General features: G+C 43.2%; 41 protein-coding genes and 1 pseudogene (2 of these 42 only partly in view). 25 read left to right on the forward strand and 17 right to left on the reverse strand.

Annotated features, from left to right (window positions below; genetic code table 11):
- The 8 genes from ACFBZI_RS09165 to ACFBZI_RS09200 all read left to right on the forward strand — a co-directional run.
- On the forward strand, positions 1–1,025 hold the 3' portion of the coding sequence (locus ACFBZI_RS09165) for an L-lactate permease (RefSeq protein WP_375716026.1). It extends 739 nt beyond the left edge of the window; the window shows 1,025 of its 1,764 coding nt (coding positions 740–1,764); its start codon lies off the left edge, out of view; it ends in the stop codon at positions 1,023–1,025.
- A 342-nt stretch (positions 1,026–1,367) separates the two neighbouring features.
- Positions 1,368–2,576: an alpha-hydroxy acid oxidase gene (locus ACFBZI_RS09170; RefSeq protein ID WP_375716027.1), complete on the forward strand. Its 1,209-nt coding sequence runs from the start codon at positions 1,368–1,370 to the stop codon at positions 2,574–2,576.
- A 309-nt stretch (positions 2,577–2,885) separates the two neighbouring features.
- On the forward strand, positions 2,886–4,565 hold the full coding sequence (locus ACFBZI_RS09175) for a class I SAM-dependent DNA methyltransferase (RefSeq protein ID WP_375716028.1): 1,680 nt from the start codon (positions 2,886–2,888) through the stop codon (positions 4,563–4,565).
- Positions 4,558–5,991, forward strand: a complete 1,434-nt coding sequence (locus tag ACFBZI_RS09180) for a restriction endonuclease subunit S (RefSeq protein ID WP_375716029.1) — start codon at positions 4,558–4,560, stop codon at positions 5,989–5,991. The genes ACFBZI_RS09175 and ACFBZI_RS09180 overlap by 8 nt, the downstream gene beginning before the upstream one ends.
- Positions 5,988–6,623, forward strand: a complete 636-nt coding sequence (locus ACFBZI_RS09185) for a hypothetical protein (RefSeq protein ID WP_375716030.1) — start codon at positions 5,988–5,990, stop codon at positions 6,621–6,623. The genes ACFBZI_RS09180 and ACFBZI_RS09185 overlap by 4 nt, the downstream gene beginning before the upstream one ends.
- The gene (locus ACFBZI_RS09190) at positions 6,620–9,820 is read left to right on the forward strand and encodes a type I restriction endonuclease subunit R (protein ID WP_375716031.1); all 3,201 of its coding nucleotides are present in this window, start codon (positions 6,620–6,622) and stop codon (positions 9,818–9,820) included. The genes ACFBZI_RS09185 and ACFBZI_RS09190 overlap by 4 nt, the downstream gene beginning before the upstream one ends.
- 296 nt (positions 9,821–10,116) lie before the next feature.
- Positions 10,117–10,728, forward strand: a complete 612-nt coding sequence (gene folE, locus ACFBZI_RS09195; RefSeq protein ID WP_375716032.1) for a GTP cyclohydrolase I FolE — start codon at positions 10,117–10,119, stop codon at positions 10,726–10,728.
- A gap of 348 nt (positions 10,729–11,076) precedes the next feature.
- Complete coding sequence (locus ACFBZI_RS09200; protein ID WP_375716033.1) at positions 11,077–12,738, forward strand: phospholipase D family protein; 1,662 nt, start codon at positions 11,077–11,079, stop codon at positions 12,736–12,738.
- Positions 12,739–12,838: 100 nt separating this feature from the next.
- On the opposite strand, the gene rpiA is transcribed toward ACFBZI_RS09200, so the two are convergent.
- Complete coding sequence (gene rpiA, locus ACFBZI_RS09205) at positions 12,839–13,510, reverse strand: ribose-5-phosphate isomerase RpiA (RefSeq protein WP_375716034.1); 672 nt, start codon at positions 13,508–13,510, stop codon at positions 12,839–12,841.
- Positions 13,511–14,001: 491 nt separating this feature from the next.
- Between rpiA and ACFBZI_RS09210 the strand changes: the two genes are divergently transcribed.
- A complete protein-coding gene (locus ACFBZI_RS09210; RefSeq protein ID WP_375716035.1) occupies positions 14,002–14,910 on the forward strand; it encodes a LysO family transporter in 909 nt (302 codons plus the stop codon).
- Between the two features lie 162 nt (positions 14,911–15,072).
- On the opposite strand, the gene ACFBZI_RS09215 is transcribed toward ACFBZI_RS09210, so the two are convergent.
- The 4 genes from ACFBZI_RS09215 to ACFBZI_RS09230 form a co-directional block, all read right to left on the reverse strand.
- Positions 15,073–16,374 (reverse strand): FAD-dependent oxidoreductase, encoded by a 1,302-nt coding sequence (locus ACFBZI_RS09215; protein WP_375716036.1) that lies wholly within the window; start codon positions 16,372–16,374, stop codon positions 15,073–15,075.
- A 416-nt stretch (positions 16,375–16,790) separates the two neighbouring features.
- Positions 16,791–18,200 carry a type I glutamate--ammonia ligase gene (gene glnA, locus ACFBZI_RS09220; RefSeq protein ID WP_375716037.1) on the reverse strand — a complete coding sequence of 470 codons (1,410 nt, stop codon included), beginning with the start codon at positions 18,198–18,200 and terminating at the stop codon, positions 16,791–16,793.
- 732 nt (positions 18,201–18,932) lie between these two features.
- A complete protein-coding gene (locus ACFBZI_RS09225) occupies positions 18,933–19,238 on the reverse strand; it encodes a hypothetical protein (RefSeq protein WP_375716038.1) in 306 nt (101 codons plus the stop codon).
- A gap of 105 nt (positions 19,239–19,343) precedes the next feature.
- Entirely contained in the window at positions 19,344–19,853 is a 510-nt protein-coding gene (locus ACFBZI_RS09230; protein WP_375716039.1) for a hypothetical protein, read from the reverse strand.
- Positions 19,854–20,157: 304 nt separating this feature from the next.
- On the opposite strand from ACFBZI_RS09230, the pseudogene ACFBZI_RS09235 reads away from it, so the two are divergent.
- The 6 genes and pseudogenes from ACFBZI_RS09235 to ACFBZI_RS09260 all read left to right on the forward strand — a co-directional run.
- A pseudogene (locus ACFBZI_RS09235) lies at positions 20,158–20,922 on the forward strand (glycosyltransferase family 2 protein); the annotation flags it as partial.
- A gap of 83 nt (positions 20,923–21,005) precedes the next feature.
- Positions 21,006–21,848 (forward strand): glycosyltransferase family 25 protein, encoded by an 843-nt coding sequence (locus ACFBZI_RS09240; protein WP_375716040.1) that lies wholly within the window; start codon positions 21,006–21,008, stop codon positions 21,846–21,848.
- Positions 21,845–22,525 (forward strand): glycosyltransferase, encoded by a 681-nt coding sequence (locus ACFBZI_RS09245; RefSeq protein ID WP_375716041.1) that lies wholly within the window; start codon positions 21,845–21,847, stop codon positions 22,523–22,525. The genes ACFBZI_RS09240 and ACFBZI_RS09245 overlap by 4 nt, the downstream gene beginning before the upstream one ends.
- Positions 22,526–22,540: 15 nt before the next feature.
- Entirely contained in the window at positions 22,541–23,326 is a 786-nt protein-coding gene (locus ACFBZI_RS09250; RefSeq protein ID WP_375716042.1) for a glycosyltransferase family 25 protein, read from the forward strand.
- Positions 23,327–23,345: 19 nt separating this feature from the next.
- On the forward strand, positions 23,346–24,197 hold the full coding sequence (locus tag ACFBZI_RS09255; protein ID WP_375716043.1) for a WlaTC/HtrL family glycosyltransferase: 852 nt from the start codon (positions 23,346–23,348) through the stop codon (positions 24,195–24,197).
- 97 nt (positions 24,198–24,294) lie between these two features.
- Positions 24,295–25,215 carry a capsular polysaccharide synthesis protein gene (locus tag ACFBZI_RS09260; RefSeq protein ID WP_375716044.1) on the forward strand — a complete coding sequence of 307 codons (921 nt, stop codon included), beginning with the start codon at positions 24,295–24,297 and terminating at the stop codon, positions 25,213–25,215.
- A 141-nt stretch (positions 25,216–25,356) separates the two neighbouring features.
- Here the strand turns inward: ACFBZI_RS09260 and ACFBZI_RS09265 are convergent, their stop codons facing one another.
- Complete coding sequence (locus tag ACFBZI_RS09265; protein WP_375716045.1) at positions 25,357–25,563, reverse strand: cold-shock protein; 207 nt, start codon at positions 25,561–25,563, stop codon at positions 25,357–25,359.
- A gap of 339 nt (positions 25,564–25,902) precedes the next feature.
- On the opposite strand from ACFBZI_RS09265, the gene aroQ reads away from it, so the two are divergent.
- Complete coding sequence (gene aroQ / locus ACFBZI_RS09270; RefSeq protein WP_375716046.1) at positions 25,903–26,382, forward strand: type II 3-dehydroquinate dehydratase; 480 nt, start codon at positions 25,903–25,905, stop codon at positions 26,380–26,382.
- A 142-nt stretch (positions 26,383–26,524) separates the two neighbouring features.
- Entirely contained in the window at positions 26,525–27,718 is a 1,194-nt protein-coding gene (locus tag ACFBZI_RS09275; RefSeq protein WP_375716047.1) for an ornithine--oxo-acid transaminase, read from the forward strand.
- A gap of 126 nt (positions 27,719–27,844) precedes the next feature.
- Here ACFBZI_RS09275 and ACFBZI_RS09280 read toward each other — a convergent pair whose 3' ends face one another.
- The 4 genes from ACFBZI_RS09280 to ACFBZI_RS09295 all read right to left on the reverse strand — a co-directional run bounded on the left by ACFBZI_RS09280 (position 27,845) and on the right by ACFBZI_RS09295 (position 32,361).
- Entirely contained in the window at positions 27,845–28,177 is a 333-nt protein-coding gene (locus tag ACFBZI_RS09280) for a DMT family transporter (RefSeq protein ID WP_375716048.1), read from the reverse strand.
- A 144-nt stretch (positions 28,178–28,321) separates the two neighbouring features.
- Positions 28,322–30,214, reverse strand: coding sequence for a Z1 domain-containing protein (locus tag ACFBZI_RS09285; RefSeq protein ID WP_375716049.1), 1,893 nt, complete (start codon positions 30,212–30,214; stop codon positions 28,322–28,324).
- A complete protein-coding gene (locus ACFBZI_RS09290) occupies positions 30,215–31,252 on the reverse strand; it encodes a restriction endonuclease PLD domain-containing protein (RefSeq protein ID WP_375716050.1) in 1,038 nt (345 codons plus the stop codon). It lies immediately after the preceding gene.
- Positions 31,249–32,361: a DNA cytosine methyltransferase gene (locus ACFBZI_RS09295; protein ID WP_375716051.1), complete on the reverse strand. Its 1,113-nt coding sequence runs from the start codon at positions 32,359–32,361 to the stop codon at positions 31,249–31,251. Before ACFBZI_RS09295 ends, ACFBZI_RS09290 begins: the two co-directional genes overlap by 4 nt.
- A 601-nt stretch (positions 32,362–32,962) precedes the next feature.
- Between ACFBZI_RS09295 and ACFBZI_RS09300 the strand changes: the two genes are divergently transcribed.
- On the forward strand, positions 32,963–38,062 hold the full coding sequence (locus tag ACFBZI_RS09300) for a DEAD/DEAH box helicase (protein ID WP_375716052.1): 5,100 nt from the start codon (positions 32,963–32,965) through the stop codon (positions 38,060–38,062).
- A gap of 91 nt (positions 38,063–38,153) precedes the next feature.
- Here the strand turns inward: ACFBZI_RS09300 and hrpA are convergent, their stop codons facing one another.
- The gene (gene hrpA / locus ACFBZI_RS09305) at positions 38,154–42,389 is read right to left on the reverse strand and encodes an ATP-dependent RNA helicase HrpA (RefSeq protein WP_375716053.1); all 4,236 of its coding nucleotides are present in this window, start codon (positions 42,387–42,389) and stop codon (positions 38,154–38,156) included.
- Between the two features lie 324 nt (positions 42,390–42,713).
- Here hrpA and ACFBZI_RS09310 point away from each other — a divergent pair, with 324 nt between their 5' ends.
- The 5 genes from ACFBZI_RS09310 (at position 42,714) to ACFBZI_RS09330 (ending at position 46,496) form a co-directional block, all read left to right on the forward strand.
- Positions 42,714–43,448: a MotA/TolQ/ExbB proton channel family protein gene (locus ACFBZI_RS09310; RefSeq protein WP_375716054.1), complete on the forward strand. Its 735-nt coding sequence runs from the start codon at positions 42,714–42,716 to the stop codon at positions 43,446–43,448.
- Positions 43,435–43,869, forward strand: a complete 435-nt coding sequence (gene tolR, locus ACFBZI_RS09315; RefSeq protein ID WP_375716055.1) for a protein TolR — start codon at positions 43,435–43,437, stop codon at positions 43,867–43,869. Before ACFBZI_RS09310 ends, tolR begins: the two co-directional genes overlap by 14 nt.
- 2 nt (positions 43,870–43,871) lie before the next feature.
- Positions 43,872–44,672 carry a TonB C-terminal domain-containing protein gene (locus tag ACFBZI_RS09320; protein ID WP_375716056.1) on the forward strand — a complete coding sequence of 267 codons (801 nt, stop codon included), beginning with the start codon at positions 43,872–43,874 and terminating at the stop codon, positions 44,670–44,672.
- A gap of 62 nt (positions 44,673–44,734) precedes the next feature.
- Positions 44,735–46,063 carry a beta-propeller domain-containing protein gene (locus ACFBZI_RS09325; RefSeq protein WP_375716057.1) on the forward strand — a complete coding sequence of 443 codons (1,329 nt, stop codon included), beginning with the start codon at positions 44,735–44,737 and terminating at the stop codon, positions 46,061–46,063.
- 148 nt (positions 46,064–46,211) lie between these two features.
- The gene (locus ACFBZI_RS09330) at positions 46,212–46,496 is read left to right on the forward strand and encodes a hypothetical protein (protein WP_375716058.1); all 285 of its coding nucleotides are present in this window, start codon (positions 46,212–46,214) and stop codon (positions 46,494–46,496) included.
- Positions 46,497–46,558: 62 nt separating this feature from the next.
- Here the strand turns inward: ACFBZI_RS09330 and mfd are convergent, their stop codons facing one another.
- The gene (gene mfd, locus ACFBZI_RS09335) at positions 46,559–50,122 is read right to left on the reverse strand and encodes a transcription-repair coupling factor (protein ID WP_375716059.1); all 3,564 of its coding nucleotides are present in this window, start codon (positions 50,120–50,122) and stop codon (positions 46,559–46,561) included.
- Positions 50,123–50,127: 5 nt separating this feature from the next.
- Positions 50,128–50,790 carry a thiamine phosphate synthase gene (locus ACFBZI_RS09340; protein WP_375716060.1) on the reverse strand — a complete coding sequence of 221 codons (663 nt, stop codon included), beginning with the start codon at positions 50,788–50,790 and terminating at the stop codon, positions 50,128–50,130.
- 480 nt (positions 50,791–51,270) lie between these two features.
- On the opposite strand from ACFBZI_RS09340, the gene ACFBZI_RS09345 reads away from it, so the two are divergent.
- Positions 51,271–51,471, forward strand: a complete 201-nt coding sequence (locus ACFBZI_RS09345) for a hypothetical protein (RefSeq protein WP_375716061.1) — start codon at positions 51,271–51,273, stop codon at positions 51,469–51,471.
- Between the two features lie 237 nt (positions 51,472–51,708).
- Here ACFBZI_RS09345 and ttcA read toward each other — a convergent pair whose 3' ends face one another.
- Positions 51,709–52,815: a tRNA 2-thiocytidine(32) synthetase TtcA gene (ttcA, locus tag ACFBZI_RS09350; protein ID WP_375716343.1), complete on the reverse strand. Its 1,107-nt coding sequence runs from the start codon at positions 52,813–52,815 to the stop codon at positions 51,709–51,711.
- A 54-nt stretch (positions 52,816–52,869) separates the two neighbouring features.
- Positions 52,870–55,656, reverse strand: a complete 2,787-nt coding sequence (gene rlmKL / locus ACFBZI_RS09355; protein ID WP_375716062.1) for a bifunctional 23S rRNA (guanine(2069)-N(7))-methyltransferase RlmK/23S rRNA (guanine(2445)-N(2))-methyltransferase RlmL — start codon at positions 55,654–55,656, stop codon at positions 52,870–52,872.
- Between the two features lie 59 nt (positions 55,657–55,715).
- Here rlmKL and ACFBZI_RS09360 point away from each other — a divergent pair, with 59 nt between their 5' ends.
- The gene (locus ACFBZI_RS09360; protein ID WP_375716063.1) at positions 55,716–55,937 is read left to right on the forward strand and encodes a hypothetical protein; all 222 of its coding nucleotides are present in this window, start codon (positions 55,716–55,718) and stop codon (positions 55,935–55,937) included.
- A gap of 57 nt (positions 55,938–55,994) precedes the next feature.
- On the opposite strand, the gene ACFBZI_RS09365 is transcribed toward ACFBZI_RS09360, so the two are convergent.
- Together ACFBZI_RS09365 and ppsA are read right to left on the reverse strand one after the other, a co-directional pair.
- Complete coding sequence (locus tag ACFBZI_RS09365) at positions 55,995–57,146, reverse strand: mechanosensitive ion channel family protein (protein WP_375716064.1); 1,152 nt, start codon at positions 57,144–57,146, stop codon at positions 55,995–55,997.
- Between the two features lie 169 nt (positions 57,147–57,315).
- Positions 57,316–57,671: the 3' portion of a phosphoenolpyruvate synthase gene (gene ppsA, locus ACFBZI_RS09370; RefSeq protein WP_375716344.1), read on the reverse strand. It continues 2,020 nt past the right edge of the window; the window shows 356 of its 2,376 coding nt (coding positions 2,021–2,376); the start codon falls outside the window, past its right edge; its stop codon occupies positions 57,316–57,318.

The following is a 57,671-nucleotide window of genomic DNA, read 5'->3' on the forward strand; positions in this document are numbered from 1 at the left end:
ATGTTTTGACTGCCAAATTTATCGGCCCTGAATTGCCGTCAATTGTCGGCTCGGTCGTGGGTATGGCGTTGGTGATTCCTGCTGCCAAGCGTGGCTTTTTGGTACCTAAGCAAGTCTTTGACTTTGGCCCCCGTGAGACTTGGGATAAAGACTGGGTGAGTGATATTGCTGTTACTGATAGCGATGACAAAGCCGCTGCCAATTTCTCAGTGCTGCGGGCGTTTTCGCCATATTTGATTATCATCGCCATCTTGATCATCACTCGCACCATCGCTCCGCTAAAAGCATGGCTAACCAGTGATGCAATGTCCATCACCTTTGCCAATATCCTAGGCACAACCATCACTAACAAAACCCAGCTGCTATACTCACCCGGTACGGTGCTGCTGCTGGTGTCGATTTTGTGCATTGCCTTGTTTGGCATGAAAGCCGATATGGTCAAAAAAAGCTGGTCAGAATCTGCCAAAACCATGCTGGCAGCTGCCCCTGCCCTGCTGTTCTCTGTGCCGATGGTGCAAGTGTTCATCAACTCAGGCACAGCACCTGATGCCGCTGTACAGATGCTGGCTATGCCAAAGGTACTGGCAGCATCTGCCGCCGATGCCTTTGAAGGTATGTGGCCGCTGGTGTCGCCTTGGATTGGGGCATTGGGGGCGTTTATCGCTGGTTCAAACACCGTCTCAAACATGATGTTTGCTCACTTTCAATGGGGGACAGCAACCCAAATCGGCCTAGATGTGATGGACGCTGCCAAAGTCGTCTCGCTACAAGCCGTTGGCGGTGCTGCAGGTAACATGATTTCGGTGCATAATGTCGTGGCAGCCTGTGCGGTTGTCGGCTTGATGAACCGTGAAGGCTATGTTATCCGCAAAACCTTAGTGGCGATGACTTATTATGTAATCCAAGGTGGTCTGATTGGCATGGCGTTAATCTTTAGCCCCCTATGGTGGGCGGCTGCCGTGGTCTGGCCGTTGGCGTTCTTATTTGTATTGAGCCGAGTTCGCCCAAAGGATAACGCCGCCTAATGCATGCTTGTCCATGATTGCAATTTGATTATTTAATTATCCTTGATTATTGTTTAATCATCAGTTAATCGTGATTTGATTGCAATCTAAATGGGCAATACGCACCAACCCAAACGGCAAGCGGTGCAAATTATCGCTTGCCGTTACTTGGCAAAACCAAGTAAAATAGCAATTTGCAAATGAGATTTATTTTATCAGTGCTTGGCGATTGATAATTTACCAATTAAGCAATGAGCAATTGAGCAATGAACAACTGGTATTGATAAAATAAATTTTATGTCTTGATTTATTTGGATTTATTTAGCTGATTAACAAAATGTATTTTAACAAAGAGAGTGTCTTATGGCAGATTTAAGTAAAATTACCGAAATTGAAGATTTGCGTCGCATCGCTGAACGCAAAGTCCCCCGTATGTTCTACGACTATGTGGACAGTGGCTCGTGGACACAGACCACTTATCGCAATAACGAAACCGACTTTGACCGCATCAAGCTGCGTCAGCGTGTGCTGGTGGATATGGAAGGCCGCTCACTTGCCACGCAGATGATTGGGCAAGATGTGTCCATGCCTGTAGCGATTGCACCGACTGGCTTTACTGGCATGATGTGGGCGGACGGTGAGATTCATGCCGCTCGTGCTGCCGAAAAATTTGGCGTGCCGTTTTCGCTATCGACCATGTCCATCTGCTCTATCGAAGATGTCGCTGAGAACACCAGCAAGCCGTTTTGGTTTCAGCTGTATGTGATGCGTGATAAAGAATTTATGCAAAATCTCATCAGCCGTGCCAAGGCAGCTCACTGCTCGGCACTGATTTTGACCGCTGATTTACAAGTATTGGGACAGCGACACAAAGACATCAAAAACGGCCTGTCCGCTCCGCCTAAACCTACCCTAAAAAATATCCTAAACCTAATGACCAAGCCTGAATGGTGCTATCATATGCTTGGCACAAAGCGGCACACTTTCCGCAATATCGCCGGCCACGCCAAAGGCGTTTCGGATCTGTCCAGCTTATCGGCGTGGACTGCCGAGCAGTTTGACCCTAGCCTAAGCTGGGACGATGTGGCACGCATCAAAGACCTATGGGGCGGCAAGCTCATCATCAAAGGCATCATGGAGCCTGAAGACGCCATCATGGCGGCACGCTCAGGGGCTGATGCGATGGTCATCTCAAACCACGGCGGCCGTCAGTTGGACGGTGCACCAAGCTCCATCGCTGCCCTATCCGACTGCGTACAAGCCGCACAAGCAGAAAACGCCAACTGCGAAATCTGGCTAGACAGCGGTATCCGCTCAGGTCAAGATGTCCTAAAAGCCATCGCCCTAGGTGCTAAAGGCACAATGATCGGACGCTCATTTTTGTATGGCTTGGGAGCGTATGGCGAAGATGGCGTGCGTCGTGCCTTAGAAATCATCTACAAAGAATGCGACACCACCATGGCGTTTTGTGGGCATACCAACATCAATGCCGTCAATGCCGATATTTTGGTCAAAGGCACTTACGAAAATCTCAAAACCAGCCAGCCACACATCACGCCGATTCGTTGGTAATGCTGAAAAAATTTGAGAAAATCAAAAAAAAATTTGGTGATTTTGACGATTTGATGAATTAATTAATTAACAATTTTAATCATTTGATTAATTTGATTACATTGATAAATCGCCAAAAATCGCATAAGCCGACCAAGCCAACCAAACCAACCAAGACAAGCCGATTATCTTGGTTGGTTTTTGGTTTTTGTGGGTTTATTATTCGATTGAACAAATTGCAGCAATCACCTGCCAAATACATTGATATCACTCCCCCAATTGTTCTATAATTAAGATTTATTTATCTGTTTTTCATCAGGAAGATTTTAGATGACTCACACCAACCAACCAACCAACCAACCAACCCAGTCTAGCCAAAATCAGCAGCTAGAGCAAAAATTTTTACACTCGCTCAACCGATCACTCAAAGCCGCCGCCGACAAACTGCGTAACAACCTAGACGCCGCCAATTATAAGCACATCGTGCTGGGGCTGATTTTTCTAAAATACATCTCAGACAGCTTTACCACACAGCAAGCCAAGCTACGCCAAGCCTTCCAAGACCCTAAGCATGATTATTATCTGCCAAAAGACGACCTTGACGACCCAAGCTATCAAGACCTACTCAATGCCGAGCTGGAAGTGCGAGATTATTACACCGCCGATACGGTGTTTTGGGTTCCTGTGTCGGCACGCTGGGACAATATCAAAGCATCAACCACCCTGCCCAAGGGAGCGGATTTGCCTTGGGGCGGTCGCTTTGGTGGCGTGTCTGCCCTGATTGACAGTGCCTTTGATAGCATCGAGCGAGATAACGACAGGCTAAAAGGCATCATTCAGCGTATCAGCGGCTATAATATCGATGACAATCAGCTGATTGGCTTGGTTGATTTGTTATCAAATAACAATTTCACTCGCCCCATGCACGACGGCAAGCCCATTCACCTATCGGCAAAGGACATTTTGGGTCATGTGTATGAGTATTTTTTGGGCGAATTTGCCCTAGAAGAAGGCAAAAAAGGCGGTCAATATTTTACGCCAAAATCCATCGTCAGCCTGATTGTCCATATGCTTGAGCCGTACACTGGGCGAGTCTATGACCCTGCGATGGGTTCTGGCGGCTTTTTTGTGCAAGCAGAACGCTTTATCAGCGAACATCAAGGCAGCCGCAATAACATCTCCATCTACGGTCAAGAGTCCAACCCCACCACATGGAAACTGGCTGCCATGAATATGGCAATCCGTGGGCTGGAGTTTGATTTTGGTAAGACCCCTGCCGACAGCTTTGGTCAGCCGCAGCACCCAGACCTAAAAGCCGACTTCGTGATGGCAAACCCACCGTTTAATGTCAAAGACTGGTGGCAAGAATCCCTAGCAGGCGACCCCAGATGGCAATATGGCATACCACCGCAGGGTAACGCCAACTTCGCTTGGCTGTCGCACATGATCCATCATCTGTCGCATCGTGGCAAAATGGCAATCGTACTCGCCAACGGCTCAATGTCTAGCCAAACCAATAACGAAGGGGAAATCCGCAAAGCTATCCTAAAAGATGATTTGGTGGAAGCGATGATCGCCCTGCCAAGCCAGCTGTTTACCAACACGCAAATCCCCGCCTGCATTTGGGTGCTGAACAAGGCAAAAGCCCGCAAAGGCGAAGTGCTATTTATTGACGCACGCCAAATCGGTTATATGAAAGACCGCACCTTGCGAGATTTCACCAATGATGACATCGCCAGCATTGCCAACACCTATCACCACTGGCAACAAAGCAAGAATTACCAAGATGTGCCAGCCTTCTGCAAATCCGCCCCCCTTGCCGAGATTGAAAAAAATGACTGGGTACTCACCCCCGGCCGTTATGTCGGCACCGCCGAACAAGAAGATGACGGCGTGCCATTTGCAGAAAAAATGCAAAAATTGACCGCTTGTTTAAACGAGCAATTTAAACAAAGTGCGGAATTGGAAGCGAAAATTAGAGCAAATTTGGGGGGATTAGGGTATGAGTGATTGGAAAATAGAAAAATTAAGTAATTTATGTATCAAAATTGGAAGTGGCTCAACCCCCAAAGGTGGGCAAAAGGTCTATTTAGAAAGCGGAAATACAAGTTTAATTCGCAGCCAAAATATTCATAACTTCAATTTTTCCCCAAATGGTTTGGTTTACATTTCTGATGAAAACGCTAACAAGTTGAAACATGTTAGCGTTGATAAAAATGATGTTTTTATCAATATTACAGGTGATTCTGTCGCTCGTGTTTGCATGCCTAACGAAAAATATTTACCAGCTAGGGTTAATCAACATGTGGCAATCTTACGCCCACTCAGCGAAATCCTAAATTCAGAATACTTGAAATATTATTTGCTACAACCGCAAATGCAAAATTATTTATTAGGACTTTCAACCAGTGGAGCAACAAGAAACGCCCTAACAAAAACCATGTTGGAAAATATAGAAATTAAATTTCCCAATATAGAGCAACAACAAGAAATCTCTAAAATTTTAGGAAGTTTAGACGAAAAAATCCAACTCAACACCCAAATCAACCAAACCCTAGAACAAATCGCCCAAACGATTTTTAAAAGCTGGTTTATTGATTTTGACCCCGTGCGAGCCAAAGCCGACGCCCTTGCCAATGGTGCAACCAGCGAGCAAGCCAATCTTTGTGCAATGCAAATCATTTCAGGCAAAAGCGAACACGCACTTACCCAATGGCAAACTACCCACCCAACGGAATATCAACAACTTTATAAACTGGCGGAAGCGTTCCCGAGAGAGTTTGAGAATGTTGATGGGGTGGAAGTGCCGAAGGGGTGGGCATATGCCAGTTTCGGCAGTTTATTAGAGCATACTATTGGGGGAGATTGGGGGAAAGAAGTTGCAGATGAAAAGCACACTGAAAAAGTCGCTATTTTAAGGGGAACTGACTTATCTGATGTATATCAAGGTAAAGATAAGAATGTGCCAATTCGTTTTGTAGAAAGTAAGAAATTAAAATCTAGAAAATTGAAAAGTGGCGATATTATCATAGAAGTATCTGGTGGTAGTAAAAACCAACCGACAGGGCGTTCACTATTTGTAACTCAAAATTTAATAAATAGATTTGATATACCATTAGAACCAGCTAGTTTTTGTAGATTATTGAGACCAAAAGATTTAAAAATTGGTTTGATACTTGGTATTCACTTGCAACTAATTTATGCAGATGGAAAAACTTGGGAATACCAAATTCAAAGTACAGGAATTAGTAATTTTCAAACAGCCCTTTTTCTTGAAAAGGAATTAGTTGTTTTACCAAGCCAAAAAATCCTAGATGAATTTTTTAAATTGGTTTTTCCTTTGTTTGAAAATATTCATTCTTGTAAAAATGGTATGCTAGAAAAATTAAGAGATTTATTATTGCCTAGATTATTAAGTGGGGAGATTGAGTTATGAGTGATAATTACAACGCCCTAGATATGTTATCGATGTCTAGAAAATTCATAAAATTAGCAGAGTTATCAGCCGAACAAATTTGTCAAAACCACAATGATGATTCGAGTGATTGGAGTACAGAAAGTTTATCCATTCCAATTTTATTCAACTTTTATCATGGTCTGGAATTAGCCTTAAAAGGTTTTATCGTTGCCCAAGATGTGGATTACAACGAAACAACTCATTGTTTTTCTAGCTTGATTAAAAAAGGTCAAGAGCTTTATAAAGAGCATAATTTTTTGTGCATTGCAAGGTTTTTTACCGTAGATTTGTCCGAAAATTCTTATTTGCAAGCATTTTTAGATGAAAACCAAATCAAGATTAACGATTGGTATCAATCATTAAAATATCCACAAGGAAAAGTTGAAAAAAAATTGAAAAATTTTCACCACTTTAACATTAAATACGATGTAAGCAAAGAATTTTGGGAAGACATAAAAAATGCTTGCTCTGATATTGATAAAGAGCTTTTGGGGCTTTATAACAAACTTGATGATAGAAATGCATATGAAAAATTTAACAAGAAAGCTTTGTCATCATTAAAAGACATGGCAACAACCAAAATGACAAAAACCCAAAAGGAAACCCCATGAAATCGCTAATCACCGAACAAGACCTAGAAAACGCCACCATGGACAGTCTGGCACAGCTGGGCTGGCGATGCCTGCACGGTGAAGACACGCTGTCTGAGCATAACGCATGGCGAGCCGACAGCAAGCAAGTGGTACTAAGACCGATACTCACCGATGCCGTGGCACGGCTAAACCCTACGCTGCCGCCAGAAGTCGTCAGCGAAGTGGTCAATACCGTCTGCCGAACCGACATCAAAGCCCTAGATGAGCAGAACCATCAAGCCTATGAGCTGATCAAACAAGGCGTGCGTGTCAGCTATACTGCCGATGGGCAGGAGCATTCGGTATTTGCCAGATTGGTGGATTTTCAGCAGATGGCGAATAACCAATTTCACGCCATCAACCAATTTACCATCAAAGGTATCCGAGAGCATCGCCCTGATGTGATGCTGTTTGTCAATGGCTTGGCGGTGGGCATCATGGAGCTAAAAAGCCCCACCAAAACCAGTGCCAGCATCAGCCACGCCTATCAGCAGATACAGACTTATAAGGACTATATCGCCGATGCGTTTATTTATAACCAAATTATCATCATCTCAGACGGTGTACAGGCACGGCTGGGCAGTCTGACCGCCGATTATGACCGCTTTACGCCGTGGCGTGTGGTGGACGAAAGCCGCCATGCCAAAGCGGTGTTTGATTATGAACTGGACGCCCTACTGGATAGCCTGCTATCGCCACAGGTGCTGATGGATTATATCCAAAACTTTATCACCTTTGAACGAAACACCCAAGGCAGACTGATTAAGAAAATCGCCGCCTACCATCAATATTATGGCGTCAATCAAGCGGTACAATGCACACTGACCGCCCAGCACCGCAAAGATGGCAAAATTGGCGTGGTTTGGCATACCCAAGGCTCAGGCAAATCTTTATCCATGCTGTTTTATGCCGCTAAGGTGCTGGCACAGCCAGAGCTTGCCAATCCCACCATCGTTGTGGTTACTGACAGAAATGATTTGGACGGGCAACTGTTTGCCACCTTTAGCACTGGCAAGCAGATGATACGCCAAGAGCCTGTACAGGCAGATGGGCGTGATGCGCTGCGAGATGAACTCAGCCGCCGAGAAACTGGCGGTGTGATATTCACCACAATCCAAAAATTTGGCCTGCATGATGACGAAACACGCCACCCAGTGCTGAACGAGAGACAAAACATCATCGTCATCACGGACGAAGCCCACCGCAGCCAGTATGGATTTGGTCAGATACTCAACAATAAGGGCAAATACCGCTTTGGCTATGCCAAGCACCTGCGAGATGCCCTACCCAATGCGTCTTTTATTGGCTTTACAGGTACGCCCATCAGCCTTGATGATAAGGACACCCAAAGCGTCTTTGGGGAATATGTGTCTATCTATGACATTCATGATGCTGTCGAAGACGGTGCAACCGTGCCAATTATCTATGAAGCTCGGCAAATCAAGCTGGCACAAAGCGATGATTTTGCCAAAATCATGGAGCAAATCAAGCAGCTAGAAGCCGAGCAAGACGACGATGGCGACCAAAAAGCCCTGCGACTGCGTGAGCAGCTGATGGGTGCAGATAGCCGACTGCAGGAGCTGGCGGCGGATTTTATTGCCCATTTTGAGCAGCGGATCAGCCTAAGCGATGGTAAGGCGATGTTTGTGGCGTCTAGCCGTGAAATCTGCGTCAAGCTGTACAATGAAATCATCAAACGCCGCCCAGACTGGCACAGTGATAATATCAACGAAGGTCAGATTAAGATTGTCATGACAGGCTCTGCCAGCGATGACAGTCATTTACAAAAGCACATTTATGGCAGTCAGGACAAAAAGACGCTCGAAAAACGCTTTAAAGATCCCAATGATAACCTAAAAATCGTGATTGTGCGTGATATGTGGCTGACAGGCTTTGATGCACCGTGCTGCCATACGATGTACATTGATAAGCCCATGCAGGGGCATAATCTGATGCAGGCGATCGCTCGTGTCAATCGTGTGTTTAAGAACAAAAGCCGTGATAATGGCGGCTTAATCGTGGACTATGTGGGCTTAAGCGAAGAGCTAAAAAACGCCACACGCCAATATACCAACAGCGGCGGCAGCGGTACAGTTACGCAGGATTTGGATCAGATTTTTGCTAAGATGGTGGATTGGATTGACACCATTCGCAATCAATTTGCCACGCCTGTTGATGGCCGAGCGTTTGACCTAGATCATGCCCTAAGTCTAGACGATGCCAAGGCACTGATGGCGGCGGTGATGGCGGCGGCAAACCACATCATCGCCTTAGACAGGGTTTATCATAACGCCCAGTCGTCAAACACCGCTCACGCACCCCATCACACGCCCAGCACGCCCAAAGAGCCAACGCCACGCAAAAACGCCTTTTTGCAAGCCATACGCCTAGCCAAAAAAGGCTATACGCTGTGCGGTGCGATGAGCCAAATCAAACCCTACCAAAAACAGCTGGCGTTTTTTGATGCGGTGCGTGCCACCATCGTCAAGCACAGCACAAAAGGTGGCCAAAAACGCCAAGACAGCGAAAAGCTGATCCGCTTGCAACTGCTCGTCAATCAAGCCATCATCTCTGATGGTGCGGTGGATTTGTTCGCCTTGGCAGATCAAGAAAACCCCAATATCAGCATCTTATCCGATGAGTTTTTGGAATGGGTCAAAGGCAGCCCAACGCCAGATCTGTGGGTGCTGGCTGTCGAAAAATACCTAGACAGCCAAATCAAAGAAAAAGGTAGCAGCAACTTGGGGCTAAAAAAGGCATTCATCGAGCGACTACAAAACGCTATGAACCAATACCACAATCACCACCTAGACACCATCAGAGTGCTAAAAGAGCTGATAGAAATGGGCAAGGCGTTCAGCGAGCAGCTCAAGCGTGGCGATGAGCTGGGATTAAACCCTGCCGAGATTGCCTTTTATGATGCACTGGCTCAAAATGGCAGTGCCAAAGACCAGATGGGCGATGAAATCTTAATCGCCATCGCCAAAGAAATCAGCCGCCAATTGAGAAAATCGGTTACGGTGGATTGGCAATACCGAGAATCCGTGCGTGCCAGTATGCGGCTTGCGGTCGGTCGTATCTTACGCCGATTCAAATATCCGCCTGATGGCTGTGAGACGGCGACAGAGTTTGTGATCAGTCAGGCGGAAGTTTTGGCAGATGAATTAAGCCAATAACTATTGGGCGGATTTTGGGCAAATTGTACCATTTTTGAAGACTTGCCATTTTAGAGCAGATTTTGACAAATTTGACAAAAATGCCAGTTTTAAACGGCATTGCTGGGTATTTATAAGTGTTCATAAGTGGTTACAAACATTTATAATTATTTGTAAACATTTTAAACGCTTGCAGTTCTAAGGCGGCGGCAATTGGGTAACTTGATATAATTTCATCACTTTTTTAATGATTTTTGCTTTTAAAAATCAAAATTTGTGCTAGGATATACCTTTTTTAATCAAACTTTGTGAAAGCCATGTCAAAATCAAATTCTGATACCGTCACCTATACGCCTGATTATGAAACTCTAGCCAGCCATTATGCCAGCATCATCTCAGCATCTGGCGAAGATTTGAGCCGAGATGGGCTACTAGATACGCCGATGCGTGCCGCCAAAGCCTTTGGTTATCTGACTCGTGGCTATCATCAGGATTTGGTAACTGTTGCCAATGATGCGGTGTTTGACTCGGACAACCCAGAGCTGGTATTGATTCAAAATATCGAGTTTTATTCTTTGTGTGAGCATCACCTGCTGCCGTTTTATGGCGTGGCTCATGTCGGCTATCTGCCCGATGGCAAGGTTTTGGGCTTATCAAAAGTCGCTCGCATTGTCGATATGTACGCTCGCCGACTACAAATCCAAGAAAATCTCACCAAGCAAGTAGCAACCGCCATCGAAGAGCTGACTGGCTGTCGTGGCGTGGCGGTGGTGATGGACGCCAGCCACATGTGCATGATGATGCGTGGCGTGGGCAAACAACAATCCACCACACGCACCACCAGTATGCTGGGCGAATTTATCCACAATCACGAAGCACGCCGTGAGTTTTTGGACGCTGTGCCACGCCGCACGCCTGCTTTTGGTTGATTGTTTGTTTTTAAATTTTTTTTTAAATTCTTTAAGTTTTTAAAATCATCAAACACACGATGGCGGATTTTGGCTGTCGTGTGTGTTGTTTTATATTAAGTTTTATTACAACGGATTTTTAAAACAGATTTTTCAATTTGGCATTGGCATTTGCTGTACTGATTACAATCAAAAAGTTGATTACGGTCAAAAATTTGCCAATGTCTTGGGTTGATTTAATACTTGGTTAATTTTTATTAAATCAATCCTTATGAAGTTTAAATCATTTCAATAAAATAACAATTTGCCAATTTATTTTTGGGCAAAATTTGCTATGATGGGATAAATTTTGCTTTATCAATGTCCGCCATGCCGTTTCGTTTCGTTTTTGTGATTACGCTTTGTACGATGATGACCGTTTTGGTCGGCTGTCATAGCCTACCAAAGACGCCACATTTGCCAAAAAGCCAAGCACTGAGCGAACAAGCCAAACAAAGACAGCAGGCACTGCGGCACAATTATCCTGTGCATCGCTTGGCATTTGCCATCAGCAATCAAGCCAAAAACCACCCCAATTTGTCAGGCTATTATCCCATCGTAACAGGGGCGGCTGCCTTTGCCGCTCGCAGCAGCTTGGCAAATCTTGCCAGCCAAACCATCGATATTCAGTACTACATTTGGCATGATGACGAAGCTGGGCGGCTGATGCTCAAGGCATTATGGGACGCTGCCGATCGTGGCGTGATTGTCCGTCTGCTGCTTGATGATATTAACAGCTCACCCCAGCTTGATGCCAAACTGCGACAATTTGCCAGCCACCCAAATATCGCCGTCCGCCTGATAAATCCTAAGGCTTATCGCAATTTGCACGGCTTGGATTATGCCCTAAATCCGCTACGCATCAATCGGCGAATGCACAACAAAAGCATGACTTTTGATAACAAAGTCAGCATCATCGGCGGACGCAATATCGGCAATGAGTATCTGGACAGCACTTCGGCCAGTACTTTTGCTGATTTAGATGTGATGCTGGTCGGTGCGGTGGTCGGTGAGATTGGTCAGAGTTTTGAGCAATATTGGTCATCGCCCTTGTCGTTTGACATCGAATCTTTGGTGCTGCCAAGTGTCATCGAGCCAGCACCGTTGAGCGATTTGGCAACTGGCGATCAAGCCACGCCTGCCGTATCAATCATTAGCAAAAACAAACAAAAAGATAAGCATAAAGAAAAAATCAAACAGCCAGACAATCCGCAGATTTTTCGCACTTATCAGCAAGCCATGAAAAACACCACCATTGGCCATGATATTTTGAATTATCAAGTGCCGTTTTATTGGACGAACATTCATCTGATGGTTGATGATGTGCAAAAATTGAGCGGCAATGCCAGTCCTGATGGCTTTTTAATCGCCCAGCTGCAGCGGCAATTAAGCCAGCCTGCCCATCAATTTAGCATCATTTCATCGTACTTTGTGCCAACCAAAGACGGCGTTAAGATATTGACCCAGCTTGCCAGACAAGGCGTGCAAGTTCGCATTTTGACCAATTCGTTTGATGCCACCGATGTCGGCATCGTCCACGCAGGCTATGCCCATTGGCGAAAAGATTTGCTACAAGCAGGCGTGCAATTGTTTGAAATCAAAGCCAGCAGCCCTAATGAGCCAAATGCCAGCCGCTTTATCGGCATTCGCCAACAAAGCCGCACCAGCCTGCACGCCAAAGCCTTTGCCATTGATGAGCAGATTTTTATTGGCTCGTACAATATCGACCCACGCTCCGCCAATATCAACAGCGAAATCGGCGTACTGATTCAAGACGGCAGACTGGCCAATCAGCTGCACGATGCCCTAAGCGATAAGCAGGCATTATTGCAGCGAGTTTATGAACTCAAGCTCAACGCCCAAGACAAAATCGAATGGCACACCATCGAGCAGGGGCAGCCAGTGATTTATCAGCACGAACCGCACATGAGCAAAAAAGATCGTGCGGTGATTGGCATTGTCAGCTGGCTGCCAATAGATTGGCTGTTGTGATTTTATCAGATTTTATCAACTTATTTTAGTAACTTGCTTTAAAAGATTAAAATTAAGTTTAAATCAGTTTGATAAATTTATCCGCCAAAATCACCGACCGTTACAGGCGAGCAAACTTTACCGTTTCTACGCCAGCATCACTGGCTTTTAGCATAATATGAGCGGCTTGGGCAGCAAATACGCCATTACACACCACACCGACAATGTTATTTAGGCGTTGTTCCACTGCTGCCGCATCGGTAATGGTCAAATCATAAGTGTCCAAAATCACATTGCCATAATCGGTAACAAAACCTTCACGATACACAGGGTTGCCACCCATAGCGACCAGTTGGCGTGCCGCATAAGAGCGTGCCTGTGGCAGCACTTCCACAGCAACAGGGAATTTGCCCAGCGTCTGCACAATCTTAGACTCATCAACCATACAAATAAACTGCTTGGACGCTGCGGCGACGATTTTTTCACGAGTCAAAGCACCGCCACCGCCTTTAATCATATTGCCCGCTGCGTCAATTTCGTCCGCACCGTCAATGTACAGATCCAAATCACCCACTTGATTCAAATCAAAAATCTCAATACCCAAGGCACGCAATTTGTCTTCGGTAACTTGTGAGCTTGCCACCGCCCCTTTTATTTTGACCTGTGGCAACAGCTCAATTAAGCAATTTACCGTGCTGCCTGTGCCGACACCCAAAATGATGCCATCATCAATGTGCGATAACGCTGCTTTGGCGGCAGCTTGTTTTTGAGCCAGTTTTGGATCGATATTCATAATAATCCTGTGATAAACCTAAGATAGACCTAAAATAGACTTTATTAAAACTGATAAACAGCTTAAAAATCAGCCCTAATTTTACGCCAAAGCCAACAAAAACTAAACCATTTTTATCATTTATTTGTCATTTTGTATCAATTTTAATCCTGTTTCAATCCTATTTTAACCCAACTTTGGCTAATTTTTAACTAAATTTAACCCAGTTTAATAAAAATCTTATCAAAATCCCAAGTTGTAGCTGTCATGCGTGGGCTGCTTTTTGTTGATAAAATCTGATAACAGTCATCACAATCAATAACGGTCAATAACCATCGCTAAAACGCTTGGCAATTTGGTATTTTTATAAAATATGGCAAATTTTGCAAAATCATCTTTGAAAAATGTTACAATGTCGCTTTGTGCTGTGGTTTCATTTTTATTTTATTCACATTTGGTTAAAATTTAATCAAAATCCAATCAAAACAAATTCACCAAACCAAGGGACTTCAATGCAAGGCATCATCACGCTGATACTCATTCTTAGCCCAATGTTGGTGGGGTTTGCCCTGCCTGCGTCCAAAACCATGGTTGCCAAGAGTAATGCTGCACTTAATTATTTGGTGTATCTGATTTTGATTGTTATCGGCATTGAGCTGGGCTTGGTGGACGATTTGTTACAAAAAGTGGGTGATATTGCCAAATATCTTGGCGTATTGATTGCTTTGAGTATCGGCACAGGCTCACTGGCTTTGATGGCGTTTGACCGCTTATCTGCCACCAAAGCGACACACCACCGCACACACGCCAGCACGCCCAAGGTCAGCCTGCATGGCAGCTTGGTGCAGCTGGTTTGTCTGGGGCTTGGATTTTTGATGGCAAAATTTTTACCGCCTGAGCTCTTACCACCACCAAAAACCACAACCGTGCTATTGATGCTGCTGCTGTTTTTGGTTGGCATCAGCCTAAAAGGCTCTGGCGTTGGGCTAAAACAAGCCTTAATTGATAAGCGTGGCTTACAAATCAGTGCCGTATTTATGCTATGCACGACAGCAAGCGGTGCGGTGTTTGCCTTGATATTTGACGATGTCAGCCCATACCAAGGCTTGGCACTGGCATCAGGTTATGGCTGGTATTCGCTATCAGGGACGATTATGACCGATGCTTATGGGGCAGTTTGGGGTAGTGTCGCCCTGCTCAATGACTTGGCTCGTGAAGTGCTGGCGTTGATTTTTATTCCTTGGGTGATGCGTTATTCACCATCGGCAGCCATCGGTTTGGGTGGTGTTACCAGTCTGGATTTTACCCTACCGACCATTTTACAATCAGGCGGTACGCACATCATGCCCACGGTGATTAGCTTTGGTTTTATTACCAATGTTGTCTCACCAATTTTGATGGTGTTTTTTAGTTCTTTTTAACAGTTTAACAATTTAGCGGTTTAATGATTGCCAATTTGACGATTTGGCGATTTCATGATTTGAGCTAAGAATTTGGCGATTTGACCACCCAAATGGCTTAACTGTTTGATATTTTATCGTTGATATTTGATAAATCGTTTAATATAACTAAATAAAACCATCTTAACGATTGGCTCGCTCAATCAGCTGCTGCATGACAAATGGCGTTTTGGCAATCCGATTGACCAGCTCACTCCGCAAATAACGCACCGCCTGAATGTCGGCAATGCCTGACGCATAAGCAAAATTAATCAGCGAAAAGCTGTGCATCATCATTTGGTTGTTGCTTTTGACCTGTCTTTGGTAGTCCTTGAGCAGTCGTGGGTGTAGCGGTGCTTTTTTCTGATGGTAATGATCCACCACGCCCAATAACGCCGCCACATCTGACAGACCCAAATTCAGCCCCTGTCCTGCCAAAGGGTGTACGCCATGTGCCGCATCGCCGATTAACGCCAACCGACCACGGACATAGCTTTGGGCAGCTTGGGCGGATAAGGGAAAACTTGCCACCGACTCGATGGCTTGCACCGCACCAAGCTCATAGCCACTGGCAATGTTTAGCCGCTGTATTAAAGTATTGGCATCGGCTTGATAATCGCCCAAATAATCCGCCGCCAAGCACTCTGGCAAAGTCCAAACCACCGATTGCCAGCAGCCATTATCCGCCGCCGTCATATCCGCCACGGGCAATAACGCCAGCGTGCCTGTGGGTCGCATGATTTGCCGTGCGGTGTTTTGGTGTGGCTTATCGGTGCGTATGGTGCAGCAGATGGCTCTTTGGTGATAATCCAGCGTATCCAAACCCACGCCCATCACTTCACGCACCACAGAGCGGCGACCGTCCGCCCCAAGCAACAATTTGGCACGGATTTGCTGTTGTTTGCCGTCTTGCTCATAGCGAATTATCACGCCATCTGACTGTGTGTCAATCGCCATGGACGAATCCACCAAACGGCAGGCGTAGTTAATGCGTAAATTTTTGCTAAGTAAATCATCATGAGCAAACCGCCAAAGCACTTCATCAAGCACAGACGGCTCAATCATAGAACCCAACAGCTTGGGCATGCCAGCACAATTGTCATAAAAATCCAGCTCGCCATGATCATCGCACGACCAGACTTTGACCCTGTGATAATCCACCTTGCGTTTAATGGTTTGCCATATGTCGATTGTTTCAAGCAGTGCAATGCTGGCACAGCTTAGGGCATACACTCGCACATCACGCACCGCCAACCGCTTGGCAAAGTCATCAGCCATCGGCACAGGCTTATTGTCCAAAACCACCACCTGATAGCCACGCTGTGCCAAAGCAATGGCAGCAACCATACCCACCACGCCTGCCCCAATGATGGCGACATCACAGCTGTCTGATGGCTGACTGGGTGAAAAATTGGTATTGCTGGGATTGGCGGCTGAATACTTCATGCGATGCTCTTGGTTTTTGGCCAAATTGGCTGATGGCGATTTTGGCTAATTTTGCTGATTTTACAAATTTTATCAAGTTTTAATTTTAAATTTGCTTTGGTGAATGTGGCAAATTTGGCAGCAAATTTGGTAAATATCACCAATTTCACAAATGCCTATTGTACCCCAAAATAGAACAATGCAAAACCTTGATTTTGCCAGTTTGGCTTGATGGGTTTGGATAAGATAAGTTTTGGGCAAATGGTATTGATCGTTATCATTGCTTAAAATCAGATTTTAAATAAATTTTTAAACAAATTTTTAAATAATAGCCAAAATAACAGTTTAAATAATAGCCAAAAACAAACCCCAAAGCAAAAACCTTGGGGCTTATGGTTAATCATCGGCAATTTGTCAAAATTGACCAAATTGACCAATCAGCAGCGATAATACAAATCAAACTCCAGTGGGTGTACCGCTTCGTTTAATTTATGCACTTCTTGCATTTTTAGCTCAATATAAGCATCAATCATCTCTTTGCTAAACACATCGCCTTTTAATAAGAACGCATGGTCTTCTTTGAGTGCATTTAGGGCAACTTCCAGATTTTCTGCCACGGTTGGAATCAGTGCTTCTTCTTCTGGTGGCAAATCGTACAAGTTCTTATCCGCTGCTTCACCCGGATCGGTCTTATTTTCAATACCGTCAAGCCCTGCCATCAAGAGTGCAGCAAAGCACAGGTATGGGTTGGCGGCTGGGTCTGGAAATCGTGCTTCGATACGCACCGCTTTTGGGCTAGAGACATGCGGAATGCGAATCGATGCCGAGCGGTTCGATGCCGAATAAGCCAGCTTAATCGGTGCTTCAAAGTGCGGTACCAGACGCTTATAGCTGTTTACCGTTGGGTTGGTGATGGCATTCAAGGCTCGAGCGTGCTTGATGATACCGCCGATAAAATGCAAGGCAGTCGTTGATAAGCCAGCGTATTCATCACCTGAAAAAGTATTGACGCCGTCTTTTGAGATTGAGATATGCACATGCATGCCTGAGCCATTATCGCCAACGATTGGTTTTGGCATAAAGGTAGCACTCTTGCCAAATTGGTTGGCGACATTTTGAACGACATATTTAAATTGCTGTACTTCGTCCGCCTTTTTGACCAAGGTATTAAACGACACGCCAATTTCCAGCTGGCACGACGCCACTTCGTGATGATGCACTTCAACACGCCCTTCGCCCATGATGTCTTCGATGCGATCACACATCACCGCACGCATATCATGGAAATGATCCACAGGGCCTGTTACTGCATACGCCCCTTTGACCAGTGGACGCTGACCGTTATTGCCCCAAGCGTAGTCTTCGTTAGTGGACCAAGCGGCAGCTTCGGAGATGATGCGATTTCTTGCACCTGATTGGTCAATATCCCATTTGACTTCATCAAACACAAAAAATTCTGGCTCTGGGCCAAAAAATGCCGTATCGCCAATGCCTGTTGATTTTAGGTAAGTTTCGGCACGGCGAGCGATTGAGCGTGGGTCTTTTTCGTAGCCTTGCAAGGTGGCAGGCTCGATGACATCACAAGTAACCACCACAGTCGGTGCTTCAAAGAACGGATCGACATAAGCACTGTCAGGGTCTGGCAACAAAATCATATCCGATGCTTCGATGCCCTTCCAGCCAGCCACTGACGAGCCGTCAAACATTTTGCCATCTTCTAGCGTGTCTTCATCAACAGTCGATGCAGGGAAAGTCAAATGCAGCTCTTTGCCATGCGTGTCGGTAAAGCGAAAATCCACCCACTTAGCACCCGATGATTCAATCAAATCAAACAATTTATTTGACATATCAATCCAACCTTAAATTAAAGTTAATTTTTGCTACTTATGCGATACCAATTTATATGATGCAAATTGCACCAAATTATACCAATTTACATAAATTTATCTAAACAAACAATTTTAAATAAACAACAAGCCAAAGCACATACCACCACGCACCAATTCACCGCATTAACTGGCAATTTGACGATGTTTTAAGGTGATTTTAAGATAATTCAAAGTGGTTACGGTGCAGTTGCCCTGCTCATTTGTCAGCTATGATACGCCTTTTTTAATCAAAGGTAAAGGCAAAAAGCAGGCAATTTGACCGTTAATTGGCATAAATTAAGATAAATAATAAATGGTTATTAACTGATAAATTTTTGGTATAAATAAGATTTTTATGATGGTGTTTGTTTTTATAAGTGATTGATATTAAATATTTTTTATAAAAAGTTGGCAAATTTTGGGTTTTTTATTTTTAGATAATTCATTATTTTTGGGATATAAACTGTTTTAAATAATTACACTAATAACATTTTATTATCCAATCATAGTATTTTATGATAAAAAAATGCTGGAATGGTGATTTGGTGAGTGTGGTAAGTCAGTTTGGCAAGTTTGCATCAGTCTAAATCAGTTTTGGTAAACTGGCCTAAAAAAAAATTGGCTTGCCAAATGCCCAAATTAAGAAAAATTTATCAGCAAATTGACAAGCCAAACCGCATCACAAAGCCGCATCAGGAATGGTCAGCCTGCTTAATCTGGCAAATTCATTTGGCTAGTGTCTGGATTTAACCCAAAATAAAACACCACCGTCGCCACCAAGCTATTGACCCCAATAAACGCCCAATCAAAGCCATTATGATGCAGCACATAATGCCCCAAAAGCATTGATACGCCAAGCATCACCACAAAACACCCTACCAGCCAAGCGATGATGATTGGGTGGGTGGCAGAAGTAATCTCGCCTGATTTTCGCTTGGCGTGTAGCAGTTTTAGATTGATAAAAAAGCCAGCCGTATAAACGACAGCCCCCATCAATAAATAACCCAAAAAGCTCATTTTTGCCCCTTTTTTGCTGTATTATAGCCTGTATTTAATCAGATAATTTTGCCACTATTTGTAAATTTATCGATTTAAATAGATTTAAATTGATTGATAAATTTGCTATTGGCGGATTTCATCGCATGGCACTTGATAAATGGTGTTCACCGCTCCCATCAGTGCCACCACATAGGGGCTGTCCACCAGTGGGTTGGTGTTGGCGGTCGTCTCATGCACTTGGGCGATTGCCATGATACCATCTGGGCGTGCGACAATCTCGCCTGTCACATCGCTGACAGACAGATTGATGGCATTGACCGCAAACGACTGCCAGCCGTTGGCTTTTGGTAGTAGTGTCAGCGGTTCAGGATTGTCCCAGACGCTTGCTTTGCCCTTTGGCTCTTTCATCTGCATCACATAATGGCCGTTTTGGCGGCTGATTTTGATGGCGGCAGGCGTGTCTTTGTCAATAGTGTAACAGCCGACATAATCGACTTTGTGGTCGCTTTGGGCGGTTAAATTCTCGGCAGTTTTGGCAGTTTCATCGGTCGGCGTTTTTTGGCAAGCCGTCAAAGTCGCCACCATAACCACCGCAGCCACCAAACAGCCACTAGCAAATAAACGATTAATCATCACTTTCCCATATCTATTCATTAAATTTGTTAATTTAAGCAATCATCAAACGCCCCATTGTACTCAAAAACACCCAGTTTTGCCAGTGTTTTACCCCTATTTTACCACTGTCTTACTGCCAAGCTACCACCATCTTGCTGTTATCTTGCTGCCACTTGGCAAAAATAATCACACAAATGATGGCAATCACAAAAACCCTTGTTAATCTTACAAAAGCCACTAGCCAAAGCACGCAAAGTTAAGTAAAATGGTGCGTAAGTTTTTACTCAAATTTTTCAATTCAGATTTAATTTAGATTTACACAATGAACGAACCCAAGCCCTACCGCCTGTCGGTTGTGATGATTGTCAAAAACGAAGCCCACAACCTTGCCAAATCTCTGCCACCACTACAAGGCTTAGCGGACGAAATCATCGTGCTAGACAGTGGCAGCACGGACGATGGCCAAGCGGTGGTTGAGCAATACGGCGGTAAATGGTTTGTTAATACCAACTGGCAAGGATTTGGCCGACAACGCCAACTCGCCCAAAGCCATGCCACTGGCGACTGGATATTGGCACTGGACGCCGATGAAGAGATTAGCCCAGAGCTAAAGGTAAGCATCGCCGCCGCCATCGCCAAGCCGCCCGATGATACAGTGTATGGTCTTAAGCGTTTGGATTATATTTTTGGTCATCAGATTGACAATGCCTTTTGGGGTGTCAAGGCTTATTGGCGGCTGTTTCCCAATAAGTTTGGTTTTAATGATTTGCAAGTGCATGAATCGCTTGATATTACTGGGGCAAAAACTGCCAAACTGTCAGGATTTTTATACCATCACACCGCCCCAAATCTGCAATTTTTATTACAAAAACGCCTAAGTTACGCCCAAACATGGGCAGATGAACGCCACCAAAAAGGCAAAAAAACCAACCTGTTTGCCGTGCTTGCCAATCCGCTTTGGCAATTTGTCCGCCAATATTGGCTTGATGGGCGATTTTTACAAGGGCGTTATGGCTTGATTTATTCATTAATTTTTTGTCAATATACTTTTAATAAATATTTGATACTTTGGCAAAAACAGAAAAACACTCAAGCATAACTTAAAGCGTAGGATTTTTAAATATATTTTAAGTAAAATCAGCTTATCCATCATTGGAATTATCAAGAAAAATGAAAATTTTTATTATCAATCTGGAACAATCCACCGACCGACTGGCACAACAGCAGGCACAATTTGAGCGGTTGGGGCTGACATTTGAGCGGTTGCCTGCCGCTACGGTGAATGATATTTCAGAAACATTTTATTTACAAAATCTAAAGCACGGACAGCGGCTGATTAAGCAAACCGAGATGGCGTGTTTTTTGAGCCACAAACGAGCATGGGAAAAAGTCGCCCAAGAAAACCAACCTTGCGTTATCCTAGAAGATGATGCGGTGCTGGTGCGTGATTTTGCCGAAATTTTGGCACAGATTGACGCACTGGTCAATACGCCAGACAATCAACTGGGCGGTCAAATGGATTTGATTAATTTGGAAGTCTATGGACGCACCAAAATTGTCGGCAAATCCAGCACTGTATCGCTGCTAGATCAGCAATACCAGCTCATTCCCTTGTTGCTGGATAAAAGCGGTACAGGTGGCTACATTTTATATCCCAGTGGTGCCAAAAAACTCTTAAAACACGCCCAATCGCATTTTGCGCTTGCTGATGCTTTTATTTATCATTGTCCAAGTTTAAATATGTATCAAATCGAGCCTGCCGCCCTACTACAAGATGATAAATGTGCCTTATATGGCATCGCCATCACGCATGCATCAAACTCGATGATTGGACAAATCCAAAATACCATCAGCTTTCAGCCGACACTGTGGCAAAAAATTCGCTTTAAAAAAAACCGCATTATCACGCAAATTTCACTTGGATTTCGCACCATTGCCGCCTTAATACAAGGTGAAAAACGGCAAATCGATGTGAATACTGATAAATTTCATACCAAGAGCCAACAATTATGACAAACATGGATAAAGTTACCCTGTGCCTAACCATTGGCAAACGCCCCAAAGAACTTGCCCAAACGCTTAATTCTTTGATAAATCAGTTAAAATTTCAGCACATTATCGCCATCAACGACTTTGGCGACGAAGCGACCAACCAAGTTTTTATTGAAAAATGCCCCCAAGGTCAGCTTATTAATTTGGGGTATAATTTAGGACATCACAAAGCCATTGATTATATGTATCAGCAGGTCAAAACGCCGTATATTTTTCACTGCGAAGATGATTGGCTGTTTGATAGTCAGCCCGATATTGCCAAGGCGATACAGATTTTGGAAACGCACCCCCAAATTAGCTGCATTGGCTTTCGTAAAACCGATGATTTTTTGTACACTCCAGAGCAGCGAGATGCCGTCAAAGCATTGGGCGATGATTTGGTAGGCTATGTGCGAGTGGATCATTTGCACGAGCAATGGCACGGCTATTCGTTCAACCCCCACCTTGCAAAAACAGCGTTATGGCAACGCCACCAGCCATTTGCCAACTTTAAAAAAGAACGCCACATTTCACGATTTTTACGAAAACAAGGCATGCACATGCTATTTTTAGAGCAAGGCAACTGCCATCACATTGGTCATGAAAGCGTTTCTAATCCACCCAAAAAGACACTTTGGCAAAAATTAAAATTTTGGTAATTTGATAAGATAAATATGAAAAACTATGTCATTAGCCTAACCACAGCAGACACACGCCGCCAACACATCACCCAAGAATTTGGCAAGCAGAACATTGCTTTTGAGTTTTTTGATGCGATAACGCCAAAGGATATTGATGAATTGGCAGTCAAATTTAATCCTTATCTTAAAGACAGTACTTTATTGACTGATGGTGAAAAAGCGTGTTTTTTAAGTCATGTTTGCTTATGGCAAAAGATGATTGATGATGATTTGGATTATATGGCAGTTTTTGAAGATGATGTGTATTTGGGCGAAAATGCTGGGGTGTTTTTGGCTGATGCTGGGTGGCTTGATGGTTTGGGTATTGATTATCTAAAAACCGAAACTTTTTTACAAGAAAGAAAACTGGCAAAAGATGCTATCAATCTGCCAGATAACCGAATCGCCAAAATCCTACGAGAGCCACATTTGGGAACGGCAGGCTATATCATCTCTAAGCAGATTGCCAAAAGCTTGTTGGATTTTATTCAGCAATTGGACACACACGCCCTAAAACCCATCGATCATCTGATGTTTGAAGAATATTCTAAGACAAAAACAGTCATGCCGATTTATCAGATGCTGCCTGCCATCGTCGCCCAAGAGTTTATCCTATATCCCAATCGTGATATCCTGCCAAGCGATCTGAAACAATCTCGTGATCAGCGAGTCAAAAACAAACCAAAACGCCCATTATCCGCCAAAATCAAGGGCGAATTGTCCAACGCCTATCGCAAAACCTTTGGTAAAATGGTTAGAACTTTGGTGGAGTTTCGTTAATAAACACGGGGAAATTAATATGGACAATATCACTATTGTCACAGCTTTTTTTGACATTGGTCGTGGTAATATTTCCACTGATAATTATCCAGCATACCTAAACAGAAGTACGGATACTTATTTTGAGTATTTTTCTAATTTGGCTCAATTAGAAAATGAAATGATTATATTTACTTCACAAGAATATAAACAAAAAATTTTAGATATTAGAAAAAATAAACCAACAACAGTTGTTGAATTTGATTTCAAACATCGTTTTCAATCTATGCGGACAGCTATTAGCAAAATTCAAAATAACCCTGATTTTATCTCAAGAATCAACCCACAGCAAAGAAACAATATCGAATATTGGTCTGCTGATTATGTCATGATAAACAATATGAAAACTTTTTTTGTCAATCAAGCAATTTGTAAAAACTTGGTATCAAACGATCAAGTAGCTTGGGTAGATTTTGGATATGTTAGAGATAAAGAAATTTTAAATAATGTAAAATTTTGGAAATATCAATTTGACAAAGAAAAAGTAAATCTCTTTAGCATTAATAAACATATGCAAACTATTGACACTTTTCAACAGGTGACAGATTTTATATTTAATAATCAGGTGTTTATAATTGGGGGTTGTATTGTAGCCACCAAGAAAAAATGGAGAGAATTTATTCAAGTTTTGTCTTTTTGCCAAAAATACCTAATCAAGAAAAATATTATAGATGACGATCAAGGGCTGTATGTAATGTGCCTATATCAAAAGCCCGAATTATTTAAAATCAACTATCTTGGGAAAAAGCAATGGTTTGCATTATTTAGAAAATATGATAAGACTTCAAAAATTTCATTGATAGAAAAAATTAAAGATTATTTTGGTTGGTAAAATTATGAATCAAGACCTTCAGCAAATTATTACAGCTCTGGATAGCACAGCAAAATTGAAATCAACCATTGACATCTTGGAACACAAACCATTTAAAATGTTTTATCGAACATTTTTGCCCAAAAAAATACGCAACCGACTAGCACTGAAGGCAAGTATCCAGCAACAGCAGCATTTATCAGATAATTTTAGAAAACTGCTCACTCTTTATTATGATAATCATCTTGAAAAATTTTCCATATCTGCCAAAAAAGACCTAGGCACTCAAAAAATCATTTGGCAATATTGGGGGCAAGGCATTGATGATAATTTGCCCGAGATTGTTAAGATTTGCTTTTCATCTGTCGATAAATACAAAGGTGATTATCAAGTCATTCGCCTAGACGATCGCACCATTCATGATTATATTGATTTGCCTGATTTTGTTTGGCAAAAACGGCAAAATCCAGCCTTTAAACATGCGTTTTTTGCAGATCTGCTAAGGCTCGCACTATTGGATACTTATGGCGGAATTTGGGCAGATGCGACAATTTTATTAACCGCACCCATTGATGATTGTATCAAAAACCAAGAATTTTTTATGTTTCAGCGAGACAATCAAGCTCAAAATCAAGAATTTTGGCAAAATTTTAACGCTGAGTATTTTGGCTGGCATGAGCAACATTCTGTTAATGTGCTAAACAGTTTCATCGTTGGTAAAAAGAAAAATCCAGTTATTAATCACTGCTTAAATATTTTGCTAAATTTTTGGCAAACGCAAAATACCATTCCCCACTATTTCTTTTTTCAAATCATGTTTGATGTATTGATTAAGGAATTTATTCCAGAGCAAAATTGTCCGATTCTTGATGATACTTTACCGCATTTGTTACAGACCAAACTCACCAAACCTTTTGACCAACAGGATTATCAAGATATTATTGGTAAAATCAATATACATAAAATGACTTATTTGGATCGCAAGCCAAGCCAACAAGATACTTATTATCATCATTTGTTGGTAGGTTATGGCAATTAAGCGGATTTATTGCCAGTTTTTTTTTAAATAAAAATTAAATAACTTCAAATTAATATAATAAATCTACAAGAAAAACGGCAATACTTATCATACTGCCGTTTTTTTATTAGCCTAAGTCAATTAAGCTAAAATTACCAACAATCAAAGCTTAACCACTTCTTCGGCTTGTAGGCCTTTTTCGCCTTCAGTAACCACAAATTCCACCGCTTGACCTTCTTTTAGCGAGCGGTAGCCTTCACTTTGAATGGCACGAAAATGCACAAACACATCTTCGCCTGTTGCACGCTGAATAAAGCCAAAACCTTTGGCATCATTGAACCATTTGACTACGCCTTGTTCTTTAGACATAACAATATTTCCTTGAGTACTTACCCAAATAATGAGTTATATGTAGTAAAGTGGGTTTTGATGATTGATTTTAATCATGAATAAACCAACCATCATACCTGCTAAAAATCATGACTGATTTTGAAATTTTATCTTAACATTAATTTGGCAAATTACAAATACTTACATTGGCGAAAACTTCTAAATATTCAATATTTATTTATAAAATACCAAAATCCCAAAATTGCATCAAAAATTTGCCCAAATTCACCAAATAAAATTTGCCAAATGCTGACAAATTCGCTACAATGATTTTTTGGTCAAAAATTTGTCAAAATTTGACAGGGAATTTATCATACTATGACAAGCCAAACGCCAACAAGCCAAACCCCAAAAAAACTTGCCTTGATTAATGGTGCTAACTTACACCTACTCGGCAAGCGTGAACCCAAAATCTACGGCTCAACCACCCTTTTGGACATTGAGCAGCGTCTGACGGCTCATGCCAAGGCTCACCAGATTGAGCTTTGTTGTTTTCAGTCCAATCATGAAGGGGCGATTGTCGATTTTATCGGTGAGTCTGGACTGCTATCACCCACGCCGATTGATGGCGTGATTATCAACCCTGCCGCCTTTACGCACACTTCTGTTGCCATTCGTGATGCACTGGCTGCCTTGGATAAGCCTTTTATTGAAGTGCATCTGTCCAATGTCCACGCCAGAGAGCCGTTTCGCAGCCATTCGTATTTTTCGGATAAGGCGGTGGGCGTGATTTGCGGTCTAGGTGATATGGGCTATGACATGGCGTTGGATTGGTTTATTCGCCACTTTTCAGCGTAATTGGCTCACTTATTATTAGCAGGCAATTTGGTACATATTTTATAAATTAGCTAAATAAATATTTTACCATATTAATGATTGATATGGTTTTTAAAATTTTTTTATCATCAACTAACATGGAACTTAACAATTATTGGAGTGTATGATGACTACCAAAACCGAACAACTGATCGCCCAAAATGACAAATACGGCACCAAAAACTACTTGCCGCTACCAATTGTCATCAGCAAGGCAGCTGGCATCTGGGTAGAAGATCCCGAAGGCAACCGCTATATGGATATGCTCAGTGCCTATTCTGCGGTCAATCAAGGCCATTGCCACCCAAAAATTATCAACACGCTCAAAGAGCAAGCCGATAAAGTAACGCTAACCAGCCGTGCTTTTCACAATGACCAGCTGGCACCATGGAGCGAAAAAATCTGCAAGCTGTCTGGCAAAACTCGTGTGTTGCCGATGAATACTGGTGCTGAAGCCGTAGAAACCGCCATCAAAACCGCTCGCCGATGGGGTTATGATGTCAAGGGCGTGGCGGACAATCAAGCCGAAATCATCGCCTGTGTGGGCAACTTCCACGGCCGTACCATGGGTGCGGTGTCTTTGTCATCAGACCCTGACTACAAGCGTGGCTTTGGTCCGATGCTTGGCGGCATCAAGCTGGTGCCTTATGGCGATATCGATGCCCTGCAAGCTGCAATCACACCAAACACGGTGGCGTTTTTGATTGAGCCAATCCAAGGCGAAGCTGGGATTAATATTCCGCCTGCTGGCTACATGAAACAGGCATTTGAAGTTTGCCAAGCCAACAATGTGCTGTTTATCGCCGATGAGATTCAGGCAGGTCTTGGACGCACTGGCAAGTTGTTCGCCTGCGAGCATGAAGGCATCGTCCCTGATATGTACATCTTGGGCAAGGCGTTGGGTGGCGGCGTGTTCCCAATTTCTTGCGTGGTGGCTAATGATGAAATTTTGGGTGTGTTTGAACCGGGTTCACACGGCTCAACCTTTGGTGGCAACCCTTTGGCCTGTGCAGTGTCTATCACGGCATTAGATGTTTTGGTTAATGACGGCTTGATTGAAAACTCTGCCGAGCTTGGCGAGTATTTCTTAGCCGAACTACAAAAAATTGATAACCCAATCATCAAAGAAGTGCGTGGTCGTGGCCTGTTTATCGGTGTCGAGCTGACGACTGCCGCTCGCCCTTATTGCGAAAAGCTCAAAGAGTTGGGTCTATTATGCAAAGAAACTCACGATACAGTGATTCGCTTTGCACCGCCTTTGATTATCACCAAAGACGAGATTGATCAAGCATTGGCAAAAATTCGTCAAGTGCTATAATTTGTGATGAACTGTTAAAATCACTGATGAATTTGTAATTTGACAAGTAACACCCCAAAGTCAAAGCTGTCTTTGGGGTGTTATTATAATCAACAATCAGTTAATTAATCAGCCGCCCAAACGCCATCAGTGGGCAGATGCTTGGGAGAATAAGTTAATCACCAATACCCCACCGACAATCATTGCCATGCCGATAAACCCAGCCAAATCAGGCTTTTGTCCAAAGGCAAAGAAGGCGACAGTGGCGGTCAGCACAATTCCCACGCCTGACCACATGGCGTATACAATGCCAAGTGGCAGCGTGCGAGTGATGATTGACATCAAATACAATGCAATGACAAAAGCAGCGACGGCAATCACAGCGTATAGCGGCTTGGTAAAGCCATCGCTAGCTTTTAGGCAACTGGTGCCAATCACTTCCGTCACAATTGCGATGGCTAATAAAATCCACGGATTCATCAATTTACCTTTTTAATAAAATGGTTGAAATAGTGGGTATTTTAGCAGAAAAAAGTGAGTTTGGCGGTTTTAGTTTCATTGGTGGTTTTAGGTTGTTTTTAAAAATGTTATTCAGAATCAACTTCTAGTAGATTTTTCTATATGCTATTTTACATCCCAATAAACCAAACCTTTATATGGTAATTTGATATTAGGTAACCAAAAATCCTCCCCTTTCCAGCCTTTATCTCTATTTCCAACCACTTGATAAAGTGTCAAAAATAAATCATTGGGATATTTTTCGCCCAATTTACGGTCATCTTCAGAAAGCATCGTGCCTGTGGCTCTACCAATATTTCTATCTTGTTTCATTAATACATAAATTTTAAAACTAGGGCGTCGAGCTTGTAGGGCTTGAATACTGGAAATAAATTTTTCTTTATCCCAATCATCAGGCTGATAATTACCTAATTTCTCCAAAATTAAAAACAAAGTTTCAGAATCAATTTGGTATAAATCATCCTTAACTTTACATTGCCCGATAATTGCTGGCAACAAACCATTGACTGCCAATAAATTAGTTTCATTTGGTTCAAATGGGAAATAATTCACCCCGCCAACAAGCTTGTTAATACCATCTGATTTTAGTACATTTTTTCGTGTTGGATTGATATTCTTTGGATAGATAATTTGTACATTGCCATTAGATTGTTTAGCCTGTTCAATAATCAAACTATTCGCCTGATTAAGAGCCACGAAAAATTGATAAACATCAGTTGGTATATAAAGTCGCAATAGGGATCTGTCGCGATCGTAGCCAAAAATACGCGAATGTTGCCAAAAAGTATCAGCATTCGGTTTTTTGGCTGTGCGGCTGTAATAAACAGTTTGCAATTTGGGAATGGTTAAGCCACGTCCAATCACATTCCCACCAATTACAATGTTAAAGCCATTTTCTAAATTAAAATCAGCTTCTGTCTTGGAATTTAATACTACAACATTGATACGTTTTTCCTGCAAAAGTAAAATTAATTTTTCATAGATTTCTTCAAAGTGATGGATGTCTGGCTTACTTTTTTGCAAATCTAAATAACTTTCCAAAAAGCTATTTGCAATATTTTCCCCATTGTTAACTGCTTGCACTAAATCATTTAAAAAACACTGGATTTTTTGAGCAAAGGCTTGATGATCTTGGATTTTATAGCTAGGATGAAGTGCAAAATTACAATTATTTTTATCACATAAATCAAATTCTGCACAGGTTATTAAGAAAATAAGCAAGGCTTGTTTTGCCCCTTCAGCAATTTCGTCGCTGTCATCTTTCATATCTTCTAATTCATTACTAATAAAACGAACAATATAACTTGGCGGATCTGAAAAAACGAAATTTCCCCCGATGTATTGCTCACCTGCTTCAAAAAAGTGAATAAATTCAGGTTGCCAATCAGATTCTTCGTGCTGTAATAAAAGAGATTGAGGTGTTGCTGTCAGCTGGATAAACAAACTTTGACAACAGGCATTTTTAATGTCATTAAGCAGACTGTTGATAGTACTCGCTTCTTTATGTTGCTTGTCTGCATTGGTATTAAGACTTGCGGCATCAGCTTCATCATCCACAATAACCAAAGGATAACCTTTTAAATGGGCTTGGCTGGTGAACAGGTTGCGCCAACGTCTTAATATGCTGGCATTCTTTTTAAGAATGACTAAAATTGGGTTGTTTGCCTTCATAACTTGCATAAAGCTAGTATCATCACTTTCAGATAGCACAATAAAGTTTTGCAAATTGGCTTTGGCACGTTTAACAGTTTGTGCTTGTAAATCAACACTATCAGTAGTAAGGTAAAGAAATACTTTATGATCACCGTCATCTGCTAATGCACTCAATACACCCAATACCTGGGCAGTTTTGCCACTTTGAACATTACCTAACAGCAACACATTTTGAACTGTTTTTGCTTCAGTTTTTGATAATTTGTCCATAAAGCCATCTACAGTATTTTTGACAGATTTGGCTAATTCTGGCTGTGTAAGTTGATTTAAATAAGTTTGTAACATTTAGTCTTTCCCTTTAAATGAAAGCAGCCAAACATCGGGATTGTCTGTAGAGCGAAACTCAAAATGATCATTACCATATTTTCGTAGGGTTTCTTGAGTAATTTTTTCGTTATTTTGCAGACACCCCCTACGTTCTAAACGACCTTTAATCCATTTCCCAAGTGTTTTTAAATCATTTTCTGAACGAAAGTTTTTGGAATAATCTCCTGATGTTTTACATTGAAATTGCCATCCATCATCAGTAATAACCGTAAATGATTTAAGTGATGGATAACCTTCTTGTGAAGTAATATTTTTGGAAACAATTAATTCCACTTCATACCAAGGGCGTGGTTTGATAAAACCTCTTTTATCTCGTCTTCCCTCGCCAAAAAACACATTCAAATTACTTTTTTCTTCGGTTTTGGCTGGAATAGAAAAACGATACTCAGATGTTTGGAGAAATAATTGTTGAATTTTTTCAGAAGCAATTTTCTGTACCCCTAAACAATTTTCCAAATGGGTGTTATGTTCAATAAATTTACTAGGTCTTTCCACTTCATTGATATTTTTACCCAATTGCTGAATGGTATTTTGAATATCTACCTGTAAGATTTGTGCCGGTTGACCGTGCAAATGCAACATAGTTTCATATGTTCGCTCCGTATTATCCCAAAAACAGGTTAAATTTGCAGAACCTATTAAACCATTAATTTGCTGTTGATTTTTAAAGGAATACGCCTTGCCATGAAATTTTACAAACGGAGAAACATACACAGAACCTCTTTTTGCCTGTTGTAAAAATTCATTTAATTTACATAAACTATTGTATTGTAAATAACTGAATCCTTCCAAGTAATGCATTCCAACCAATAAATCTACTTTTTGAATACGGTCATTTAATTCCAAAATTTTATGCAACTCAACTATTGCATCATTAGATACATAACCTGTTGCCATCAATACTTCATCAGCTGACTTGAATAGATCCATCCAAACTGCATTAAGCGGTTTTTCCGTAATTTTTGCATTAGCAATGTTAGAAAACACCGTATTCATCGCTTGCCCCCACGGATTTTATTGAGTCGATCTTGGAATATGGATGTTTTTTCCGTTTCTAATTTTTCGTGTAAATCTACTTTTTCATAGCTACCTGAAAAAATAGGTAAAATAGTTTTAGCTAATTCAACCACACCTCGTGGCGGAACGGCATTGCCGATTTGACGTCGCACTTCGGTAGTTGAACCAACAAATTCGAAATCATCAGGAAAACTTTGTAGTCTAGCACGTTCACGGTTGGTAAACGCCCGAGGTTCAGGAAAGTGATAACCCCATGTTCCTCCGCCTCCTGCTGCAATAATTGTTTTTGATGGTTCATCGCGATGCATACGACGATAAACGTGGCTGATCATACCTTTTACATATAAAGGATGATCTTTTGGAATGTCGGTAAAATTACCCCCCTCGGGAATGAGTTCCAACATGCGGCGCGTTTTATCACTAATTTTCAGCAATTCATTATTGCTGGCAGATTTTGGAATATTTGATACCGCTTCTCCTGCCGTAACATACGGTTTTAGCCCGTTTTCTCCTGTTTCATTGTGTGTCGGTTTAGGATGGTGAAAATCAAAACCAGTATCCAAGCGAATACCCACAATTAGTACGCGTTCTCGAAATTGAGGTACGCCAAATTCAGCAAAGTTGTACAACTTTGCCTGAACATAATAACCGCAATTTTCAAAATCGGTAATAATTTGCTGAATGGCTTTTTTCTTGTTTGCTGTCAGCAGCCCTTTTACATTTTCAGCGACAAACACCTTAGGTTTTTTGGCATTTACAAAATGTAGAAAACTCTTGTATAAATTACCACGCTCTCCTTCCAACCCGGGCTGTTTCCAAATCATAGAAAAGTCTTGGCAGGGAAAGCCACCCAAAATTATATCGCAATCAGGGATTGTAGGATCGTTTGGATTTATTTGTTCAATATCTCCCTCTACAATCACATCACCGATATTTTTACGGAAACTTTCACACGCCCAATGAGAAAAATCATTTGCCCAAACGGTTTCATAGCCAGCATGATGAAAACCCAAATCCAAGCCACCACAGCCAGAGAAAAGAGATAAAATTTTTGGAGTATAGGAAGGTGTTTTTTGATTAGATGACATGGGATTGGACTCCCATGCAGTAGATTGAAACTATCTTTAGGATTGATTTTAGGAATAAATTACCCTGCACAACGCAACGCAACGCAACGCAACGCAACGCAACGCAACGCAACGCAACGAGAGTATATTTTTCTTGATTAAAAGTAAAGCCCATATTTAAAAATTTCCCATATAAAACCTAAGGTATTATAGTTTTACCAACCCAATTTTACAACAAAAACATTGTATGAAGAGTCAAAAAATTCCTGAATTTACTTCATGAGCAATTATGACCCATTGTGTAATTCTTACCTGAGTTTATTTTCAATATAAGTACAATGATTATCTATATCAATAAGGTTTTCAAAAACTAAGAGCTTATTCTAAATTTATCATGAATAATTTTTTATATGTTAAATCAGTTAATAATCAATAAGCAACAGAAAAAATAAAGTGTTAGGGCATTAAATTAAAATAAACAAATGCTAGACAACCAAAAACAAAAAGGTTCTTATTTAAAAACTGGGCATGCATAGCGCATTATTATTTACAATATCAAGAGATAAAATGTATAATAATGCACAATAACCGAATCATTTTGCTTTATTAAAAGGGATAAACTATGCCAACTCAACTCAACTCAACTCAACTCAACTCAACTCAACTCAACTCAACTCAACTCAACTCAACTCAACTCAACTCAACTCAACTCAACTCAACAGCATTATCTAACCTTTTAACCCAATTTCAACAAAATTCTTTAACCGAGCGTGAAAAGGGCACTTATTTTGAAGACCTGATTCAGTGCTATCTTCGCACCGAACCTTTCTATAAAGATCTCTACCAAGAAGTTTTAACTTTCAAACAATGGGCAGAAAAATACCGCCCAAATGAACCCAGCAATGATACCGGCATTGATTTGGTCGGCGTAACCTTTGACGGTGGAAACCACGCCATTCAATGTAAAAACTATGATCGCAATCACCGTATCAGCAAAGCGGATATTGACAGTTTTTTCACCGCATCGGGCAAAAACTATTTTGAGCGGCGAATGATTGTTACCACCGCTGAAAACTGGACGGAAAACGCCTATCAATCCCTATCCGAGCAAACCCCACCCGTTTCTTTAATTCAACGGACAGATTTAGAAAACAGCGTGATTGATTGGTCGCAATATCAGGCTGAAAGCCTGCCGGTTTTACGCCCGAAAAAAGTATTAAGGGAACATCAAACAAAAGCATTAAATGCCGTCATCAAAGGCTTAGCCACGGAAGATCGCGGCAAATTGATTATGGCGTGTGGAACAGGCAAAACCTTTACCGCATTAAAAATTGCCGAAGAAATGGCTGGTAAAGGCAAAACCGTCTTATTTTTAGTGCCGAGCCTTGCCCTGCTTTCACAAACGCTCACCGAATGGACACAAGAATCCGCCACGCCGTTGCACAGTTTTGCGGTGTGTTCTGATAGCGATGTGGGAAAACAAGGTAAACTCAAAGATGATGATCGGGTGCAACTGCTCAATCACGAATTGCAATATCCTGCCACTACCGACGGCAGAATGTTGGCAAAAGCGGTTAACGTGCATAATCGTGAATTGGCGATGACCGTGATTTTCTCTACTTATCATTCCATTGATGTGATTCACCAAGCACAGCAACAATTCGGTCTGCCTGAAATCGATTTGGTGATTTGCGATGAAGCCCACCGCACCACGGGCGCAAGTTTTAACGATGATGAACAAGAATCCACTTTTGTGCGGATTCATCATCAGGCTTATATCCAAGCGAAAAAACGCCTGTATATGACCGCTACGCCCCGTATTTATACCGAAGATGCCAAAAAAACCGAAGGCGTAACCGTCTATTCTATGGACGACGAAAGCAAATTCGGTAAAGAATTACACATCATCAGCTTTTCTTCTGCGGTTAGACAAGGCTTGTTGGTGGACTACAAAGTGTTGGTATTAGCGGTAGAAGAAGCTCATATTAACCGCCGTTTGGAATATTTGTTAAATCAGCAAGGCAATGAAATTCAAGTGGACGATGCGGCGAAAATTGTCGGCTGTTGGAAAGCTTTATCCAAATATGGTGTTACCAACGATTTAATCGGCGATGAACAACCGATGAAAAGAGCAGTGGCTTTTTGCCAAGTCATTGAAAAAGAATATAAAGGCAATAAACACAAAGTCAGCTCCAAAGCCATTGCCGAAATGTTTGATACGGTAGTAACCGCCTATCAAGAACAAGAGCGGGAAGCCTTGCAGAATTTGGGCAAAGAAGTACCGCTTGATCTTGCCCAATCGCTCAATCTGAAATGCGAAGCCGAACACGTGGACGGCTCAATGAACGCCAGTGAAAAATCAGGCAAAATCAGCTGGCTGAAAGCGGATACCGATGACAACACCTGCCGTATTTTATCCAATGTGCGTTGCCTGTCAGAAGGCGTGGACGTGCCGGCATTGGATGCAGTGTTATTTTTAACCGCCCGCAATTCACAGGTTGATGTGGTGCAATCAGTGGGACGTGTGATGCGTAAAGCCGAAGGCAAAAAACGGGGCTATGTGATTTTGCCAGTGGTGATTCCAGCAGGCGTTGAACCCGATAAAGCCTTGGATAATAACGAAAATTATAAAGTAGTTTGGCAAGTGCTAAACGCCCTGCGTTCCCACGATGACCGCTTTGATGCGATGATCAACAAAATGGAATTTGACGGTGCGGCAAAAGATAAAATTGAAGTGATTACCGAAATCAGTGAAGTCTTTAAAAAAACCACTAAAAAACAGCAAAGCAATAAGAAAAAATACGATAAATCAGGACGCGATCAGCACAGTATCGGTACTAAAGATAGTAGCCTACCGCCTGATCAACTGGAAATAGAATTTGAAATTGGCGAAATTGAGCGTGCCTTAACCGCTAAAATCGTGAAAAAATGCGGTAATCGTAGCCATTGGGAAGACTGGGCAAACGATGTGGCAAAAATCGCCAACACCCATATTGACCGCATTAAAGCCATTTTGGAAAATCCGCAAAATCAAAGCCAAATTCAAGTGTTTAATGCTTTTGCCAATGAATTGCGTGATGATTTGAACAATGCCATCAGCGATGATGAAGTCATCGAAATGCTGGCACAACATTTGATTACCAAGCCGGTGTTTGATGCCTTGTTTGCCAATGACAATTTCACCGCACACAACCCAATGTCGCAAGCCTTGCAACAAACCATTGATGCCTTGGGTTGTAGCACCGCAGAAACCAAACAGCTTGCCGCCTTCTATGAAAGCGTGCAATTTAGAGTGCGTAATATCCAATCCCCTGAAGGCAAGCAAAAAATCATTAAAGAGCTATACGACAGTTTCTTTAACAACGCATTTCCAAAAATGGCAGAACGCCTCGGCATTGTCTATACGCCGGTGGAAGTGGTGGATTTTATTATTAAAAGCGTAGAAGATGTGCTGAATAATGAATTTAACGCCAGCCTTGCCGATAAAGGCGTGCAAATTATCGATCCATTTACCGGCACAGGCACATTTATCACACGGCTTTTGCAATCAGGCATTATTCCGCCGGAAAAACTGCCAAGCAAATACAGCGAAATTCACGCCAATGAAATCGTCTTGCTTGCCTACTATATCGCTGCGATCAACATTGAATCGGTGTATCACGCCCTATTAAGCGAAGCCAAAAAGAGCGGGCAAAATTTTCAGAGTTTTTCCGAACAATACCAGCCTTTTGAAGGCATTTGCTTAACCGATACCTTCCAAATGTATGAAAAAGAAGATTTGGTGGACGTAATTTTAGAAACCAACAGCAAACGCCGTAAACGCCAAAAAGCCTTGGATATTCGGGTGATTATCGGCAATCCGCCTTATTCGGCAGGGCAAACATCAGAAAATGATAATAATTCAAATATAAATTACCCTTATTCTAATAAAAGAATTGAAGACACTTATGCAAAATATTCAAAAGCTACCTTAAAAAATTCTGTATATGATACCTATATCCGAGCCATTCGCTGGGCAACAGATCGTATCGGCAATAACGGCGTAATTGGTTTTGTGACCAACGGCGGTTATTTAGAATCCAATTCTGCCGATGGTTTGCGTAAATGCTTGGCTGAAGAATTTAGCTCTATCTATATTTTTCATTTGCGGGGTAATCAACGCACATCAGGCGAACGCTCTCGTAAAGAAGGGGGCAAAATTTTTGGCTCAGGTAGCCGAGCACCGATTGCCATTGCCATTTTAGTCAAAAATCCCAATGCCCAAACGCACGGCAATATCTATTTCCACGATATTGGCGATTATCTCAACCGCGAACAAAAATTAGACATTGTGCAAAATTTCCAATCCATTAACGGCATTACCGCCGAAAATCAATGGACGCAAATTATCCCCGATTCATTTAACGACTGGCTGAATCAGCGTGATCCGAATTTTGATAACTATATTTCAATGGGTGATAAAAAGGATAAAAATGCGGTAGTGGTTTTTGAGAATTATTCAGCAGGTGCGGCTACAGGTAGAGATTATTGGGTTTATAATTACTCTAAAAATATGTTATCTCAGAATATGAGAGCAATGATTAATTTCTACAATAATGAAGTAAATCGTCATTCTATTTTAAAAGATAAAAATATTGCCATTGATGATTTTGTCAATGGAGATAAAACTAAAATTAGTTGGACTGACACATTAAAATTACGATGTGAAAAGCACTATAAATATGATTTTCAACAAGATGAAATTATCACTGCATTATATAGACCATACACCAAAGAAAATCTTTACTTTGATAAACCGTTTATTCATAGAACATACCAAATCCCCCAACTATTCCCTACCCCAAAAACAGAAAATCGGGTGATTTGTTTAACAGTTACAGGTTCAAAAGGGTTTTCGGTATTAATGGCTGATTTAATTCCTGATTTGCACTTAATTGGTGATGCCCAATGTTTCCCACGCTATCTCTACGAAAAAACCGAAGAAACCAACCCAACAAGCGGTCTGTTTTCGCAAAATTTCTGCAATAACATTGTGGACGGCTACAAACAGCGTGAAGCAATTAGCGATGAAGCCCTTGCCCATTTTCAGACGGCTTACCCGAATGAAAATATCAGCAAAGAAGACATGTTCTACTATATTTACGGGCTACTCCATAGCGAAGAATATCGGGAAAAATACGCCGATAACCTAAGCAAACAACTGCCACGCATTCCTTGCGTGAAGTCGTTTGCAGATTTTAAATCCTTTGAACAGGCAGGACAGGCATTAGCCGAATTACATCTTCACTATGAAAGCGTGCCGATGTATCAAAATGTGCTGTTTAAAGGCGGTTTAAAAATCGTGGGGAATCAATTATCGGGCGGTATCGGCGAAGATTTTTATGTGGAAAAAATGAAGTTCGGCGGCAAAATGCTTAATCCTGAAACCGGCAAAAAAGAAGACGATAAATCCAAAATCGCCTACAACGCCAAATTCAGCATCGAGCAAATTCCACTGGAAGCCTACGACTATATTGTGAATGGCAAATCCGCCATTGAATGGGTAATGGAACGCCAATCGGTAAAAACCGATAAAGCCAGCGGTATTACCAACGATGCCAACGATTGGGCAATCGAAACGATGAACAATCCACGCTATCCAATGGAATTATTGCTACGGGTGATTACGGTGAGCCTAGAGACAATGAAAATTGTGAAGGAATTGCCGAAGTTGGAGATTTAAACCATAAAAAATCCTGCAATGCTGTTTTCGCATTGCAGGATTTTTTTATGGTCTATAACAACCTTAGAAACACCGCCAAAACCCACCCAAATCACTTGGTATTCAAAGTCGCCCACAGTTTGTCAAGTCGCTTGGCGGAAACTGGCGACAAGGTTTTCATCGGTTGGGCAAATAAATTGATGCGATACTCTTCGACCAGCCAGCGATATTCGGCAAATTTTGGCTGATGAACACACACCGCCAGCCGCTCCATATGCACATCTAGCAGATACACGGCGTCCAAATCGGCGTCCAGATTGTGCTGCAATCGATCCAGTCGCACATTGAGCGCTTGCAAATAGCGTGGGTAATGCTGCCAATGCTGATAATCGGTGCGATACACAAAATCAGCAAGCTGCAAATCGTCCAACTGATCTTCAATATCTTCGATAGATTCGGCAAAAATCTCATTATCCAGCATCAATAATTTACCACGAGCAGTCTGCCAAGCGGTATAAATGCTTTTAAGCGTCTTTAAAATCACCTGCCCAACCAATAAAAACTGGCTCAAAATCCCCTGCTCTATCACCCCAAACTCTGGATAATCCAAAGGCAAATGTGCCATCAGCCACTGATTTTGTGGTGTGGTGCTTGCCCCCAGTATCGCCGCTCTGGCGTGTTCGCCCTGCTCGCTGATGGGCGATTGCTCAAAATCGTGGGCGTGTTGGTATAAACAAGCTTGCAAAGTAGCATCAATGACGATGGATTTTAGTTTTTCTAAATCGCCCAGCGGTGCAAAGGCAAGTTTAAAGGCTTTGTCAATTTGCCCTGTCAGCTGCTTTTGCTTAGCACCGAGTTTGCCTTTTATCAGTGTCAAAACGCCCTTTTTATGGGCATTTAAAGCAGCACTCAATTCACTAAAAGTGGCAATGGATACCGCTTGACCAGCTGCGTCCGCCTTGAGTGCCGAAAACTCTTGCATGACGATGCCAGAAGTGTGTTTATTTTTAACAAAACTAAAATATTCTGGGAAATTTTGATGCAAACCTTGCTCAATGGCGATGGTCTGCATCACCGTTTGGCTGTGGCGTGCCTGCAAGCGAAGTAAATCACGGCTTTTTTCGATGACACGGTTTTTGTCGTCCACCACACAGATGAGCGGTCTAAGATAATCGTCCACCTTATCAGGGGCAAAATCCTGCGGACTGGTGCGAACGCCAAGCGTCATCAAAGCTGCCACCAATTGATCCAGCAGACCAGTTTGGGCTTTGGGATTGAGTTTGCCAAAGATTTTTTGGCAAGTGTCAGGAATGGGGACGATTTGACGACGGATTTCTTTAGGTAAGGTTTTTAGTAATTGTAGTACTAGTTCATAACGCCAACCTGCAATCCCCCAAAGCAGTGCCACCGCATCAAGCTGTGCCAAAGCCTTAATCGGTACACGCACCGTTACGCCATCATCGTCCGAACTTGGGTCAAACACATAAGACAAGGGTAATTTGACACCGCCCAAATGCCAACTTTCGGGGAATTGATGACTGTCATTAACCGATTCGTTAAGCACATCTTCATCACTAAAATGCAAAAAATTGGGCGTTTTATTCTCAGCATCGTGATAAAATTCTTCAAAACTTTTGCGGCTAGCAATGTGCTTGGGGATTTTGGCATCATAAAATTGATACAAATTTTCTTCATCAACCAGCAAATCACGGCGACGCAATTTGTCTTCGATTCGCTCAATGTCTTTGATTTTGTTGGCATTGTCTGATAAAAATTTGAGATAAGCACCGTATTGATTGGCAACTAAGGCATCGGTGATAAAAATCTCTCTGGCGTGCGGCAGATCGATTTGTTCATAATTCACCAGCTCCTTGGCAATCACAATCAAGCCAAACAAGCTGATTTGGGCGTAGGCACGCACTCGCCCAGCTTTTTTTGACCAATGCGGCTCAAAATAATGATATTTGAGCAAATCAGGGGCAGCTTTGATAATCCATTCAGGCTCAATCTTAGCAAGCGTTCGCATATACACCTGCGAAGTTTCCACCACTTCAAACGCCATCAGCCACTGCTCGCCCTTTTTGTGTAGAGTGCTGGCTGGAAAAATCCGTGATTTTTGCCCACGAGCCATCAGATATTCGCCAATGGTGTCGGTCTTGTGGGCGATGAATGACAACAACGCACTCAATAAAGCACGGTGAATATTGGCATAATGAATGCTTTGCTTGTCGGTGTCAATCTTAATGGTTTTGGCGGCAACCAGAGCATTTTTTAGCGATTTTTGTCGTGCAGGCGTTTTTGATAATGACAATCGCACGCCTTTTTTGGTGTCTGCTTTGGCGTTCGTCTTGGTATCCGTCTTGGTATCGGTAGCATTTTGGGCATCGTCATTGGATTTTTCAATCACAAAGCCCATTTCGGCAACCATTTCGCTCAATTGGCGGTGCGTTTTTTGCCATTCACGAATGCGTGCGTGGCTTAAATAGTGCTTTTTGGCAAAATTGCGGCGAGCGTTACTGCTTAATATCTGATAATCGTTGGTGGCGTGCTTGTCAAATAAAGCGGCAAACAATTCCAAATAAAACAAAAAGTCCGAATCTTCACGGCGAAATAAAGCGTGCTTTTGGTCAGCTTGGGCTTGTTTATTGGTAGGTCGTTCACGCACATCTTGCACTGCCAACGCCGACACGATAATCAAAATGTCCGCCAAACAGCCAAATTCATCACCAGCAACCAATATCCGTGCCAAGCGTGGATCGATGGGCATTTTTGCCATCTGCTGGCCGATTTTGGTTAGGCTGCCTGCCTGCATTCGCCCTTTTTTGGCACGAGTTTTAGTATAACCATCTGGGCTAATCGCCCCAAGTTCAATGAGCAGTTTTCGCCCATCATTGACCAAACGCAAATCTGGCGGTGTGATAAAATCAAACGATTGCACATCGCCAAGTTTTAGCCGCTCCATCTGCAAAATCACCGATGCCAAATTGGTACGCAAAATTTCAGGCTCGGTAAATTCAGGGCGACTGTCAAAATCTTCTTGGGAATACAAACGGATACAAACCCCAGCAGCAACACGACCGCACCGCCCTTTGCGTTGATTGGCGGCAGCTTGGCTGATCGCTTCGATCGGCAGCCGCTGAATGCGTGAGCGGTAGTTGTACCGCAAAATCCGAGCAAAACCCAAATCAATCACATAGCGGATATTTGGCACGGTTAGGGCAGTTTCGGCGACATTGGTGGCGATAATAATCCGACGCCCTTTGCCTGATGGTGAAAAAATCCGCTGCTGCTCACCATAGCTTTGGCGAGCAAATAACGGCAAAATTTCGGTGTGGGCTGGTGCGTAAGTGGTCAAAATTTCTTGCAATTCACGGATTTCAGCTTCTGTTGCCGCAAAAATCAAAATATCGGCTTGGTCAGGATGTCCTTTGGCACGAGCATCGTCAAAGCACTCATTCACCGCTGCAGTCAAGGCTCTGGGCAAATTGTCTTCAATTTCATCAAACGCATCGTCATCTTGGCTGATAACGATGGTATCTGTTAAAGGGCGATAACGCACTTCCACAGGATAGCTACGTCCTTCCACGACAAAAACAGGGGCAGGTTTGCCATTTTTGGCAAAATATTCGGCAAATCGTGCCGTGTCCAAAGTGGCCGATGTGATGATGACTTTTAAATCTGGGCGTTTTGGCAAAAGCTGCTTAAGATAACCCATAATAAAATCAATGTTTAGGCTGCGTTCATGAGCTTCGTCAATGATGATGGTGTCATAATTGGACAAAAACCTGTCCGACCCCAATTCTGCCAACAAAATCCCATCGGTCATCAGCTTGACAATGGAATGTTTGCCGCCTTCTTCTGTGAAGCGTACCTTAAAACTCACCGTCTGACCCAAGCTCTCGCCCAGCTCTTCGGCGATACGAGTGGCAACCGAACGAGCCGCCAAACGGCGTGGCTGGGTGTGTCCAATTTGCCCTGTGATGCCACGCCCTGCCAGCATGGCAAGTTTGGGCAATTGGGTGGTTTTGCCTGAGCCAGTTTCGCCAGCGATAATCACCACTTGATGCTGTCTGATGGCATCAATCAAGGTGTGAGCTTCGGCGGTAACTGGCAAATCGTGATTGAGCTTGGCAAATAAATCGTTAGGAATGCTGTCAATTCTTTGGGCGACTTGTTGGCTTGAGCGGGCTTTGATGGCGTCATAGCGGCTTTGGTGGGCTTGTCTGGTTTCGCCATGGCTTGCTTGGATTTGTTTTTTTAATTTTTCTAAAAAATATCGGTCTTTTGCCAACACAGGCAAAGTCTTAACATCATGCGTCATTTTTGGCGGTTGGGCGTTTTTCATCATTATAAATTTTGTTTGATAATTGGTAATATTGGCTTAAAAGCAGGTAATTCAACGAATAAATCCGTCTATTGTAAAGAAAATCAACCAAAGGTGCAATTTTTCAAGCATTTTTCTGATATTTTTCTTTGATTTTTAAATAAATAACAATTTAACTGGGCATAATTTATCAGTTATTAATTAAAAATTATTGATTTTTAATATAATTTAGTTAATCAATCTGGGCAAATTAATTAACCGATAGCGATTTTTATAGCGATAGCAAATTGGACAATTTATGCTATAATAAGAGCAATATTTTCATGAAATTTGGTCAATGTTGCACTTATGAACGAATCTGTCAGCCTTATTACTCTGATTATCCAAGCCAGCACCGTGGTGAAGTTGGTGATGGCACTGCTTTTGGTGCTGTCTGTTGTCAGCTGGGTGATTATTTTTCATCTGACCAGTAAAATTGGCAGTGCTGCTCGCTTTGATGAGCGGTTTAAGGCGTGGTTTTGGACAGATAGCATTGATAAGCAATTGGCAGTGGTCAATCAAGAATCCCAACGCATGGGGCTTGAAGCCATTTTTTATGCAGGCTTAACCAATCTGGATTATAGCCTTAGCACCGCACAAAAAACGGACATTGCCGAGCGTCGTTTGCGTGTGGCTTTGGGCGTTGAGCAGGCACATGCTGAGCGTGGTTTATCGACACTGGCGACCATCGGCTCAATCTCGCCATACATTGGGCTTTTTGGCACGGTTTGGGGCATTATGAACGCCTTTATCGGACTGGGTCAAGCCAACGCCGTCAGCCTAGCGACCGTTGCCCCAAGCATTGCCGAAGCGTTGATTGCTACCGCTTTGGGTCTGTTTGCCGCAATTCCAGCATCGATGGCGTTTAACCATTTTACCGCCAAAGCCAACGCCCTGTACGAAAGCCGCAGCCTGTTTTGTGAAAGCCTGATGAGTGCATTATTGGCACAATTTGCCAAAACCGAAACATCGCCAAGCCATGCAACTGGCACAACCACCCATACCGCCGATGCAGACCAAGGGGCGTTTCATGGCAACTTCTAGCAAATTTGCACGCCGCCAAAAACCCCTAAACAGCCAAATGAATGTCGTGCCGTACATTGATGTCATGTTGGTGCTTTTGGTGATTTTTATGATTGCCGCTCCGATGCTTAGCACAGGCGTGTCGGTATCTTTGCCAAAAGAAGACACGCAAGCTGTCACGCAGACGGACGATTTGCCGATTATCATCAGCGTGCAAGCCGATGGCAAATTATTCGTCAGCCACAAAGATGCCATCGATGAGCCGATGAATGATGATTCACTGGACGCCCTACTTCGCCAAATGCACAGCCAAAATCCCAAATTACAAGTGATGGTCAATGCCGATGCCGCCAATCCTTATCAGCAAATCATGCACATCATGGCACTGATTCAAAACGCTGGCATTACACAAGTTAGCCTATTAAGCGAATCTAACAAATAACCATGCCAAATTCTGCCAACATTTCAGATAGCACGCACAAGCCAAACTTCACACTGCCCATCGTGGCAAGTGTGGTAATTCATGCGGTGATTATCAGTATTGTCGCAGCGTCAGTGATTGCACCACCAAACGATGATACAGGTTTGGCGGCCACTTTGGTCAATCAATCCGAGCTAAGTGCCGCCAAAAACACCCTAAAAGCCCATCACGATGCCCAACGCCAAGCCCAGCATCGCCCAAAATCTGCCATCTCACCAGCCGATCAAGCATTGCTAAACGCACGAACTCACCATTACCAGCCACCACCGAGCCGACAGACAGCACCACAAGCTGTGCCATCGTTTGAGCCTGTGGATATGACAGCTAAGGTGAATGACAATTTTACTAATGGCGGTATCGGCAGCTTGGCTGATAGCAGCTTTGGCAATGACACCATCACCAATGACGACAATCGCCACAGCTTGGGTGCTGCCACAGCCGATAACGGCAATGCTGCCACTTCGTCAGCACCGAGCCAAGCCCAAATTAACGCCGCCTTATCAGCGGTCAAAAATCGCATTGAGACGATTTGGAAAAAATATCCAGTTCAGCCCAATCAAGCCATCAGCTTTCAGGTGAATATCGATGCCCAAGGCAATGTCGTCAGTATCGTCTATGGTGCTGGACATGCCGATTTAAAAGAATCCATCGAAGCGGCAGTGCGTGCTGCAGCACCATTTTCGGAATTGGCAGGGCTAAAAAACAGCATCAAATTAAAATTTGTTACCGAACAAATCAGCCATGCCGATAGCTCAAATCCTTGATTTGATTTTTAATTTATTTTAAGTAATTAAGATAATTTTTGAGATGATTTATGAATTTGCAAATGAGTCAGATTAACCCAATTCACCCAATTAGACAAATGAACAAAACCCAAATCCAAACAAAAATCAAGCCACTTTTAACCAAATCGGCGTGCGTGTTATTTACATCTGTGCTTGGCATGATGGCAGCCCATGCCGATGGCGATGATGAAGTGATGGTCATCACTCGCAGCGTGGCAGGCAGTGCCTATCCCGTGGCAGTGATGCCATTTGCCCAAGCCAATAAAATCAGCGATAACCTAAACTTGGCAGGGCTTGGGGCGACACACCAAAATCTACCGCAGCACACCCAATCAGCCAGCGAGATTTTGCACAATCTTAGCACATGGCGAAACCAAGGCTTTGGGTATGTGGTCATCGTCCGCACGCATTCGATGCCAAGCAACAAAACCGCCATCAGCTATGAAATTGTCGATACCAACACAGCTCAAATCAGCGACAAGCAAACACAAGTCAGCGACAATCACCCTGCGGCACTGGCGGTAGCATACAATCAAATCAGCGACAAAATTTATCAAGCCATCAGCCATCAGCCATCGGATTTGACTGGTAAGATTGCCTATGTCGAAGAAACTGGCACGCCAAATAACAAAACTTCCAGCCTAAAACTTATCGATGTGCATGGGCAAGCGATTGCCACACTGTACACCGTCAATGGCTCAATTTTAACGCCGACTTTTTCGCCTGATGGCAGTCGTATCGCTTATAGTGTGCAGACTAAGGACGGGCTGCCTGTGATTCATATCCAGTCGGTCAATGGCGGACAGCCGCAAGTGGTTACGCCATTTTGGGGGCATAATCTGGCACCGAGTTTTTCGCCCAATGGCGATAGCATCTTATTTTCGGGCAGTCATGAAAACAACAACCCCAACATTTATCGGCTAAACTTTACCGCCAACCGCTTGGAGCGTCTGACCAATTTGGCAGGGGCGGAAAACTCACCCAATTACCTACCCAGCGGCACAGGTTTTATCTACACCGCCGACCACGGCACTCGCAGCCAAAGCCTGCAGCGTTATGATTTTGGCACAGGCAAAAGCACGCAAATCGCTGCTCGTGCGTCCAATCCACGCCTAAGCCCAGATGGCAATAAACTGGTCTATGTCGCATCAAACCGCATCGTGATTGCCAACACCCAAGGCAAAACCCAGCAAAGTTTTGCGGTCAATGGCACTGAAATTTCGGCAAGTTTTTCGCCGTCATCAACTCGCATTGTCTATGCCCAAAAACAAGGCAACCAAAGCCAGCTGATGATTCGCTCATTGACCAGTAACACCGCTCGCACCATCGCCACCACTGGTATCGCCAAAGACCCTGTTTGGTCAAAATGATTGATTTTGGTTAAAATCATGGGCGAAATTGGCGAAATTGGCGAAATTGGCGAAATTGGCGAAATTGTAATGATTTCTTGACAAATATGCAATGACAAAAATATAACCAAACAGGCGGCTGATAATGGCTAAGAAAAATGGCAAAAATATGGCAAAGCACTCAAAGTATTGTACGCATATTAGCATGGCGATTGTGGCAAGCTGCTTGATGGGCTGCCAACATATCCAGCTGGCACAGCACCCTTTGCCCATCACACTTGCCAACAAAGAGCCGATACTTGCCCATGTCGATACTGATACCGACACCGATGATAAGCATGGCAATCATGGCAGCACGCACAAACCTGCCCTGCCACAAAAAAACCGCCCCATCAAGCCTTTTGCCCAGCCACGCACTGAAAGCAATTTTTTCTCCATCAAAGATTGGTTTTAATTTTAAATTTTACTTAATAAAATCAAATTTAAAATTCAAATAAAAATCAAGGCAAATTTGGATTAACCGCTCGCCACTGACGACTCAAAATACAACAAAAGTTCGTTAATTTTATCAATGCGAGCTTGGGTATCCATCGCTTTTTTGGTGGTGTGGCGAATGCCAGTCGCCCCATTCATGCGGTAGCCGTCATTACTTTGTATCAGCTTAATAATCGCCAAGCCGTCCACTGGCGTATCTGGACGAAAATCCAGATTGATGGTTTTTTCGCCAGCGTCAATTTTGGTAATGCCCAGCGTTTTGGCACGGATACGAATGCGATGCACAGCAAACAGGTTTTGGGTCGGTATTGGCAACGCCCCAAACCGATCAATCATCTCCGTGCGTACATCGAGCAGCTCACCAATGTCATCTAAGCTACTGATTCTTTTATAAAAAATCAGCCGCTCATGCACATCGGACAAATAATCATCAGGGATTAATGCCGAAGCGTGAATGTCAATATCACTCACCAAATCCAAAGGCGTGGCAAGGCTTGGCGTTTTGCCCTGCTTGATGGCACGAGTGGCACGCTCCAGCATATCCATATACAGCCCAAAGCCGATGGTCTGCATATTGCCGCTTTGTTCTTTGCCCAGCAATTCACCTGCCCCACGAATCTCCAAATCTTCGGACGCCAGCATAAAACCTGCTCCCAAAGTGTTGGCACGAGTGATGGCATTTAGGCGTTTTTTGGCATCGCCACTTAGCCCCTTAAGCGATGGCACCATCAAATAACAATACGCCTGATGATGGCTGCGTCCGACTCGCCCACGCAACTGATGCAGCTGAGCAATGCCAAATTTATCCGCACGATGGATAATGATGGTGTTGGCATTGGGAATGTCGATGCCTGTCTCAATGATGGTACTGGCAACCAGCACATTGTATTTTTTGTGATAAAAATGATTCATCACCGCCGATAGTTCACGCTCATGCATCTGACCATGTGCCACGCCGACACGCACGCCATCAACCAGCGTCCGCAAATGCTCGGCAGCGGTCTCAATACTGGCAACATCATTATGCAGATAATACACTTGACCGCCACGCAAAATCTCACGCAAAATCGCTTCTTTGATTGCTTCGTCCGATTTTGGCAATAAAAAAGTCTTAATCGCCAAGCGTCTGGCGGGCGGTGTGGCGATGATAGAAATGTCCTGCATGCCTGATAACGCCATGTTCAGCGTGCGTGGAATCGGCGTGGCAGTCATTGACAAGCTGTCAATCTCGGTTTGCATGGCTTTGATACGCTCTTTGTGCCGCACGCCAAAGCGATGCTCTTCATCAACAATCATCAAACCCAGTCGCTTAAATTTCACTTCATCCTGAATCAGCTTATGCGTACCAATCACAATATCTACCGTGCCATCTGCCAAGCCTGCGATGACTTTATCGTGCTGTTTTTTGTTATCAAAGCGAGATAAGCCTTCGATTTTAATCGGCCAATCGGCAAAGCGGTTCAAAAAGCTGTCTTCGTGTTGACGTGCCAGCAGTGTCGTTGGTACCAATACCGCCACTTGATAGCCTGCCTGCACAGCGATAAATGCCGCACGCATGGCAACTTCGGTCTTACCAAAGCCGACATCGCCACAAATCAGCCGATCCATCGGCTTGGACTGCTTCATATCGTGCATCACCGCATGAATCGCTTCGGCCTGATCTGGTGTCTCTTCAAAGGCAAACTGACTGGCGAACAGCTCATATTGTGCCATATCAATGCCAAAACTGATGCCTGACTTGGCGTTGCGTCTGGCTTGTACATTGAGCAATTCGGCAGCGACATCATGGATTTGTTCCAAGGCTTTAAGTTTGGCCTTTTCCCATTTGCCTGAGCCGATTTTGGATAGGCTGACCGCTTCAGAGTCTGTGCCACTGTATCGCCCTATCAGTGCCAAATTGGTAATGGGCACATAAATGCTGGCATCATCGGCGTATTTTAGATGGATAAATTCTTGCTCACCTTCGCCCACATCTAGGACAATCAGCCCCTGATACCGCCCAATGCCATGCTCAAGATGCACCACCAACGAGCCTTCGTTCAGCTCAGTTACCGACTTGACCAAAAACGCCTGCGAAATGCTGGATTGACGGCGGCGGCGAGTTTGTAGCACTTGCCGTCCAAAAATCTGCGTCTCACTAATCACACAAAGCCCAGTGCCGTCTGTATGATTTAACCACAAACCCCGCTCAATCGGTGCAACACTGATGGCAAGCGTCCGCTGGTCAAATTCTGACAAATTTTTAATAAAATCTTGATAACTATCAACCACTTTGGTGGCGATTTTGTTTTTTAATAATTCTAAAATAATCTCACGGCGGCCAGCACTTTCGGCAACCAGTAGCGTGGGCAGCTGCTGCGATTGGATAAAATCAATCAGCTCAGACAATGGCTCTTTGGCCTGATGATCGATGGCTAAAATCGGCGGTGGCAAGACTTGTAGCGTGCCGATTTGTGCCGATGCTGGCTCATGTGCAATCAGTACACGAGCATAAGATTTTAAATATTGATGAAATTCATTATTTGCCAAAAATAAATAATCTGGCGGTACAATCGGTAACTGCTTGTCATGCGAGCGAGATTGGTAGCGTGTTTGGATTTGTTGCCAAAATTGCTGATGAAAATCCGCCAAATCATCATGACTGACAATCAAAGCGTCATCAGGCAAATAATTGAACAAACTGCCTGTCGCTATCCAATTTTCTATCTCAAAAAACAGCGGTGCATAATACTCAATGCCTTGTGGGGCAATGCCTGCCATCACATCGTTATAAAAATCAACCTTGCGCGCACTGACATTGGCAAATAAATGGGCAAAATTTTGACGGAACAGCTCTCGCCCTTCTTCTAGGGCAAATTCTCGTGCTGGCAATAGGCTAAATTGGTCAATTTTGGCGGTTTTTGGTAATTTGCACTCATCTAGATTATTTAGTCCTGCTTTGGCATCTTTTTTTAGAATATCTAACTGGTCATCGTTGAGCGTCCGCTGCGTTTCTGGATTAAAAAATTTGATGCTTTCAATCTCATCATCAAACAAATCCAAGCGAAATGGCAGACTTTGACCGATGGCAAAAATATCCACGATGCTGCCACGCACCGCAAATTCACCCGGCTCAAACACATTGTCCGTGTGGGTGTAGCCTGCCTTGATTAGGCGTTGTTTTTGTTCGTCAATATCAAAGCTGTCGCCAACTTTTAGGTCAAAATGCTGACCAATCAACCAGCTTGGCGGTGCGATACGCTGCATCAAAGTCTGCACGCTAACCAGCAGCACGCCTGACTTTGGCATGTGTGTCAGCAGAGCAATCCGCTCAGAAGTGATGTCTTGATGCACCGATAGCTGATCATATGCCAAAATTTCCCAATCGGCAAAAACCTTAGCGTCCACCCCAAAAAACGCCAACTCAGTATCCAAGCGGTTTAGCTCATCTTGATTATTTGCCACCATGACCACCAAGCGGTTTTCGCTTTTGGCAACCTGCGACAGCCAAAAACTCAAATCCGCCTGACCCAGCAGATTTAGGGTGTGTTTAAAGCCAGCTTTGCTTGGCAAATTGTCCAAATTTAATGCAAGATGATGCGTCATTATTTTTACCAATTGTTTAGTTTTTCTTGCCATGCACGGCATTTATCGGCAATGGTTTCTGCCGAATGGCTCATAATATCAGCGGTAACGGCAATGTACTGTACAGGCATACCTTGCAAATCATCGCGCAACTGATGGACATTTTCAAGGGCGATACCACCAATCACACACAAAGGCAAATCAAACGCAATGGCTTTTTTGAGTACCGCTCGTGGTACTAGGTTCGCTCGTGGCTTGGTGATGGATGCAAACGCTGTCCCCATCGCCCCATAAGTCGCCCCTTCTCGCTTGGCTTCCTTAAATAAAGCAATGTCGGCATGGCAAGTGCGGCCAATCACCACATCATCGCCCAAAATCTCACGAGCCACTCGCACGCTGCCATCACGCTGCCCCAAATGCAGACCTGTGCCAAAATGCGATGCCAATTCCAAATCGTCATTCATCACCACGCTGATATTGTAATCACTGGCAAGGCTGACAATCATCTCCGCTTCTTTATACACCGTCGCCAAATCATAGAGTTTTAGTGTGGATTTTCGGCGAATTTGCAATAATGAAACCGCACCTGTATCAAATGCTCGCTCCAATTTGTCAAGCAAAGTGCTGATTTCATCATCGTTGGTTAGTAGATACAATTTCGGTGCTTTGTCTGTGCTTTGTCTGTTCATGGCGATATCTTCCCTATTTGCCCAAGAATTTCCAAAAACAAAGGCTTATTATAGCGGATATGCTGCTTTTGTGCTAGGCTGCGACAGTGTGGTTTGTTGGCATTTTTGGTTTATCAAATCAATCAACATCGGTAAAAATTTTTATCAGATAAATTTATGACTCATCAGTTCAAACAATTAATGGCGATAAACTGGATAAAAAATAGACACAACTTACTCAAATGTGCTAGGATAGCAACAATTTGGCAATAAAACAACAAAAGCCTTGTTTTATTGCGTAGATTTTAGTGATAGTATATACAAGTTTTTTTAGGCAAGGTGAGCAAGGACGCCAAGCAAGCTGTCGCCGCTGTTGGTTATTTATCAAAATCAGCCAGTTTTTGGTCAATCAAGCCAGATTAACCAAAAAAACTGACTGTAACCAATCACCCTAACTTCTAAAACCAACATCTATCACGGTATCTTATTGGAGTTCACCAAATGCCAAAAATCGTCGCCAATCCCAAAACACGCAGCCAAATTCAAGCCGAGTCAGACGCTCGTCGTGGTGTAAAAACCGCCAGTTACAAATTTCCGATTGAGTTTATCAATCATTTGGCAGAATTATCCAAAAAGACTGGATTGCCACGCTCAAGAATTATCATGATGGCGGTCAGATCATGGAAATATGACACGCCGTAGTTTTGAGTCTCAAAACCACTCGTCAAACCGTTTTTATTTTTAACAAATAAAACTTTAAAAAACTTTGAACAATAAAAAGTGTCTTTTTATTAAGTAGTTTTTTATTTTTTATTTATCAAATACAATAATTTCATGGTGCATTTTGGTATTATTCACCACGCACCATGAAATTATTTTTTTTGGGTTTTTTGGTTTTTTTTGGTTGGTTTATATTAAGTTTAAACTAACTTTAGATTATCAAATTAACGGATTAATCACAGGGATTTTATACGCTTTATCACCGCTACTGTCTTTATCGGTTTTGGCGGTGCTGTTTTTGGCGTCCGTGTTGCTGGTATGCTTGGCTGAGTCGCCAAATTTGGGATTGAAAGTCTGCACCAGCGGATTGGTCGGCAAGCCCATTTTGTCCAATGCGTCCGCCACACCCACTTGGATATTATCGCCTTCAAACAGTCGCTGACTGTCATCACGAGCCAGATTCAGATTTTCAAAGTCAAATAACTGCCGATCCGCCAGCTGACTGGGGGCGACATTTTGCAAGGCTTTGAACATACTTGCCAAGCGTTTGGGGTGTTCATTGTCCCACGCTCGCAGCATCTCATTAATCATCGCTCGCTGCAGATTTTCTTGGCTGCCGCACAGATTACAAGGGATAATTGGGAATTTTTTATAATTGGCGTATTTGATGATGTCTTTTTCGGCGACATACGCCAGCGGTCGGATCAGCACATTTTGCTTATCATCGGACAAGAGCTTTGGCGGCATCGCTTTTAGGCTGCCACCATGGAACAGATTTAGGAAAAAAGTCGCCAAAATGTCATCACGATGATGTCCCAATGCCACTTTGGTCGCCCCAATCTGCTTGGCAAAACCATACAAAGAACCACGACGCAAGCGAGAACATGCCGAGCAGTAGGTTTTGCCTTCAGGAACGACAGATTTAACAATGCTGTAAGTGTCTTTTTCTAGGATATAATAAGGAATGCCCTGCTCGGACAAATACCGTGGCAACACATCTTCTGGGAATCCGGGTTGTTTTTGGTCGAGATTGACCGCCACCACTTCAAAATTAATGGGGGCAATGCGTTTTAGAAATAATAAAATATCCAATAAAGTAAAGCTGTCTTTACCGCCTGAGATGCAGACCATCACCACATCACCATCTTCGATCATCTTAAAATCACGAATCGCCCAAGACACTTCTTTTCTTAATTTTTTTTGTAGTTTTTTAAAACGGCTAGACTTGATGCCATCGTCCAAATCGTGGCGTTCGTTATCGCTGTCATCTTCGCCATCGCTTGCATCGTCTGGCTGTGCTTTGCCCAGCAATACATCGCTGAGAATTTGTTGTTCATTGGCATCAATATCAAAATTTTGCTTTGTCATGGTGTACCTGTATTATGATTTGCGTTTGATGGTGTAGCGTTTTTCGCCAGTCGCTGATTCGCTGTTTTGCTGAATTTTATCATAAAGACGCTTGGCAAGCTGCTCGCCATCTGCCATTTTTGGGTTGACATACACTCGCTTGCTGCTTGAGCTGTCTGCATTTTTACTGGCATTGCTGGCTGCCCTTTTGCCCAAATTCTCTGGCTTGTCAGTCGCTTGCTGATGCTTGGCTTGTCCAAATTTTGCTTTGGTGGACAAATCTTGACCAGATTTATGATCAAATGCCCCACTTTTACCAAAAACCGACTGGGCGGATTGTTTGGCTTGATTTGGGCGAGTTTTGCTCTTTGATTTATCAGCAAATTGATTGTTCAATTGACGATTGGCGTTATCTAACTTGCTAACCGATTGATAATCTTGGGATTTTTTGGCGTTGCTTTGGGTTTGCCCTTGCCCTTGCTCTGCATCATTGTCGGCGAACACCACTCGCTTGGCGTTTTTGTGGCGGATTTCATAGCTTTGATGAATGGGTTTTTTGGCATCAAAATCAAAACCAATCGTCTGATGCGTAATGTCCTTAATCTCATAGCGAGCCATCAAGCCATCGTCCAGCTCAAAGCGTGTATAGTTGTTGCTAAAATATAACACGCCATCGCTGTTTAGGCGATTCATCGCACGGTTGATCAGTGCCACATGATCTCGCTGCACATCAAAAGTCCCCTTGAACTTTTTGGAGTTTGAGAAGGTTGGCGGATCAATAAAAATCACATCGTATTGCTGCGTGTTGTTTTTTATCCACTCAAACACATCATGGGCGATAAATTCATATTTTGGCACACCATCAACCAAAGCGTCCAAAACCAAGCCATTTAGGGCAAAATTTTGCTTACCCCAATCCAAATAATTGGCGGACAAATCCACACTGGTAACGCTTTTTGCTCCTGCCAATGCAGCGTGAACGCTTGCCGAACAAGTATAAGCGAACAAATTTAGCACATGCTTGGCACGACTGGCGGCTTTGATTTTGGCACGCATATTGCGATGGTCAATGAACAAACCTGTGTCGAGATATTCGGTGAAATTGACATAAAAACAAGCCGAATTTTCGCATGCCAGCCACATTTTGCGGCGTTTGTTGGCGTTTTCGTTTTTGGTGTATTGCTCATTGCCTGACTGTCTGGCTCGTGTTTTGATAAAAATTGATTCACGAGAAACGCCAAACACTTCACGCACCGCCTGCAAAACCAAATTAAACCGTGCTTTGGCGACATCGGCCGGGATCTGCTTTGGCGGTGCATATTCTTGGACATGGATTTTGTCGCCATAAATATCAATGGCAACATTAAAATTGGGCAAATCGGCATCATAGACACGCAAATTGCTCACGCCAGCTTTTAGGGCTTGTTTTTTTAGATTGGCTAAGTTTTTTTGTAAGCGATTAATAAATTCTTGGGCTGGTTCAATGCTAACTTCTTGACGCTGCCAATCACGGATTAGGCTGGGCAGCGGCGACAAATTCAGCACGCCGTGGCGAAAATAAACGGTCAAAGCCCCATTATGGCAACGCAAAGTCTGTGGCTCGACAATCGGCAAAGTGTCGGCGTGTTCTGCATGGCTTGCCAGCACTGCCATATAAGCACTTTGTACAGACATTGAACGCAGTGCGTCTGTGCAATGCAGTCCAAGCCCTTGATACAAAGGCTTGATAAAATCACTGTCGCCCAACCGCTCGCCATAAGGCGGATTGGTAATCACCAACACACGCTCGGCACTGACATCAGACAGCACCTGCGGCAGCTGATACACCGCACGCTGCTCTAATGTTACTTTGGATAAAATCGGCATCAGCCCTGCCGCCATCAGATTCTTATGGCAAGCCTGCACCGCTTGGACATTGGCGTCCAAGGCGATGACGGTCAAAGGCTCATTTTGCATGGTATCAAGATTGGCATGAAATTCATCAGCTGCCGCCTGCACCATCGTCTCCCACAGCGTCTCATCGTGATGCTGCCAGCAATAAAAACCAAATTCGCTACTGGCTTTTTCTAGCCCCACAGGGTAATTGGCACGCATCAATAAGGCTTCGGTGATAAAAGTCCCTGAGCCACACATCGGATCGATGATGGCGTCAAATTTGCCCATATGCCAGCCACATTCATACAGCAGTGCTGCCGCCAAGTTTTCTTTGAGCGGTGCAGCAGTATTTGCCACTCGATAGCCACGGCGGTGCAAACTCACCCCTGACAAATCCAAAAAAATCTCCGCAAATTCTTGATTTGCCGCTGCAAAAATCTGAAAATCTGGCGATTTGACATCGACATCAGGGCGAGCGGCAAAGGTGCGATAAAAGACATCAGCGATGGCGTCTTTGACACGCAAAGTGGCAAATTGTTGGTTAATCGCCAAGCGTTTGTCCGTTGATAGGCGAATGGCAAAACGATGCTGAAGCCCAAATAACGCCGTCCAATCAATGCGACTGGCAAATTGATACAACGCTTCTGGCACATCTTCGTCCAAAACCGTTTTGTCCTGCTCAAGTTTTTGCTTAAAATGATACTCGCCAAGCGGCAGCAGCACACGGCTGGCGATGCGACTGTACAGGCAAATGTGATAAAACTTTGGCAAATCAACCACAACCGACACACGCCCAGCACGCAGCACTGTCGCCGCCAAGCCAAAACTGCCAAGCTCAATCACCAAGGCGGCTTCTAGCCCATCGGCACAGGTAACGACAACGGTAAAAGCCTTGGTGTCAAACTGGGTCAAATTTGCAAAATAGGAAGTGGCGTGCTTGCTCATAAAATCTCAATGTGTCGAATTGTCAAAATCTTGTCATTATAGCATAAAGCAGCGGCAGAATGAAATTTGAAAAACCGCCTTGGTGCTTACAAAGTGTTTGGCTAGGAAAGTTTGGGCGGTGCGGTGTGATAAGCAGCGTGGCAAAGTGCATTAAACATGGCGACGATAAGGCGATAGCAAAAGAGCAACGAGCCAAAATAACAAATAGCAAAATAGCAAATAAAAAAAAACAGAAAAATGCCAAACACAACCAAACTGTTGATAACCGATACCATGATTGATTAAGATAATCATTAATGATAAATCAATGAAATTAATCAATATCAATCTTATTTGGATTAAGTATCACTCTGATCAGATTGTTTGGTAATTTGCACGGATAAATTTTGCCCATCGTCCACCACCAGCTGCATATGCGGAAATGGGGCAGCGATACCAGCACTGTCCAAAGCGTGCTTGATTTTTTCGGTGATGTTTTCTTTGATGATCGGAATGCGTGCCACCGATAGCGGTGCTACCCAAAAACGCACAATCAAATAAATGGCAGAGTCGCCCACTTCCGACACTGTCGCCAGTGGCACAGGGTGCTTTAGGACAACTTCTTCTTTTTGCAGCGTTTTTTGGATAATATTGCGAGCGGCTGGCACATCGGCATGCAGTCCGATGCGGACTTTGATGTCAAAGCGGATCATCTTTTTGGAAGTCAAATTCACCACTTCAGACGATGCCACCGCTGAATTTGGGATAATGATGATGATGTTATCACGGTCAAGGATTTGGGTGGCACGCAAAGAGATTTTGACCACACGCCCTTCTTTGTCGCCCAAGCGAATCCAGTCGCCCACCTGAAAAGACTGCTCCACCAAAATCACAATGCCAGCGATGAAATTGGCAAGCGTACTTTGCGACGCCCAACCAACGGCAAGACCTGCAATACCTAGACCGGCAACGATAGAAAAAATATCAAAGCCAAATTTGGCCATCACAGTGGCGAATGCCAGTACCAAAATCAGCACCAGCAGTAAGTTTTTGAGCAGCTGTTCTATCGATGCGTTTAGGTCGTAATGCTTTAGCACACCACTGACCATCTGACTGCTTGCCGCCCACAGCACATAATAAAACCCTGCCCATGTCGCTGCCTTGGCGGTGGCGGTAACGGTCTCGGCTTGGACACCAAACTGCGACATCACCGCCAACAAACTGGTCGTAAACCACAAATACCGCAAAGTCGCTCGAGCGATGCGAGCATGGCGATGCGGCAAATCAAACAGCTTACGCACCGCCTTGGTCAAATACACCAAAAACCAATAAATCACCCCCACCAAAATCAGCAAAATCACAATCTTAATGCCTGTGGCAAGCATTGATAAGCCGATATGTGCCAAACTCAAGGTGCGATCATCGAGCGAGCCGCCCAACAGTTGATAGACATTTTGGTACAGCTCTTTTAGGGTTTTTTCGAGAAATTCGGCAATGATTGACTCGGTCATGATGGTTGGCTTGGATAATTGGCAAAGATAATTTAATTGTCAATAAATAATAAACTTATACTTGGCAATTTTATTATTTTATATGATAAATATCATGAATAAAATTTCACAAATTGCCAAGCCACAAAACCCCTAAGGCAAACACCTTAAGGGCTTATGGGTCGATTACTTAGGCTTTGTTGCTCTCATCTGCCAAAAAGAACCAAGTGTCCAAGACAGAATCAGGGTTTAGCGATACTGAGCTGATGCCTTGTTCCATCAGCCAATGTGCCAAATCAGGGTGATCTGATGGGCCTTGACCACAGATACCGACATATTTGCCAGCACTGCGGCAGGCTTGGATAGCCATGCTTAAGAGTTTTTTGACCGCAGGATCACGCTCATCAAACAAATGCGAAACAATGCCAGAATCACGATCCAAACCAAGTGTCAGCTGGGTCAAATCGTTTGAGCCGATTGAAAAACCATCAAAGTATTGCAAAAACTCATCAGCAAGCAAAGCGTTGGTTGGCAATTCGCACATCA

The sequence above is a fragment of the Moraxella marmotae genome (assembly GCF_042219885.1).
GTDB classification, from domain to species: Bacteria; Pseudomonadota; Gammaproteobacteria; order Pseudomonadales; family Moraxellaceae; genus Moraxella; species Moraxella marmotae.

Bases quoted from the DNA above. Each gene is read 5' to 3' on its own strand.
- ACFBZI_RS09225 (WP_375716038.1), bottom strand. From the start codon at position 19,238: ATGAGCTTTTTGGGTTATTTATTGATGGGGGCTGTCGTTTATACGGCT.
- ACFBZI_RS09330 (WP_375716058.1), top strand. From the start codon at position 46,212: ATGGCAAAGCACTCAAAGTATTGTACGCATATTAGCATGGCGATTGTG.
- ACFBZI_RS09310 (WP_375716054.1), top strand. From the start codon at position 42,714: ATGAACGAATCTGTCAGCCTTATTACTCTGATTATCCAAGCCAGCACC.
- ACFBZI_RS09280 (WP_375716048.1), bottom strand. From the start codon at position 28,177: ATGAATCCGTGGATTTTATTAGCCATCGCAATTGTGACGGAAGTGATT.
- tolR (WP_375716055.1), top strand. From the start codon at position 43,435: ATGGCAACTTCTAGCAAATTTGCACGCCGCCAAAAACCCCTAAACAGC.
- ACFBZI_RS09345 (WP_375716061.1), top strand. From the start codon at position 51,271: ATGCCAAAAATCGTCGCCAATCCCAAAACACGCAGCCAAATTCAAGCC.
- ACFBZI_RS09265 (WP_375716045.1), bottom strand. From the start codon at position 25,563: ATGTCTAAAGAACAAGGCGTAGTCAAATGGTTCAATGATGCCAAAGGT.
- ACFBZI_RS09275 (WP_375716047.1), top strand. From the start codon at position 26,525: ATGATGACTACCAAAACCGAACAACTGATCGCCCAAAATGACAAATAC.
- ACFBZI_RS09325 (WP_375716057.1), top strand. From the start codon at position 44,735: ATGAGTCAGATTAACCCAATTCACCCAATTAGACAAATGAACAAAACC.
- glnA (WP_375716037.1), bottom strand. From the start codon at position 18,200: ATGTCAAATAAATTGTTTGATTTGATTGAATCATCGGGTGCTAAGTGG.
- rpiA (WP_375716034.1), bottom strand. From the start codon at position 13,510: ATGAATATCGATCCAAAACTGGCTCAAAAACAAGCTGCCGCCAAAGCA.
- ACFBZI_RS09295 (WP_375716051.1), bottom strand. From the start codon at position 32,361: ATGTCATCTAATCAAAAAACACCTTCCTATACTCCAAAAATTTTATCT.
- ACFBZI_RS09215 (WP_375716036.1), bottom strand. From the start codon at position 16,374: ATGAAGTATTCAGCCGCCAATCCCAGCAATACCAATTTTTCACCCAGT.
- ACFBZI_RS09200 (WP_375716033.1), top strand. From the start codon at position 11,077: ATGCCGTTTCGTTTCGTTTTTGTGATTACGCTTTGTACGATGATGACC.
- folE (WP_375716032.1), top strand. From the start codon at position 10,117: ATGTCAAAATCAAATTCTGATACCGTCACCTATACGCCTGATTATGAA.
- aroQ (WP_375716046.1), top strand. From the start codon at position 25,903: ATGACAAGCCAAACGCCAACAAGCCAAACCCCAAAAAAACTTGCCTTG.
- ACFBZI_RS09255 (WP_375716043.1), top strand. From the start codon at position 23,346: ATGGACAATATCACTATTGTCACAGCTTTTTTTGACATTGGTCGTGGT.
- ACFBZI_RS09175 (WP_375716028.1), top strand. From the start codon at position 2,886: ATGACTCACACCAACCAACCAACCAACCAACCAACCCAGTCTAGCCAA.
- ACFBZI_RS09360 (WP_375716063.1), top strand. From the start codon at position 55,716: ATGAAATTTGAAAAACCGCCTTGGTGCTTACAAAGTGTTTGGCTAGGA.
- ACFBZI_RS09320 (WP_375716056.1), top strand. From the start codon at position 43,872: ATGCCAAATTCTGCCAACATTTCAGATAGCACGCACAAGCCAAACTTC.
- ACFBZI_RS09285 (WP_375716049.1), bottom strand. From the start codon at position 30,214: ATGTTACAAACTTATTTAAATCAACTTACACAGCCAGAATTAGCCAAA.
- ACFBZI_RS09245 (WP_375716041.1), top strand. From the start codon at position 21,845: ATGACAAACATGGATAAAGTTACCCTGTGCCTAACCATTGGCAAACGC.
- ACFBZI_RS09180 (WP_375716029.1), top strand. From the start codon at position 4,558: ATGAGTGATTGGAAAATAGAAAAATTAAGTAATTTATGTATCAAAATT.
- ACFBZI_RS09185 (WP_375716030.1), top strand. From the start codon at position 5,988: ATGAGTGATAATTACAACGCCCTAGATATGTTATCGATGTCTAGAAAA.
- hrpA (WP_375716053.1), bottom strand. From the start codon at position 42,389: ATGATGAAAAACGCCCAACCGCCAAAAATGACGCATGATGTTAAGACT.
- ACFBZI_RS09260 (WP_375716044.1), top strand. From the start codon at position 24,295: ATGTTTTATCGAACATTTTTGCCCAAAAAAATACGCAACCGACTAGCA.
- ACFBZI_RS09190 (WP_375716031.1), top strand. From the start codon at position 6,620: ATGAAATCGCTAATCACCGAACAAGACCTAGAAAACGCCACCATGGAC.
- ACFBZI_RS09230 (WP_375716039.1), bottom strand. From the start codon at position 19,853: ATGATTAATCGTTTATTTGCTAGTGGCTGTTTGGTGGCTGCGGTGGTT.
- ACFBZI_RS09365 (WP_375716064.1), bottom strand. From the start codon at position 57,146: ATGACCGAGTCAATCATTGCCGAATTTCTCGAAAAAACCCTAAAAGAG.
- mfd (WP_375716059.1), bottom strand. From the start codon at position 50,122: ATGACGCATCATCTTGCATTAAATTTGGACAATTTGCCAAGCAAAGCT.
- ACFBZI_RS09340 (WP_375716060.1), bottom strand. From the start codon at position 50,790: ATGAACAGACAAAGCACAGACAAAGCACCGAAATTGTATCTACTAACC.
- ACFBZI_RS09210 (WP_375716035.1), top strand. From the start codon at position 14,002: ATGCAAGGCATCATCACGCTGATACTCATTCTTAGCCCAATGTTGGTG.
- rlmKL (WP_375716062.1), bottom strand. From the start codon at position 55,656: ATGAGCAAGCACGCCACTTCCTATTTTGCAAATTTGACCCAGTTTGAC.
- ACFBZI_RS09250 (WP_375716042.1), top strand. From the start codon at position 22,541: ATGAAAAACTATGTCATTAGCCTAACCACAGCAGACACACGCCGCCAA.
- ACFBZI_RS09170 (WP_375716027.1), top strand. From the start codon at position 1,368: ATGGCAGATTTAAGTAAAATTACCGAAATTGAAGATTTGCGTCGCATC.
- ACFBZI_RS09290 (WP_375716050.1), bottom strand. From the start codon at position 31,252: ATGAATACGGTGTTTTCTAACATTGCTAATGCAAAAATTACGGAAAAA.
- ACFBZI_RS09240 (WP_375716040.1), top strand. From the start codon at position 21,006: ATGAAAATTTTTATTATCAATCTGGAACAATCCACCGACCGACTGGCA.
- ACFBZI_RS09300 (WP_375716052.1), top strand. From the start codon at position 32,963: ATGCCAACTCAACTCAACTCAACTCAACTCAACTCAACTCAACTCAAC.